The organism is Paenisporosarcina sp. NPDC076907 (assembly GCF_050269735.1).
GTDB lineage: Bacteria > Bacillota > Bacilli > Bacillales_A > Planococcaceae > Paenisporosarcina.
Window position 1 is genome coordinate 1 of record NZ_JBNNIX010000007.1, and the last position, 57,671, is coordinate 57,671.

The following is a 57,671-nucleotide window of genomic DNA, read 5'->3' on the forward strand; positions in this document are numbered from 1 at the left end:
TTAGTGATTTTGCTGCTTTAATCTTGTTAGTAGGCGTAGCTATCTATTGGACATTATTTTCGATTTGGGCAATCATCAATGCTTATCACAATAAACGATTGAATATCGGTTGGGTTTTAGCTTTTATTATTTTTAATGTTTTGGGTTATCTGGTTTATAAGTTAAGTCAACAGATTACGAACGGTTTCTTAATTAACAAAACCCAAAAAGTCTAGACTTGAGTATTTAGCGATAAGAATAGATTTTCGCTTTATCCTGCTGACTGTCTTTTGTGGCAACCCACCTATTTATGAAACCATTGGCGTTCGCGCCTTCGGTTTTTTAGTTCACCTTTTTAAACTTTTTCATCCATTTTTTAATGTTCTCTTTAATTTCAAATCGAAGGTGATTACTTCCTAGTCAGAGTGTTATGTCATCTGGGGTGCATGTGATATACAAACCGTTCCAGCAATTGAATCGATGGGTTCTTCAGCCAGGTGAGCTGAAGAACTAATTGATAATTTTACGGGGAGTTTCTGAAAGGGGGATTGTTTATGGATTTAACAAATTTCAAAAAAGAGCTTATTTCATTAAATAAGGATATTTATTTTGATTCAAATCAGTATCTTCGTGAGAAATCATCAAATCCTTCTAAGTTAAAGCAGGTGATCCTTAAAGCCGAATCGTTATTGAAACAAGTAAAAGAAGATAGTTTAACTAGTAAAAACAACAAGTATTTTCTTTACGGCACTTTAGGGAATCTTTATAGGATTTACGGGGAACCCAAAAATGCAATTAAATATTTAGAATTAAACCTTCAGGATTCAATTGAGGAAAAGAACTACACCAGAGAAATTATCTCTTTAATTCGTCTCGGAGAAGCTTTGAAATATGACAATAACCTTGAACAAGCATTAGAAAAATTCAATCAGGCACTGGTCAAAAGTTATGAAACTGAAGTGAATTCTCACTTAGATTTTGCATTACAACACAAAGGTAAATGTCTCTTAGAATTAAAAAGAGGAAAAGAAGCAATAAAATGCTTCCAAGAAGCGTTAGAACTTAGAATAGCAAAAGGCAGCTGCCCTTTAATTAATTCCTCTTTAAAAGCTATAGAGTTCGCACAAGGTGTCCAGGATTGAATGATTGAGGGACTTCCTCATCCGGGGATTATGTCACCTACTGTGTATGCGTTATGCCAGTTGCGTAATTGAATCGAGGTTTTACGGACGGAATATCCAGTTTCTTGTTCAACTAACGCAGCAGTTTAGTTGAACAAGGATTCAATTGTTGAAATTCCAAAAAAGAAATAAAAACTAGGAGTGGTTATTATGAAAAAAAACTTACCCATAATACTTCAAACTATTGGTCTTTTAGGGTTTGTTTTGGCCTTTTTACAATACGAAATCGGGTGGTTTATTGGGTTCTTTTGTACTGGCATTTTCTTTATAATGGACAAAGAAAGTAAGCAAAAAAACTTCAGTAAAATAGTTGGGGTCTTAGCCCTTTTATATTCATTTTATTACTTATTTACTAAAGTAAATCTTTTCTAATTATTAATAATGTATCCATTACTTTGGTTATATAGAGGGTGTTGAACTCCCATGAAAATTGAAATCAAAATCAAAAAAGTGCAAATTAAAGTGGACCCAGTAAAAAAACTTTTTAAAAAAGGCTGAGCCTTAGTCAGCATTATTATTAAGCAGCTAGCTAATCTGATTAAAATCCTCCCTCTAGTAAGAAGTATAGGGTGGTTAGCTAGTGCAACAATCTGAGTAGGATTAATCTCCCATGAGTGCTACCCCTAAAGGGCGTGACATTTTGTGATACACCGTTGTTGTTGGAGTCAGACTAACGGTTGGTCTCTACGGCACCATAGTTCATGGACCTTCATCTCCCGGCCGTAGTAATCTATACTGTTCTACACAGATTTTCATCCTCTGTGGTGTAGCGCTGGTTTTGCGATGCATAGGTGGCTAACTGGTTCTTTACTTCAATAAGGAGTGATAGCTTGAAAAATTATATCTATCTAATGACACTTTGTTTGGGAATTTTCCTCTCAGCTTGTTCAAATATCCCTGCAACAGAGTTTGTTTCAGAAACACCTTTTCTCACAGGACACGTTGTGGAAATTAATAATGAGAAACAAGTTTTTGCAATTATCGAAGATATTTCAAAGCAAGAAGCATTGGACCACCAAACTAAAGAAGACAGTTCCAATGAAGTTTGGATTTATATTAATAAGGCAAAAATTGATGGAAAGTTTAAGATTGGCGATAAAGTTGCTATTTGGAAGAATTCCGATGGTCCCGAAAAAACAGGTGTAATTGCAAAACGAATTGTTGTGTTGGAAGAATGATTAAACTACGGCACAATTGAATTTCAGTCGTTGTCTTTCTTCAACTAACGCTTTAATAAAAAATAAACTTATTTAATTGCTCACCAATCAATGGGGAGCTTTTTTTAATGATTTAACTTAAGATTTTCACTATCACTTTTATCAAACAAATCTCAAAATCACTCAAACACAGACTATCCACTATTAGGTTCGAAAGAACACTAATATTTCTAGGAACTGTCTTTTCTATAAGAACCAATCTACAAATCTACATGTAGATTTGTAGATTGATATACATGTAGATTTGTAGACGTAGAAAAAAACCTTTAAAACCCTTGATTTATCCTATGTTTTTCTTAATGAAGGTTGTACTATAGTAAAAACAATGTTATTTTTAAATTATTAGTTATTTCCATCAGTCTACAAGTATACGAAAAGATAAAACATAATTTACTAATTCCATAATAAAAGGAGGCAATTCAATGAACAACTTATCATGTCAAGTTATCACATTTGGAAATTTCAAAGGCGGTACTGGTAAAACTACGAACAGTACAATGATTGCATATTGTTTAGCTAATATGGGTTACAGAGTGTTATTAAGCGACCAAGATCCTCAAGCTAATGCAACTAGTTTATTTCTGCGGACCAAGGCATTATTAGAAGATGATATTGTTTCGTACGAAAAGACATTGATGTCCGCAATTCAGGAAGAAGATTTAAGTAGCATTGTTACTCAAATAAAGGATAATTTATACCTTCTCCCAAGTTTCAGTGACTTTGCCCAGTATCCAAAGCTATTAGAAAAAAAATTCCCTAATGAAATTGATCGTGTACAGTTTTTCTCTAAATTGTTGCAACCATTAAAGGAAGACTATGATTTTATTTTCATTGATGTTCCTCCGACCATCTCAATTATCACGGATTCAGCTTTATATGCTTCTGACTTTGTCGTTGTTGTTCTACAAACACAAGAGAGAAGCCTACAAGGCGCTGAAGGATTTACCACTTATCTTCAAACATTAATAGATGATTATGATGCGGATCTCGATATCTTAGGAATTCTTCCTGTCTTATGGAAAAATGGTGCAGCCGTAGATATTCAGACGCTCGATACGGCCAAAGAGATTTTTGGCGAACATAATATATTCCAAAAAGTAGTTAAACAGATGGAAAGATTAAAACGATTTGACATGACGGGCATTACTGAAAATGATATGCATGATAAAAATGTCATTGAAAGCTATACCCTTGTGGCCACTGAGTTTATTCATCGATTAGATGCAGCAGTTAATTCATCAGATTCAACAAACACGATTGGAGAGGTTGTAGATGTCTGATTTACTTAGAAAGAAACAACCAGCGAAGATTGAAAGAAGCCAAAACGTTGTTCCTAAAAATACTTTTAATATCAAAGAATTTGAACCGATTCAAGAACCTAAAAAAGAATCAGCTCCCCCCTCGTCAACAAAGAAAGCAAACAATAGTAATGTGACGACCGAAAAAACCACGACTGTTCGTGTAAGTGTGAATACCAAAAATAAGTTAAATGCCCTAGTTACATTGGGTATAGCCACAACGGTTGACGATGTAACAGATTTGTTAATTAATGATTACCTTACCAATATATTAACTAAGGACGAAAGAAAACAATTTGAAATTATCTTCGACCTTTATAAAAGTAAAGCTAAATAATACTCTAAGATGAAATAGTTGCTGCTATTTCATCTTTTTTAAAAGCTGTAGACCAATCTACATGTAGATTGGTAGATTGGTCTACATGTAGATTTGTATATTTGTAGATTCGTATACTAATAGATTTGTAGATGAATCTACATGTAGATTTGTAGACACGTCTACATGTAGATTTGTATTATCGTCAGTTCGAAATAAAATATATATGTTATTTGATTTTAAATTGCTGGAAGTATTGATGTATCAAGTTCTTAGAGACCTTTCATAAAAAGAAAACCAAACAAAATTGTAGATATGTAGATTGGTCTACATGTAGATATGTAGATTAGTCTACATGTAGATTTGTAGATTTGGTTACATGTAGACTAATCTACATGTAAATTAGTAGATATGTAGATTAGTCTACATGTAGATTTGTAGACTAATCTACAGTCGCTGAAAACGCCTCAAACCCCTATTGTATAAGGGTTCTTGCTCTTCTATACTTTGTAACTAATTGAGATAGTGATAGTTTCTCTTACTTAGTTGCGAAGAAAGGAGATGTGAAATGGGCGATATAAAGTTATTGTTCGACTTAGTTCTTCATAATGGATTGATGGAATACAAAAAAATCGGATCACGCACATCTCTATTAAATCAAGTTGCAGCTAGTAGAAGAAACTCTCAAAGTAAAAAAGGCAGTGTTTTTGTTACTCGGTCCAAAGAAGACTTGTTGTCCTCGAATGGCGTAAAAGGGTACATTGTATCTTCTAAAGAGTCGGTGATTGAAGATTATCAGGTGCTTTCTCACTGGACTCCAAATGTTTTTAACTATGGTACTTACACCAACCAAAGTCGAAAGTACGTTAAAGGACATGTAGAAACCAACTTACAACAAATCAATACATTTGTTGTCGACATAGATTCCAAAAAACAATCCTATACCGAAATCTTGACGGTTGCACTCGATCACAGTGTCGGTGCCCCAACCTTAATCTTGGAAACCCCAAAAGGATTTCAGGTTTATTTTGTGTTGGACAAGCCTTTGTTCATTTCGAATAAACATGATTTTCGTGGTCTGAAAGTGGCCAAACGGATTTCAGAAAATATTAAACGTAGCTTAGCGAAGGTTTTACAGGGAGTGGATCTTTCGTGTAACGACTTTGGCTTTTTCCGTATGCCAAAACAAGAAAACATTCGTTGGTTCTCCAAAGATATGACCTTTGATTTTGGCCATTTAATTGAATGGTCCAGAAGACAAGACGACAATCACGGACGCGGCTTATTTGTGGTCCACGAAAACCAATCAGCTCACGACGTTACACAAGAAGCCTGGTTCCAGGAATTACTGCATGCCAAACATGTAAAAGGGCAACAAGGGCAAATCGGTCGTGATAACTTGTTGTTTACGTTGGCTCTAGCTTGTTACAGTGCTGGAAAAGAAGAGGACGAAACGTATAACTTGCTTGATGAAGCGAATTCTTCCTTACAAACTCCACTAAAGCACTCGGAAGTAAGGAAAATCATGAAAAGTGCGTTTCGAGGACGTTTCAAAGGGGCTCATTCCTCCTATATTAAACAACTGCTGGAAGAGTGGGGGAGTGGGAAAGAGATTGTTATTCAATCCAATCCGAAGGGATGGCACAAATTCAAGAAGGCTCGGAAAGATCGGTCTCGAAGTCATTACGAAGAGTGGGAAAGCGATATTTTAATGTATATCAGTACGCATGCGAATGTCGATCAACCCATTAAGTGGGGAACGCAAAAAGAAATCTGCGAAGAAATTGGCATCGCGCGCAGTACATTACACGAAGTCGTGAAACAATCGACCAAAATTATGATGAAAATAGAAGGAAAAGGCTGCAAAGCAAAAACAGGTTTAACGTCTGTTGCTGTGCTTCTTCAGTGTGCGCTTTCATTCAACCAAGCCCATCGGGCAACTTATTACAAAGCTGTTCAACGAATGGTAAGCGAAAACGAGAATTCAGAAGCGATTCAATCACTGCATGATACAGAAAAAGCTGTTCAACAGGCCGTCATACCAAGGGTTCCGGACCTATTTACGATCAATTCATCCTAATTGTCCAGTCTGCCATTACATATCTGTATACGTATCCTGTTTAGGTTTTTGTATCCTTTGTTTTCTGTATCTATCTATCCTCTTTTTCTTTGCAAACAAAAAAACACAACCAGTAAGAGTCGTGTTTTCAGGTTATTCGTTTTCAGGTGTTGTTTTTTCTAGTTGATAGGCTGTGAATCTATCTAAGATACGGTCCAGTTGTTGGTATTTGAAGTCCTCGGCAAACGCGCGGATAAAGACTTCGTTTGGATTGATATCGAGAACATTGCAGTAATGAACAATCCAGCCAATACTCGGATTGGACTTCCCGTTTTCAGCGAGGGAAATATTCGCTGCATGTAGCTTACTTATTTTTTCGATTTGTTGGAGTGTTAATTTCTTTTCTGTTCGAATCTCTTTCAGGGCTTTGCCTATTTTTAGATAAATATCCGTTTCGTTTGCAGTCATTTTGGAAAATCCTTTCAGAAATCGATATGCAGTAAATCGGGTTAAGTGGTATACTGAACGTAAATTTTAGTGTATATACTAAAAAATCTCTACATACTTGGTTATTGGACAGTTTGGCGACCAGCAATAACCAAGTCTATCTGCAGAGAAATTTCAAGGAAAATTCATGTAATTAATGTGTTAAGTATAGCACTTGGTGGCATGATTGTGAACCTCAATTCATCTGTACATTTTGCCACGATGGATACAAGAACACGGGAGGCAACTCTTCTTTGGAATTTCTGGTTTTGTAGGGTTATTTGGAAGGGGAGTTTGACATGGCGAAAAAATTTCGTGTGCAAGAAGAAGTAGGGGAGCGCTTTTATCGTTTACCCAAAATCTTCTTCACAAGTGATCACTATAAAAAAATGAGCAATGACGCGAAGATTGCCTTTGCACTACTGCAAGATCGGTTGGAGTTATCCATTCGTAATCAATGGTTTGATGAGGATGGATATATCTATTTTTTATTCGCAAATGAGCAATTAAGCGAGATTTTAAATTGCAGCAAACCCACCGTCATCAAAATCAAAAAGGAACTGCAACAGGCTGAGTTGTTGGAAGAAAAACGCATGGGTTTATCCCAATCGAATCGTCTGTATTTATTGAAACCACAGGTGACAAATGAGGATGTAATTGATTTACAAGAGAAGAATGAAAACCCGTCGCCTTTAGAGCCCCAACAGAAGTTAAAAAATTTAACTTCAAGAAATCAAAATTCTTTACTTCAAGAAGTTAAAAATTTTAACACTAATGATACTGACCTTAGTGATACTGACTTTAAAGAGACTGAATATAAGATCTATCAAGACATTGAACAATTGGAGATTCCAGTTGTCATCAAAGATGTGCTGAAAAAACATCAAAAGAGATTGATAGATGACCATATTCAGATTCAAGATATAGCGAATCATTATTTAGGGCATGCATCCATTTTGAGCGATTATCAATACGCAGATGCGTTAAACTATTCCCTTGAACGAACGCCTGGCAAGATTAAAAGCATTCAAGCGCGACTTACGAAAGCTGTAGAGGACAAGAAGCAATGGTTATGTGACCAGGAACAAAAAGGCGGATTTGAGAGAAAAGAAGAGAACGTGCCAGATTGGTTTGAAAAACATAAGGAAAGACGTCAAAATCCAGAAGCTGTTGAAGAAGATGAAGGTCTCTCTCCAGAATTGGAAGCGAAACGAGATGAGTTGTTAGCGTGGTTGAGAAGGTAATTCTTCTCAACTTTTTTTATTTATATATTAAATTTTTAAAGTCGTATTTTGAACTCTCTTGAATTAAAAACCCTTGAAATCGAAGCAATACTTGACCTTATTACCTAGAAAGAAAAGGAAATATCACCCATGAAAAATATGGGTTTTTAACTTGCCTTTATTATGGCAAGTTGTTAGAGTGAACACAATACAAGATTTAGGAGGTGGAGGAAATGTTTGAAAGAATTCAAGGATTTTTAGATACGTTGTTTAGCGATATGCAAGGGACGTTTATTACCATCTTTGCTATTGGGTTACTGATTTGCGCTATTGGGGTCTGGGCAGGAGATGAACAATCTTCCCCAAAATTCAAGAACGGCATTAAATTGTGTGTGGTCGGCGTAGTGTTGTTTTTACTGGCACGTCCCGTTATCGATTATGTTCAAACGAATCTCTAACCTAGAAAGATGTGATAGCTATGCGTTCCGAAGGTTACTTTGAACGACAAGAACGAATGCGCTCTTCTGGAAAAGTCGAATTACCACTGAATATCGACACCAAGAAATACTTATACGGCAATATTTCCTTTCAAGATGTGTTCGTCCTTTCCCCATTTGTGGTTTTGGGCATGAATATTTCTTACGTGCTGTACAGAATGGGACACCTTAATCAAAAGATGATGTTGATTGCGTTTGCACCGACATTATTGGTGGCCGTTTTTCAACTCAACAAACATCCAGTTCGTAAAAACCTGTCACTCCTGCAATATAAAGTGATGTGGAAACTACAAGCAAAATGGCGAAAGAAAGAATTTTATTATGCGAAAGGGGACTTGCCGATGAGTCGTAGCGATGGCGATACACGTACCGAACTTGGATTGATGAACATTGCGAACGGCTGTATTGAATCGTCGAGTCGCACCTTAATCAAAGTGTTGGAAATCTCTTCGGTCAATTTATCGTTGATGAATGAAGCCTCCAAAGAACGAGTGCTTGAAGCCTATCAAGCGTTCTTAAATGACTCAGGTGAAAAACAAATTCAAATCATGCAGGTGGCACAGCCGATTAATCTAACGAATTACTTGATGTGGTTCAATGACCAACTGGGGACGGATTCATCTTACGCGAAACGTGTGTTGAAAGAAGGCTATATGAGTCAGATTGAGCGTATTCAGAAGTCTAAAAACATGGTGACACGAAAACGCTACCTGGTGATTTCAAAACCCATGACCAGTCCGGAAAAGGATTACATGAAGATGGATATGACGGCGAATATTTTGAAATCAAAACTTGAAATGATGTTGAGTGGGTACGAAAAGCTCGACGTGAAGGTGCTCAATAACGATGAATTGCTGAAGTTTTACTATGCGTGCATCGACTTTGAAAATGCACAAGCGCAAGGTGAGAACATCATCAACAAAACCAATGCCAGCGCTGATGTCATCATCGGTAAAAACACCGCAAAAGAATTGCTGAACTACTACAAAAATCAAATGAATGAGCGTTTTGAATAAGGAGGTGACGAGACGATGAATTGGTTTACACAACTATTACGCCCAAACAAAAAAGAAGAAGCGAGTTTTGAAGATACAGTCAGAGGCATGAACCAATCACTCCTCACCGTCTTAGCACCTGACAACATCACGGAATACGACTCGTACGTCCGTGTGGGGGCTAATTATACCCGGTCCCTGTTGATTGTCGATTACGATCCCGTGCAAGACCAAAACAAAATCCAGCAAGTGACCGAAATCCCTGAAAACGTGTCTATTATCAATTATGTGCAGGAATATCACACAGGCGAGGTACGTTCGCAGCTGGTTAAAAGTATCAAGCAAAACCGCATGAAAATGAATACACGATTTGCGGATGAAAACACCATCATCGAATCACAAGGACAAATCGACAGTGCGTCTGAAATGCTCAAGAATCTCGCCTATCGAAATGACAAAATCTTCTTATTCCACACATTGATTCACTTAGTGGCAAGTTCCATCGAGGAACTTGATCAATTAACCACGACGGTGAAAAGCAAATTCTCCAAAATTGGGATCATCCATAATCCAACGGATCGTGCGATTGATGCCTTCCGTTCCTTCCTGCCCCTGAATGAAAACAAAGTGGATGAGCTGACCTACAAGATGAGCAATTCCGAAGCCATATCCTATTTCTTTCCGTTTCATGAAAATGAAATGTTCTCGCAGACCGGTTTAATTAAGGGACGTAACATGACGACTGGAAACGTTGTGATTGTCGATGACACCACGTTGTTGAATCGACATGAGTTCGTTATCGGAATTTCTGGTATTGGAAAATCTACGTATCTCTTTGCCAACATGACAAACAAGCACATGCTCGGACGCAAAATTATTACCGTGGATCCGAAAGGTGAATTCGGACGTTCTTATGCAGATTTAGGTGGGGCATGGGTGAAGTTTCAATTAAAAGGCGGCAATCGTATCAATCCGCTGGACCTTCCGAAAGTCAGTGAGAAAGTCATTGTTGAGGAAACGGAATTTGGCAATATCCTATTAACGAAGATTTCGAATCTATTAGTTATGTTCCGCCTCATGTATAACGGCATGACCGATTTACAGGAAGAAATCCTAAGTAGCTATATTCAAAAAGTCTACGCGGAAAAAGGGATTACGGATTCAACCAATACGAGCTCATTGACGGCGACTGATTATCCGACTTTACAAGACTTATATGAACTCATTGAAAAAGATCAACAAGACGATCCGTATTTATTTGAAACGATTCGGGATTTTCACACGACACTCAAAACCTATGTCACGGGGATGTACTCGGAACTCTTTAACGGCCATACAAACATCAGCATCGATAACGACCTGGTGTGTTATGACTTGAAAGAGATGAGTAACAACGAAAAGATTCAACGCATTCTTTTTTATAACATTCTCTCTCATACAACATACGAGATTATGAGTGGCGACAGGGAACCGAGTGAAATCTTCATTGATGAAGCGCATGTCATTGCGGATCCGAAAGTACCGAAAGCCATGGAATTTATCTATTTCATGATGAAAGTGCTACGATCTTTCAACTGTGGCATCACCACAGCTTCTCAATCAGTGGAAGATTTCTTGTCTGCGCGGGATGAGAACCGCAACTACGGAAAAGCGATTATCACCCAATCGGTCCAGCGTTTGTATTTGCCGATGAGTGAAGAGGAATTGAAGTTCCTAGAAGAAGAGCTCGGCAATACGTTCTCCAAAGGTGAACGAGAAACGCTTATCTTAAAAGACGGCAAGAAAAAAGAACAAGCAGGAAAAGGCATCTTCTATACGGGTTCCAAAAAAATCAAACTGGAAGTGCAGTTGAATGACGTGACGGAGATGTTGTGGTTTGAACAAAAGAGCATTAACGACATCACGATTTAAGGAGAAGGGGTGAGGAGATGAACACAAAGGGAACCGCCAAAACACTGGGCGAGTTGCTTCTCGTGAAGGTTTTCTTCAATCCTATTGGATTGGTCATCATCGGCACCGCCATTCTCTTACTCGTCCTTCCTGTATTCATGGCGATGAACGGCAAAGACAAAGGATTTGATTTAGAAAATCCAGATCAAAACGTACAAGCCCTTTCAGATGCTTCAGGAGGCGCGTATTGCGCGGTGAATGGAGAAATCAATAAAGAGCGCTGGGAAGCCAAATTCAGTACGGCAGGGGTCTTCACGGGTAAAGGACAAGTCGTCATTCAGATTGCGAAGGAAAAAGGCATTGATCCTGTGCTCATGGCGGCCATTGCATTTCACGAAACCACAAGTGGAACGTCGAATGCGGTCATCACGAAAAATAACCCAGGGGGTTTGATGGGACCGGATGGATTGATGAACTTTGCGACGCTTGAAGAAGGATTGATGGCGATGGGGCAAACACTCCACAATCGCATCATCCAAGACGGGAAAGTCACCATTGTCGATCTCGGCAGTGTCTATGCCCCAATTGGAGCTGAAAACGACCCGACGAATCTCAATGCGCATTGGGTACCGACCATTACGTCTATCGTCAGTTCACTTGGCGGGTTGACATTGAATTGCAAGGTCCAGTCTGGTGATTTTGCGCAACCCATTCCGAATGTCCAAGTGAATTCGAATTACGGTGTACGTATTCACCCAGTCACAGGCGAAATTAGTAACCACGAAGGCGTTGATTTTGCCTGTAGCAGGCCTGAACCTATTTACGCAGCCAAGGAAGGAAGAGTGGTGTATGCGGAATTCCCAAGCAGTAGCCCGAGAAATACGTACGGAAATATCGTCGTGATTCAGCATGCCAACAATCTTTTTACCGCCTATGCGCATTTAAGTCGCATTGGGGTGGAAGTGGGGCAAGAAGTGCGACAGCTGGAAGTCATCGGGCAATGCGGCTCAACCGGTCGCTCAACCGGCGACCATCTGCATTTTGAAATCCATGGAGGTCAGATGTTCGGAAAGCGCCTCAATCCGATGTTGTATTTAGCATCTGAAGAACCCGTCTAACAGGAGGGAGACCCTATGCAAAGCCGTTTAAATGTGATGCACCTAATCCTCATGTTTCTGGTGGTTGGCTTACTCATAGCCGTGTTTAACTTATGGGCAACCAATCATGATTTGAAACAAAAAAACGCGAATTTATCGAACAATGTCGAAAAATATAAGGCTTATGAAGACGAAGAAAAAGAAGTGTTCACGCAAACCGAACAGTTTTTAACGGATACCCTGCAAGGCGGTTCCATTGATTATTTTACGAAGCGTTACCGAAAAGAAGTGGAACAAACCCTTACAGAAAATGAAACGTCAAAAGACGTGGATATCAGTGAAATGAAAGACCTTGAGATCTATAACATCTCCGTTCGCAAGCAAGATGACACGTACAGAGTATATGCTATCTACAAAGTGACCTTAACAGGGATTGATGAGGAGTTTGTGAATCCTGGGGATCAACCCGTCCTAATCCTTACTTCAAAGATTACGTGGATAAATGAAAATGGGGAACTGAAGGTGGATGCCCACGATTTAGAATCCTTCACTTCGGGCGAACAGGCAATTCAGGAAATCTCTTCTTAGACTGGACACAAAAGGATGTGAACAGAAATGGCCATCTTACAAAAAATGATGAGTTTGCAGCGAACCGTCCATCAAGTAGTTGAAAAGACCATCGATCGATTGGCTAAAAAGCAACTTGCACAAGCGCGTCGACAGTATGAATTGGATTATGGGAAATCGCTCAATGCACAAGAAGAAATGGAAATTAAAAAAGGCGTGGTCTTACGAATTGCATTCTTCATGTGTATGCCGTTGTTGGTCTTGTTGATGACGGTCTTGAATGGGGGCGTCAAATAATGAAACAACTGTTGTTATTTTTGGGGATGTTGATGCTTTCCATGGTGTTTATGAACAATGCAGAGGCTGCGGAAGGCGATTTTATGGAAGATACATTAAATAGTTATGAAAATACAGAAGGAATAACTACAGATCAAGTTAACCGTGCTGAATTTTATATGGAAAATGAGTTGTATTTAAATAAATACGATTATGAAACAAATCATTTTGACTGCAAGTGGTATGAAATTACATGCCAAACTAATAGTTTTCTATTTACTGCAGTCAGTGGTTTTGTATTTGGATCGATTGATGGATTCGGGAAATTTCAAATGGATTCATCTTTTATAACCGGTAATGCAACATATGAGGGATACATGCTTAATTTCAAATCATTAGCGTGGACGATGGCATCTATTTTCCTTCTTTGGCAGACAGTGAAAATAATAATTTTGTACTCATCTAATGGTGAGGAAGGTATGAACACGCTATATGAAAAAGTAGTGGCAGTTGTGACAGGATCGATATTGCTTGGTATATACGGTGAGCTTTTCAACTGGATATTGGAATTGACGCAAATACTGACTGAGACCATGTTGAAAAATCCAGCGACACATTATAACGTAATGCAGGTGTTGGCAGTGAACTCAGTGGGATATGGAATAATCCTGATGGTGGTCATCTCAGCTATTTTGTTTGTTTTCTTCATCTCAATTTTGTATCGGACAGTGTTGTTTGTAGTTTTATATATTTCAGGTGTTATGGCTATACCGACGATTGTGAATGATCAATACAACTTTTTTAGCTTATGGTTAAAAATCGTAGTAAGCAATGTATTGACGTTAACGCTACAATTGTTGTGTTTTGTGTTAGGAGTAAAAACCCTGATTAACTTACAAAGTGGCAACCTTTTGATAGGGATGATATTTTTCATTGTCGGATTGTCGATTCCTACTTTACTAAGCCAATTTGGTGCATCAACAGGTTCTGCAAGAGCTATGGGATCTACAGTGAAATATGTAGCTAGATATGCAAAAAGATAAGGAGGTAATGTTCAATGAAAAAGGTAAATATCAAAATATTTTCAGTCATTCTGTTATTAATATTAACGGGATGTAATCAAGATAATAAGCCTGGTGGTAATGAAAATGAAAAGTCCGTTTTTAGCGAAAAAGACAAAGAGAAAGCCATGGAGATGATAAATAGTTTTGAGGGAAATCTTATATCTTGGGAAAGTGAAACAAATCAAGCGATCTCTAAGGGTGAAATTGATATTGGAGACAATGACATGTTAGTCCAGAAAGCTAATGAAAAAAGTGGAGAGCTTGTTATCAAATCTTTTCTTGAAAAATATCCAAATAGTTTGATTGAAAATAGAGGCGATTTGAAAGTGACGTTTAATCCCTTAAGCGCTGAAGATTGCTCGTTTGGTAATTGTAACTATGATGCGATTGAGGCTCCAGTGTTGAAAATAAATGAAGAAAAATGGGAAACATACCACTCAGATGAATTTAATATAACCGAATTAGTGTTTACAGATATTAAAATTTCATATCCAAGTAAAGAAGAAAGTGAATCAACTTCTATTAGCTTTGTAAAAGATGATTCTGGAAATTTATACTTTTCTTTTAACCCAATTGTTAATTCTCTTAATTTCAATTTAGAAGAATTAGATCAGGAACTTATATCCATAAAATCTGAAGTTCCCCAAGATGAGGTAAAGGCAGCGCAAGAGGAATACAAAAAAGAAGTAAAAGAAATGCTTTCCAATTTCCCTGAACTTCAATAACTATTCCGTAATGCAGAAATGAAAGGAATGAAAAGAGATGGTTATTCGAACGATAGCGAATCGGGTTGGGACATTTGAATTTGAAGGGAATACCATTTCCTATTTACAACCACTTTCGACGTTCAACACACAGGAAATGAATCAAATCCATAAATGGTATAAAGAAAAAATGCATTCACTGCAACACGATTCTTCATTTCTACCTGCGAAAGACATCACTTTTCAATCAGGACAAGTTTGTTATACGTATGATGTAACAGGTCTTCAATCATTTAATGTGTTAAAGAACATGTACTTGGAAGATAAACTGCCATATTATCTTTCATTAATTCAATTGGCAAAGGAAAAACAAGTTCAAGTCTTATGGGAAACAGAGAACCTCGTCATCGACTCTGAAGCATCCACGGTAAAAGCACTTGTCATTGGCCATGAGGCTTTTACCGTTGAAAATGAGAAGTCTCGAATCAATGCAGTAAAAGAATTGATTATTATCTCGCTGACGAACTTGCAGCATGTATATGGCCGTCCTAAACGCAATGATTTTTTTGAGCAGAATGAAGAAGTCATCCAATTTGCGGAAATGATTTATTTACGATTAGATTCGCTAAATCATATGGCATCTTACATTCAAGAGTTGTACGATGAGGTACAGGTGCTAAAACAACAAGAACAAGATGAATTGTCGGAACGATTAGCAAATAAAAAAGCCTTTTCCATTTCTAAATTAATTCCGATGCAACTTCTTCAACCAAAATCAAAAAAGCACCCTGAAATACGTCCAGAATCAATGGTTGTTAGGAAAGCAAAGAAGCCACTAAATAAGAAAGAAAACAACATTCGGTTTTTGGTAGGTACCGCGATTATCTTATTAGGAGCACTTTTGCTGAACGTCATCTTAACAAACGCTACCAAGAATGCCGATTATTCTGATGGACAATCCTCCTCACCGAAAGAAGTCAAAGGCATAGAGCAAGTGTATGTGGATGGATTGTTAGGCGATACCGAAGGTGTGATGAAAGCTATGGAAGCAAGGGAGTATAAAAGTCTAAATCAAGACGAGACTGAATTGTTGCATCAGCTCTGGATGAAGCATGGATCTTATGAAAAGTACCTGGCAAAAGATGAGGATGCGGTCAGTCAACTCACGGAGCATTTGACGAAGCAAAATCAACCAGACGAATTGGATCGGTTGCAAGAAATTTTGAAGGTCTCCAATCCTCATGTTGAGTTTGGAAAAGGTGTGCTTGCAAAGCAGTGGGAACAAGTTCTAGCCAATAAAGATCTAGTCGAGTTGACAGATGAACGAAAAACCCACATTGTGACTGCCTATCTTCAGACAGGTGATATTGAAGGAGCTAAATCATTCGTTGCTGAAAAGGCACCTAAGAATGATGGATTGATGAATCGAGTATTAACAGCTGAGAAAGTAGCCATTGACTTAAAAGCGTTGGAAGAACAACAAGCCTTGTTGCAGAAAACGATTGATGAAAGTAACGACTTGGCGCAAGTGTCAAAAGCGATGCAAAAAATGAATGGGGTTAAGAAAGAAATAACAGACTTGAAAGAAACCATTGGATTGTGAGGTGTTAAATCATTGCATACCAAACGAATTAGCAAGCTAGGAAGAGTCGTGCTGCCAAAAGACATTTTGGACCGTTTCCACTTGGATGATGGAGATCAGATTGACATCTCTTTTAATGATACCCAAATCATCATTGAACCTCATCGTCAAACGTATGTATGTGCGATTACAGGAAAAATCTCCAGTGAAGCCGTGAAAATTGGGGAAGCATGGATTAGTAAAGAAGGCATCAAAAAGTTAATTGAATATATGGATCAATAAAAGCCTTAATTAGCTTCAGGCTTTTATTGATTAGAAAACTAGGTCTTTATGGACACAGCTAAATGGCAAAAAGAAAAAGCCTAGTTTAAGGCTTTGAATAAAAGCTTAATATATACAGGATTGACCACTAGCTATTTATGTTAATTTTTTATACATCACGATATGTGGACCGATAGGAGGATAATCAAAAACTTCTCCATATTCCCTAAAACCTAAATTATTATAATATCCTAGTACTGTTGTTCTTCCTTTGCACCATAAAAAGTCAACACCCTGTTCTTTTATTAAATTTTCAGCGTAGTTTACAACTGATCTTCCAGCACCTAACTTTCGAAACTCCTTAAGCGTAGCCATTTGCCTTAAACGATATTGTCTTTCAAAAGAAAAATCAGGATTCTTATCGACAATAAAGGATGCAACGCTTATAAGCTTTCCTTGATAAAATCCTCCAATATGAAATGCATAATCTTCATGGTCTGAATCATACTTGCAGTCCTCTATAGTTTGATGTGGACGTAGAACAGTATGTCTAATATTGTAAGTCAATTCAGGTTCGATTTTTCTTATCTCAACCATTTCTTTGCTCCTCCTTAAGTAAGTATTTATATAATTAATAATTCTCTTCCCTTTCCAACTATCCTGCTTTTATAAAACATTTTACTGAAAAGGGAGGAGTTAATGAACACCCTATGTTTACGATCTTTTGTGAGGATTAACTCGTTCAATCATGTTCAAGAACTCGTTCAACATTCAAAGTTCAGTAACCTATACGACACTAAGTATAGGTACACGATTAAAATCAAGGCCATAAGAAAAGCCGCCTTGTAAAGGCAGCCGTTTATTCAAAAAAACACCCATTAGTTAAACCACAACTATTTCTTTAATTCCATAAATAAGGAAGGATTTAACTCAACACTTTCAATTACAATAGCAGTCAAACCTTTATCTGATTTCGTTTCATGCCATTCATCTTTTTCCCAAAATACAGCATCTCCAGGCTGAACTTTAATATTATCTTCTTTATCATTGCGAACATACCCTTCTCCATGTATTACTACCAAAAGTTGAGGTACTACTGCTTGGTGATACCCTACAATGCCATTTGCGTCTAAGTGCATACATCCTATATGAGTTGCATTATCTGTTTGAATAACACGAGACATAATAAAATTTGAATTAAATTTTGATATCCTTTTACCATTATCTTTACTAAATTTATAAAACTCCATTCTGTACCTCCAAAGTAATTGTATATACAACATTTATTCAACAGTGTAGAACGAAAATCCTTTAATTGGTATTAAACTAAAGAGCCCGTTAGTAGGATTTGAATTTACATGGGAGTTGAACAAGAACCTGAATGATCCGCCGTAAAAACTCTGATTTTACTTACTCAACTCGATTGTATCACCTATACATCCTAGGTTGACATAACACCCGAATGAGGAAGTGGTCAACTTCGGCTCGAAATGGAATGAGAATTGAAGTAAAACACCCGTTAATTATGTAAGCATACTAGCGACGAGAAAACTAAACATAAACACAAAGAAAAAGGTCATAACTGCTCCGAGTATGACCTGATTATGAGGGTTTTTATCTTCTTTTATCTTCTTTAACAATGAAACGAGATTCAAAAACCACAAGACACCAATCACAGGTACTATAACCAATAAAAAAAATACCAACCTAAGCAACTCCCTTTTTCTTGCCCCTTGTTAAACTAACCCGCGTTAATTTAGGAAGCTATATACTGACAATTGATAGTTGAACAAGACGTTTTATTTATCGTTATCTAGATCATCATCCAGAAAAGAATGTTTATCTTCTTTACTTCCATTCTTTTTCTCAAGAAATTGACCAATTATTGAATTGTTAATCCCTCTCATAACTGCTTTTTCAATAATGGCGTAAAGAATAAATAGCCAAACGATAGAAAGAACAATAAACAAACCAATAGACTCCATAAATAAACCCACCTAAACTTCATAATAGCCAAAATATACCAAAGTTTGTTTGCGGAAGCAATTACCTATTAGGAAAGAATCACCCTTCACACGTGAGTGTATATTCCATGCACCCTAAGTTGACATAACACCACAAGTCGGAAGTTAGGACACGGAACCAACCCGGACAATTGATGTGCACCTTTTAACTTAATTATAGTGGGGGAGATAACAATAAAATCATTCAAAAATCTGTTCATACGCTCTGCAATTTGAGGAGGATGGTTAAAATTAGAAACAATAGTATGACTATTGTTCTTTTAAATCACTTGAAAATTGAGCAGTTAAATCTTTTTGTTAGGAACTGGAGAAGAAAGGTTCATCATGGTGTAAGGTTCTCCGTACTCCATGGTTAGATCAATGAACTCTTCCAATAACTCGTTAGTTTCCGTAATCACCTTAACTAGATAACTATACTCACCAGTTAATCGATGACATTCAATAACTAAAGGATTTTCCTTGCAAAATTCTCTAAATGCTTTACATCGATGAGTTTTCACTAATACAAATGCTTTAACTGATTTGTTTATCTTACTTGAATTGATATCAGCTCTATATCCTTCTATTACTCCATTATCCTCTAACTTTCGTACCCTTTCCGTTACAGCAGGAACAGACAATGAAATTTTACTCCCTAATTCTGTCATGGATATCCTGCCTTCTATTTGTAAGATATCGATTATTCTACGGTTAATGCTATCCAAATTTTATCACCTTCAAATGTTATGTGAAATACATGTATTTCCTTATCTATTTAACCATACCAGTCAATACTCCTTAAAAAAAGTATGTGTTCTTATCAACATTTCAAATAAAATAAATTGAATTCAAAGAAGGAGGAATTTTAATGGGATTAGCGATGAAAAACAAATGTGAGAAATGTCTAGAAAATGTGGAAGAAGAGGCTTATATTTGCGTAAACGAATGTACTTTTTGTAAGGATTGCACAATAAACATGTTTAATGTTTGTCCAAATTGTAATGGGGAACTTGTAAAAAGGCCAAAACCAAAAGGATCATGTCCGATTAGTTCATTATCATGAAATCTCAAGGAGGAGAAATACACAATGACTAAGCTCCGTTAATTATTGATGTCCAGAAAGCCTTTGGTTACATCACTAGAAGGGCTTGGATAAAATGAAATGAAGATTAGACATCCTGTATACTAAAAACACAGGAGTGATTCTGATGGAAAATCATGTTAAAGAAATGCTGAAGCAAATGAATGAACGTATGGAACTAATGATTGAACATATGGACCAAGGATTTTCAAGAGTTAATGAAAGACTTGATGGAATTGACGAAAGGCTTAATCAAGTAGAATTACGTCTTGGTGGAGTTGATGAAAAACTTGATGGAATCTGCGGGCAATTTGAAGAAACCAAAAAACAACTAATCGCTTTAGATAATACAGGAAAATCAGAAACGAAGTTTCTAACACATAAAGTTATTCAACTTGAAAAAGAAGTATTTATTATCGGAAATAAACAGTAAATGTAGTTAGTTTGAGCCAGCTGCCTTTAAAGCTGGCTCTTTTTTCTGCCCTTTTCTCAGGATAAGTTCGGCATTGAGCTTTTTGTTTTGTGTAAAATTTCCCAGGGGTTTCCTGCACCAAAAATGGAAAAAGTGGTTCATTAAGCATTTCGAATTATTTAAGAAATCACAAATAAGTTCGGTAAAAAATAAAGTAGTGTCATTTGATCTTGACACTACTTTTTTTAATCTTCTTTATAACCTAAATCATTTAGCGTTAAATCCTTATATTTGTCTCCAATTTTGTAAGATGTAATTCGCTGTTGACCGCTTGCGCTTTCAATAATTTTTTTATCCAGCCAAGCCATAGCCCATTTAGTAATTGTTATTGGTTTTACTTGAAATAATTCAGCGATTTCTTTTGGTTTAACAGGTCTATTACGTTCAATTAAATACCTAAGTAATGTTTTTTCCTTTGGTTCTAGAGCTAATATACGAGGATCCGAAGTCGTAGTAGCGAATTTTATAGAGAGATTTGCTACTTTTTCATAGGCAAGAGACATCGTTCTAACAAAATATTCTAACCATGGAGCTAAATCATCTGGATTTTCACGTCCGTCATAATAAAGTGCAGGTAGTCCCATTTGTAAATGCCTGTAGTATCCTTGTAAGTCTTCAACATAATATTCTTCTATTGAATGGAATCCTTTAACATCATAATCGGTAGTTGATAAAATGTAAGAAGCTAAAGCCCGTGCTGTACGTCCATTTCCATCTTCGAAAGGATGTATAGTTAGTAATTGATAGGTTGCAATAGCTGCTTTTAGAGGAATCGGAATGTCTTTTTCGTTTTGAATCCATTTTACGAATGCCTTCATTAATTTTGGTAAATCAGAGTGTTCTGGTGGAATATATTCAGGTTGTCTCGTTTGATTATCGTAAACCGCAAATAGTACACCAGGTGGCATAGGACCTCTATATGCACTTTTTAACGATTTGCGACCAGCACCATGTTTCACTATTATTGAGTGAAGTTGTTTAATGAAATCTTCTGTAATTGGAGTTGCTTTTAGTTTTTCTTGTGATAGGAAGGATAATGCTTCCCAGTAGTTACGGACTTCTTCTTCAACAGGAATTCTATAATCATCTTTTTTTTGTTTAACTACTCTAGCAACTTGTTCTAAGTCTAAAGTGTTACCTTCAATTCGAGTAGAATAATGAGTTGCTTTTAATTTTGCCTGTTCTTTCAAATCACTTTCGATATGTGCAGGTATAGGCATGAGTTCAACGATTGCTCTTGATCTTTCAATTAGCATTAAATCTTTAACAATCGGTAACGTATAAGTAAATCTAGGCTGGTACATTTCTTTTCAACCCCTTATTAATATAGTGTAATGTATTTAAATCATACGCTAATCATACGCTATTTAAACATTTAAGGTTGTTATTCATACGCTAATTATACGTTATTTTCGATAATCTAAGACACTAAATAAAATCCCACTTACACCAGTTACGGTGAACCATATCGCAAACAGTAGTAAAGTAGAGAACTAGAAAGCGACAGTATAAATCATGTTTATAACAGAGCAATAGGAAAGGTTAACAACTTTCCACCTAAACCTACTCATTTTATTGAATAATAAGTAGGACTTAAATCCTTTTTGTTGTCCCTGCTAAAAAAGGAATACGATCCCCAGGAATAACTGCTTCGAGTTCACCGAAACTGAAAAACTCTTCTTTATCTGGTTCATCATCTAATCGTGCCCAGAAGCCTTCACGTTCTTCATCAAACTCTGTTAGGAAACCGTGATAATAAACATCATCTTCGTCATCGTCATCGTCTTTTTTTACCCAATAACGAACAACAATCGTTACATAATCCTCTTCCTTAAAGGTAAAATCCGTGACGCCAAGAAGCGAACCATCCTTATATTTCACTTTCATATAATTGTACCTTCCTCTCTATTATTATTTACGGCTTCAGCAGTGGGTAATCATTCCTTACAGACTAAACTCATCAATTGCCTGGTCTATTTCGTCCTGTGATATTCCAATGTAACGCTTGGTAACGACCGGGGCCGAATGGTTGAAAATATCCTGCAGCATGGCCACGTCATTCGTTTTTTTATAGAAGTGATAACCAAAGGTTTTCCGAAGCGTATGGGTCCCAATCTCTTCTACGCCTACTTGTTTAGCAGCGTTCGAAAGAATGCGATACGCCTGAATTCGAGTGATAGGCTGGATTCCTTTTCTGGAAGGGAATAGGAAGTCGTCGTCATACATACCAGCTACATACATGGCAATCTCGTTCTGTAGCGCTGCATTTAGTCGGAATTTCTTGTATTTGTCTGTTTTGCCTTCTCTAAGATGTAGATGTTCTTTTCCTGCCACGTCTTTAACCCTCAGATGAAGCATATCGCTAATCCGTAACCCGCAGTTAATCCCCATGACGAACAGAAAATAATCTCGGAGTGATTGTTGTTTTAACAGCTGTTTGATTTCTTCTATTTTGTCTTTACAACGAATCGGCTGGACGGTCGTATGTCGTAAAGCATTCACCAACGCATCTCCTCCTAGGAATGGAAAAAATCAGTTTCTTATTATGTATTAACAATAGTCATATAAAATGGTTTATAAAGTGACTTCGGTTATTGAAGTTTGTGTGGATCCTAAATTTTGGCTCCTCAAAGAAACTTATAGCGAAATGTTTTACAATTCTATCGGTCAAATCCATGTTTACCGGTTGTCTTGTAATGTCACTATCCAGTTGTTACAATTATTACCTAATACATAGAAAATTGCATTATTTAAACGTATGCTACATGTTGATAATGAACAATTTTTACTTAAGGATGTCATTATTTGAAGACTTTAAGATTTTGGATACTGCTATTGATTTCCGTTACCATGGCGTGCATGTTAGGGATAGGTTTATTCTCAGCCTATTACGTAATTAAGAATAACTTAATTAAAGATTCTCAAACAGTCAATAAGGAGTACTCTGAAAAACTAGCATATGATACAGAAAAACTGTTCGATAATATGCTATCAACCTTAACTGTTTTTTCTAAACAAATTCCAGATACGATGAATGATCCTATTCTTGTTGAAGAACATTTAAAACGATTATTAGTAAGTGGGAATCACTTCAATTCAATCTCCCTTGTTAATTCGGATGGTATTGTCGTTGCTACGTCTCCTGATGTAGGAATAACAGGGACGAAACTTAAATCCATTGGCACTCTAGAAGCCTTGTCTAACAGAGCACCAACAGTTTCTAGTCCATATATAGCTAGTACAGGACGACTTATCATATTAGTGTCAGTTCCCTTATGGAATGCAGACCACAAATATTTGGGTTTTATCGCTGGAACTATCTATCTACAGGAGGAAAATACTCTGCAAGAGGTTCTTGGCACACACTTTTCAAATAACGGTTCATATATATGGGTGGTGGATGAAAAAGGAAGAATAATCTATCATCCCTCAGAAGAAAGAGTCGGAGATTCTGTTAATGAAAATCCGATTACTCAAAAGGTACTCAGAGGTGAAAGTGGTTCGCAACGTGTTACAAATACATTAGACCAAGATTTTCTTGCAAGTTACACTTATTTGCCAACCACCAGATGGGGAATTGTTTCGCAGACTCCGTATGAAGTTGTAGTGAACCCGATTGGGGGAATCGTTCTTAGAATGTTTTGGCTGGCAATCCCGTTTATCTTAATTACAATGGGCCTCGCAGTGTACGTCGCTAATAAAGTTGTGTTTCCCTTAAGAGATTTGGCACGTTTTTCACAACAGTTAAGAGAGCATGGCCTAACCACGAGACCAAGTATTCCAACCTGGTATTATGAAGTTAAACAATTAGATGACACCATTCATGCCTATGCCTTAGAGCAGAAAATGAAATTAGATAGCTTCGAAGAAACTTCCGTTACAGATGCTCTAACAGGATTGAAAAATAGACGATTCATGGAAAATAGCAAACGTAAATGGCTTGAGGAAGGTCAGGAATTCTCAGGTATTTTGGTCGATATTGACAAATTTAAACTCGTCAATGATACTTACGGACATCAAGTTGGAGATGAAGTACTCCAATTTTTTTCAAAACTGATGGAGGATACAGTAGCAAGGGAAGGGTTTCCTATACGCATGGGCGGCGAGGAATTCCTGATTCTTTTGCCCGATATAAACTTGGAAAAAGCAACTAAAATGGCGGAAGACTTACGACACCTTGTTGAAGTGACCGTAAATCCAACAGGTAAACCACTTAGCGTTTCCTGTGGAGTGGGCGAGTACTCAGAAAGTGAAAACTACTCAGACTTCCTTAAGCGTGTAGATCTCGCTCTTTACAAAGCAAAATCAAAGGGCCGAAACCGAGTCGAACAATCCATAAATAAGGAGACCACAACTTGACTCCGCATTCCATGGACCCGTCAACAAACTATAAAAAAGACAGTGATTCAGATAAGTAAACTGAATTACTGTCTTTTTTGTTGGGAATGAGACTTAAAAGGGGAATTTGAATGTTGCGATTGCTCTCATGCTTCATGAAGAACGCGTTGCTCCCAGTGAATGTAACACTTATAGAAAAACGTTACATTCGATTATTTTATTGAAAGCATGTATAAAAATTTACTTAGTCGCTAATACTAAAATCAAATGACCATTCTCTTCAATAATGAATTAATAGTTTTATTAATAGACTTACTCATAAAAGGATTTCAAACTTTGGTTATCAACTAGTAAAAATAAAAACAGTATATAAAACAAAATCTAATAAGGTTATTTAGTGAGTGCATTAAGAAAAAGAATAAAAGAAGGGAGGAAATAACTCTTATGAAAAGGTTTACAAACAAAATTGTTGAAGCGATTGGTATAGGTATCCTTTTACTATTATTTAATCCTGAGTTAATGGTGGTAGGATCTAATATTAGAAAATATACTTTTGAGACGATTGTAGTGACCCTATTAGTAATCATAATCATATTGATTCAAAAACTTCGAATCCACAAACATAATCAATAAAATTTCAAGAACTCGTAAACTATGAGCAAAATAACCCTACCTATTAAAAAGGAAAACCCACATCAAGATGAATGACATGCTTTCCAATTAGCTTCTAATACTACTGATACTTTAGGTGAAGAATCGGCTGTCCTAACGGGGCAGCTTTTTGTATGGTGGAAAACCTTTATTGAAGGGTGCCATGAGTAAAAGTCAATTTACTGGTGTGAGGCGTTCTTTCAATTTGAACTCTGTTCATAATGATTCAGTTATTCAACGTAAATATTTTTACATCCATCTATAATCCAAAATACGAATCAGCTCTATCAAGGGGTTACCTTGTTTTGGTTACTGATTTAATCTCGACAAAAATATTTCATAATATGGTAGAATTTACTTATATAGTTGGACCTTAGAGTGGTATTTCGACGAGAAATCCAATTGTTGATTATTATCTGTACATCACTGTATGCATAGAAATAATTACATCCTTAATAAATCAGAAGGACCGAATGATTGATATAATCATTCATCTGAATTTTTATTGGGGCATATAAACCGAGAGATATAATGTTGTTAAATTGACAATCAACTTATAAAGGTGGAACAAAATAAGTGCAACTAACATCCCCTAGTAATTTAAGTAGTATAGAAGATGTTCATGAATGGTTAAATCGTTGTGCTACTATTTATCAAAATACAGAACATAATGAAAGAATAAAAATAGATTTAGGTAATTTAAAGTGGATTTCTCCAGTTGGAAATGCAGCTTTAGCAGCAACATTACATAAACTAAATTCACGCTACGAAATCATAATATCCATACCTGATAGTGATTCTGCCGATAAAGTTATTGGTTACATGGAAAGAATGAATTTTTTCGAAATATGCCCAAAAGGGATTAAAACTGCTTTTGAGAATAATTGCGATATGGAAAAGTACTATAAGAGACACCGAAACGATCAAACAAATGCATTATTCGAACTTCAAAGAGTAGAGGATTACAGTGAGGTAGGACCTCTGCAAAAATCAATACGTGATATTATGAAAGGAAAACTTTCTCCTAATCGAGTATCTGATATTGCTAGTATTATTGGTGAACTGGCCAATAACTCGATTGAACACGGTGGAACTCCTTGCTTTCCTTGTGTTCAATATTATCCTCAAAAAAAGAAGGTCGAGATTGCTATATGTGATTTTGGTAAAGGAATAGTTAGAACTCTAAAAAATATCGTCCCACATAATTCCTCACATGAAGTTGTTTCTAAAGCAATACTAACAAATGCTAGTGGGGTTGAAGACGAGGATAGAGGAAGAGGCCTAATGGAAGTTAAGCAAAGAACATTTGACTGGTCCCGTATATCGGAATTTTACGTTAGGACTCATAACAGTGCTTATCAAGTATTTCCTAATAAAGTAAAGACTCTAGATTCAGGAGAGTATTATTTTGGCACCTATTATTATATTGTCATTGATATACAATAAAAAAGCTTGACCACATTTCTGTAATGAATTAATATATAGTTAGATTTCAATTTCGTTTTTGAAATCTAAAAATTATGAATTGAATGGTGGATGCTATGCGTCTGATCAGTTTATTGAAACAAGAAGAAAAGTTTATTGACCTTGTGGGAAGAAGACCTGCTGTACCTCTCAAAGATGCAATTATTGAATCAATGGAAGAAGCTCCAAAAGGAACAATATTTTATTATGACTTAAATGAAGTCAGAGAAGTAAATGGTTCTGGTATTCACGAAGTCATTGTCAAACCTTTAGAATGGCTATATGAAAATTATAAGTCACATGAAAAGTTCTTAATACTTAAGAATTTAAGCGTGGAATATGATCATTTATATAACATCCAAATTACTTGTAACAAAGAGAAAGTTTCAATTATTGCTCAAAACGATGAATCATATGAAGTAATTGGTAACAAAGCTGGTGATGCACTCCTAGAGTTGCTAAATCTCACATATCTACATAAACAAGTAACAGCTCGCGATTTAGCGAAAATATTAGATAAAAAACATACCCTTATCGCTACCCATCTTACTAAATTATATGAATATCGATTGATAAGTCGGCAAGAAGAACAACTTCAAGAAGGTGGAAGGCAGTACATCTATAGTAGTTTGTTTTAAGGAGGTTATCCTCCTTTTTAAATCATAGAGTTCAATTTTAAAATTGAAACCTTATACGGTCTTTTAAAATAATCGTATTCAATTTTTAATTTGAAAACGAGAAGGGATAAAATTTATGAATCAAATTTCTAATTATTATTGTTCATTTAGTAGGGAACCACCTTGTTTTTGATTTTGTTTCATCAAATTCTATATAGTTTGGAGGTGAATTGAATGGCAAAAAACACAGGAAACGGATATAGAAAAGGCGCTGTAGATAGTCGTAGTCAATTTAAAGCAGCAAACGGAAATTGGGTAAAGCGCAACACTGATACAGGGAGAATTATGGATCAAAAAACATCGGGGGGGTCCTTTAAAGGAGTTAGAAGAGAGGGTTAAGTCCACTTTTGTAACTAGGTTTGTTGAAAATATAATTATGGAAGAAGGAATTTAGAAAATGGCTGAGTTCACAAGAGCAATACAACAACAAGATACGGTTGTAACGGTAAGTGATACTTCACGGATACAAGGTGGGAGTATCGGAGACACGCTTAATATTGACACTGTAATTAAATTGACTAGTCCTGAAGCAGAAACGGTAACACTTGTGCTACCAACTATTACTGGAGATCCACAGAAAGCCTATTTACGAACAATAGGTGAGGTGGATAATAGACAAGAATTTGAATCTCCTATTGATTTGGAACAATTTGATGCTATGTCTGACGAACAACGTAAGAAACTCGAAGAACAAATTAACGCTTTAAGACAACAGTGGGATCTAATTAAAGAAGAGGCAAATCAAGTCACTTTAAGTACAATTGATTTAGTAGCTGGAAGTCAAGAGTTGAAGTTTTTTATGCAAAAAGAAATTACACCGTCAGCTACTCCCGAAGGAGAGATTTTCGAATTCTCCTTTATTGCTCCACAAAGTAACTTTAGCGTAACACAAGGACAATTCAACATGTCTATAATTATTATTCTTCCAAGAGGGGCTACTATTTATGGTGAACCTCAGGCTATTAGTCCGGAAGGTATTCCCGCGCCAGTATTAGAATATAACAGTAAAATTGCAGGAGTCGGACGACATGTCATTCAGTATTCAATGCAATATGATCCGATTTTTACGATTCGTTATAAATACTAATTACAATTCGAAGTTAGTCTATCCTGATGCTTAGGGTAGACTAATATTATAGGGCTATGGTGATAGATTATGATTCTTGAAAATATACTTCACTTTAATAAAAAAGGACTAAGTAGTTGGAATTTGGTGTTTAAATATATGAAAAAATCAGTAATCACTTTTTTCTTATTGAATTTGTTATTATTAGTTGCTTTTAGTTATTATATTGTAGCAGAATTTAATGATTTTATGATTTTTGTTCCTTTTTTGGGTTCGCTAATTTCTTTACTTTCTCTTTATTTTTTAATAATTCAACCAACCAAAAAAGTAATTAAATCAGTTTATGGAATTTCAATACTGACAAGATTCACCCCAGCTTTTTCTACTAGGGAGTGGGAAATATTTTACTTTTCGTTACTTAGAGCTTTCTTAACACGTAATGGCATAATAAAAAAAATGGCATATGACGATTTGAAAGAAGTTCTAGCTGAAAAAGCTGAAAATCAAGCAAAAAATTATACTCCTTTACTTAATACAGGAATAATATTAGCTTTGTTTATCCCTGTATGGTCTGCAGCAATTACTAGACTATTTAGATCAATTAATGATCTTAATACTGGTATTACTATTGTAATTTTATTCCTTTTCATTATCTTGTTAGTAAGCACCATTGTTGTAAATATTAAATATTTTGTTAAAGAATTTTCATTTTTCTCAAAAGAGCAATCCAGAATTTACTCACTTAAGAATTCCTTAAATATGATTTCTTTTGAGATTTCGTTAGCTGAGATCGAACCATCCCCAAAAAGCTATGAATTTGAAAAAAATATAATAGACAAAGTTATTGCAGATTACACCAAAAAGTATTCAAAGGATACAAATTTATTGAACGATCTAACTGCTGAAAAGATCAATATTGAAGGCTTAACAAGAAATTGGTTTAAATATATAAATTCAAAGCTTAACTTTCTATAATAATTTCTCATTCATAAAAAACAACAACATATGTCATTAATGACATAACTATTGTGATAAAAATAATCCACCCAATCCTTTTTACATTGGGTGGATTAGTATCTAACTTCAACTTATTTTTTGAACAATTAAATTGCCCACTCGGAGCATTTGTTTACTATCAAAAATCTCATCAAATTCTATTTTCTTTACGCCATACTGAATAATGAGTTCTTTTTCTAATAATCCATCTCTGGACCACTGTACATTTTTTATAGTTTGGAATCGGAACTTCTGTTGGAAATCAAGGTTTTTGCTAACAAACCACACTCTTTTGTTTGTTACAATCAAATACCCCTTAATTTCTGTTTTAGATGATTTATCAAACTCACACGAGATAAATGTTAATCCCTGTTCATCCTTTTCAAACACTTCAGTCAGAAGACCTTGGAAGAATTGTTTGTTTGACTGTACAGCTTGAAATTCATAATTTGTATAATCCATTCCATTAACATCAACTACTTTAGAAAGAAGCTCTAGCACTTCCTTTTTTTCTTGTTGTAGTTTTAACTCTTTTTGTTTTTCCAACAGCATAGCCTTTTGCTTAGCTTCCGTTTGTTTTAATTCTCTTTGCTTTTCAAGTTCCACAGCTTTTTGTTGCGCTTTTTTCTTTCTCAATTCCTTTTCATGTTCTGCCTTTAACCTATAACTTGAGACCCTTTGCGCAATTTGTTTTGGATCTTGTTTTTTGGTCAAAAGTTTAATGAAAACATCTTCCACTTTAAAACAAACACTTTGATAAATACCCATTTTTTCACCTACCCTATGCAATTATCATTTTTTTAGCCACATAGAACCGACGTCCGAGCCATGCCAGAAACATTAATCCAATTCCAGTTCCAGTTTGTGTATTTTGTTTTCGTTCAATTTCCTCATATTTCAGAGCACCGATTTCGTAATGGTAATCAAAAATTACTTTTGAGTCGATGTATTCTCGTGGAATGGAAAGTTTTTCTCCTTTTAAGCCCATGTTGTATGCCATCTTCTCAATTTTTAAGACTTCTTTATTGGATTCAAAACCCTCTAGGTACCACGTAATATATTTGATGTTTTCAAATTTTGGTTTCTTGTATTCAAGCATGGTGAAGGCAGCAAGATAACCTTTATCCAAGTAAGATTGTTTTAAATCTTGTTGGCCCTTTTCGAATCCCTTTTGATATGCTGTTAAAAAACTTGGCTTCACGTTTTTCGGTTCGTTAGATTTATCATTTTTTCCGTCTTTATATCCTAATGTGTTAAATTCAGCTTCTCTTTTTTTGTCTCTTTCAGTTACTGCTTTATTAAATCCAGCCGTAAAAGAGTTTGATAACGTTTTATTATTTGCGTATTTGGTAGGTATCTCAACTTTGTCTTGTTTTTGTCCTAATGAATAGCCGGCTTGATCAGCCAGTTTTTTTTCAGTTGCTATCTTAGTCTTACCCTCATCATACCCTTTAGAATAACCGGTTGAATAACCAGATAAATATGCTTGGGATCCTTTTGAAACTGCTGATTTTTCTTTTTCATCATATCCATTTTTCAAGCCAACAGCATAACCGTCTTTTTCACCCTTAGCTGCATCTTGTTCTGCTATAACTTTTGCTTTATCTGCTTCAACTTGCGCTATTTGTGCTGCACTACCCTTGATTTTAGAAGTATCGTAATCACCGGGAGCTTCACACGGAATTCCATCATCAACAGTATTACCCCAACCATCCAATTTTTCAGGATCGTTAGTTTTTGAATATCCTTTGGAATTCCAGTAATTGACTACCTCATCATATGTTGCAAAATCTGAACAATCCTTGTCCCATGATTGATTGGTCGAGGGGGTAGTATTAGATGAAGAGCTACTACTTGAAGAATCTCCACCACCATTATGAGAGTGATACCCCGTACATAATCCTTTTGCCTTCGACTTCTCAGAACAATTGTGCCCTCCACTACTATCTGTTCTCCCTGAATGGGCCTCAGCCATCTCACTAATTGGAACGAACAACATTAATGCCATTAATATTAAAATTTTCTTCATAATAACCCCATATTCTATAGTGTAATAGACCTGAAGACTATTTTACTATATTTTACATATGTTGTCTTTATTGGTTTTAAATAAAATTCTTCAATTTATGTTTCTAAGTAGCGATAACCATCCTTATCGCTACTTAGATTCTATACTTCGGATGTTATGTAAGTTAAAGAAAAAAGGTCGTCTTCCATAGAAGACTGACCTTTTTTCTATTTTTGTCTACAAATTGAAAGAAGGTGATTAAAAAATCCTCCTTCATAATATTTTCAGCTGAGAACATTATGGGTTTTAATGTTGATTAATATTATAATTTACTATTTAAAAAATCTTCATTTACAACTTATAAATAAACAAGCACCCTTTTCTAATTCTTTCTTATTAAAATAAATTATTGTCCTCATTCGGACTTTCTATATCCAAACGTTCTTTAAGAGCTTTTTGTAAAACTTGAGAAAAATTAATTTTATGTTCTTCTGCTAAATCGTTTATCCATTTAGGAATTGTTAAAGTTTTCTTAATGGTTGCTCGTTGAACGCGATCACGAATTAAAGGCATAAATACATTTACAATTACGGCAGCTTGATTATTCTTTAGAGATAGTTGGATTACTTTAGAAGCATTTGGAATATAATCGTTATCCTCTTCTAAACCGAATAAATGTAATCCTAGAGCTTCCTTAGCATTACGATAAGCTTCTTCTTCATCATCTCCGCATGTAAATATACCTTTAAGATCAGGAAATGAAACTGAGATTCCATCTTCATCATAATCAAAGACAGCTGGATAGGAATAAGAACGTTTTCTATTCTTATTACTTCCTCTCTCCTCTGAGTTGGATCCTGTCGCGAGCGACATAATTAAATTCTCCTTTCTTATGAAATATTTCCTTTTTTAATTTATATATATTAAATTTCCCTCTAGGATTGTGCTTAGTAATGTGCAGGAGCACAGGGATTATTTTAGGATAATCCCTGCTTGCTCAGCAATGCTCTTAACCGTCTTTAAAGTCAGGTCTTTTTTAGGATGAGGCACCGTGACCTTACTCTTTTTGGTTGGATGCTTATATTGCTGGTGGCTCCCTACACTATTTACTAAGTACCATCCATCAGCTTTTAACTGACGGATGATTTCCCTAGAAGAGTAGGATTTCAACTGATTCACTCCTTCATAGTTAGTCTTCTTATTAATACGTATTATTATACGTGTTAATAAGAGTTTGGTCAAATTTTCGCAAATGTTCAATGTGAAAATTAATCAAGACTTTCCTCACTCTCTGTATTAAGAAATATTGACATGTTGTGAAAAATCGACTTGCAAGTGAAACACCTTTCAGGATGATTTATTTTTCAGCCAATTGTTCTTGTTCGAACATATTTGATTTCAAAAGACGATTTAGCCCAAACATGGTTAATGTCGTCTTTTTTTGATATTAGTTAAGACAAAATCGGATTGTCTTAACTAATTAGTTTTGAAGTGAGTTCTTATGTTGGAACCGGATTAAAAGTTTGTCACAATGCGTTTTTTCCTTTAATCGAATATGCCTCTTATAAGAAATGTAACATTCTCATTATTACGGAATCGTTATTAGTTAAACACTCAATAGATTTCACAGTATAGAACCTACTTCTTCATTTTATTTCTTTGTATATATGCTTAATCATTTTTAGAAAATATTAAAACCGATATTTTTAAACGGCTTGAAGAACTGTCTTCCTAAAAGCAACTTAAAACCTATACTTATAATAAAAAAATTTAAAAATGTTCCACATAGATTTTTTAACAAATGTAAAATGAAGGAAGATAAAGAAAGGTGGATCTCAATGAAGATTTCAAAAGTGAAAGTTAAAAATTATAGAAACATCGAGGACATAGACATTGATTTAAATAGGTTAGTTATATTCATTGGTGATAACAATAGTGGGAAAAGCAATTTGTTGAAAGCTATTACTTTTCCTTTTTTAAATAGCGAGGTTGGTGGCGTAACTAAAAATTTGGGATGGAACGATATAAATCATAAAGCAAAGCAAAGTTATTTTGAATTTATTGAACGTAATTTAGAAAGTATAAAAAACAATACAATTCCTCTCGAATCGTTTGTAGATGCTATACCCATTGTCTCCGTTCAAGTTCATTTGTTACCCGAGGTTGGGGAAGAATTCTATGTAAAGAAGTGGATTCTTTCAATTGATGAAGAAGATAAAACAGAATATGCTATTCAATACATATTCCACATCGAAAAAACTAAAGAACTATTGGAACATGTTAGAGCAGTTTTAGAATATGAAGATTCTATCGAAAATATAAAAATGAACCTCTTGCCAATTGAATTATATACATACTCCATCATAGTGCCGTCAACAAAGGTTTCAGCGGGCTTTAGCGACCTAAATCAATTTAAATATAATTCACTAGCTGCAGAAAGAGACGATTTTTCAAATAAACACAATCAATTGGGTTCAAAAGCACTGGTAAGCTTGCTGAACAGCAAATTGACCGAGGAACAGAAAGTGAAGGTGGAAATATCCTATGAAAGATTCTTTGATGAATTAAAAGGAATTAGTAATCTGGACGGTATATTTAATTGGCAGAATAGAAGTGAAATTGAAAATGCAAAAGCTTTTTTTGAAGAAATTACACTACTGCCAAACATGCCAAGTATGAATTCGTTATTAAATAATGTTCGATTAGGATATGGTGAAGAATATCTCCATACACAAGGGCTTGGTTATAGAAACCTGGTATACCTTTTAGTCATGATGAATTCTTTGGAGAACAATGAAGATGATGTATTAAATCTATTGACTATTGAAGAACCAGAAGCACATCTTTGTGTAAGCAACGAGAGGTTACTTTCAAGTTTTATTAATTCCACTATAAGTAACGCAAAAAATACTCAATTATTTATTTCCACTCATAGTCCAGAATTCCTGAACAAGCTCGAATTAAAAAATGTAGTAGTAGTTACAGAAGGAAATGCATTTTCTTTAATGTCATGCATGAAAGTCGCTGATTTAGACTATTTGGCCAAGAAACCAAATCTAGACTTTTTAAAATATCTGTTTTCCAGGAAATGTGTGTTAGTCGAAGGACCAACAGAAGAAATGTTAATTAAGTCTTACCTTGCTAATCAAAAGAATTCGTTGAATGATATTTATGTAATTTCATTGCATAAAGGTTTTACTAAAATGATTGATTTATGGTTGAAGGTAAATGAAGATTCATCGAATATGCTTGGTATCATACGAGATTTTGACAACCAACCTAAGGCGCAAGAAAATCATGAACAATATAACCAACACACTAATATATGTATTAAGACTACTGATAGTTATACGTTAGAAACGGAATTTGTTAGAGAAAATGGAAACTTTAAGATACTTAAAAAATATTTTGAAATTAATCATAGTTGGGAAGGGATAGAAACTCCAGATTTACTATCTGATAAGTGGAGAGCAGCAAAGACGGATGTGATGTTAAGATTTTGCCAAGACATAGGTTCAGAAGACTTGAAAGAAATTAAATTACCTCAACATATCGCCGGAGTATTACATTTTCTGGAAACAGGAGAAAAAGCATGAATATTGTCGTAGCAGGGGCTGGTGCAGGAAAAACAACCTCAATGGCAGAAGTGGTATTACAACGATTAAAAGAAATTAATAAAGAAAAGATTGTGTATATTGTAACCTACACGAATTCGGCTAGAGACAGGATTAGGGAGAAAGTGATGGAGTTGAACGGATCAATCCCTAAGCAACTTCACATTGAAACTTATCATTCCTTTTTAATACAAGAATTTATTTTTCCATTTCATCATCTGTTGTATCAAACACAATATATCAAAGCCTCATTAATTAAACTCTCAACTATACCTGCTTATAGGAATTCCAAAATAAAGGAATTAGAAGCGAATCAAGAAATACATGTAGATAAAGTTACAGAAGTAGCAAAGTGGATAATATGTGGAAAATCTGCTGATAAAAAAAATATTAAAATCAAGAGAACTAGGATATTATCCATTGTTTCGAACTATTTAGATTCTATCTTCATTGATGAAGCACAAGATATGGACAGCCATTTAAAACAAATAGTAATTACCTTATACACAAACAGATTACAACTATATATTGTTGGTGATCCCAAACAAGATTTACGTGGTAGGAATGCTTTTAATGATCTGATAACCGAACATGCGGACATAGTGGAATATAAAGAAGAAAACCATCGATGTCCTCTTAAACATGTAGAACTATCCAATAGATTCATTGCTAGTGAACAAAAGCAAGTAGCACAGGCAGATACAGATGGGAAATTGGGGTTCATCTTTGAGAAGGACTTACTGATTGAAGATTATATTAAAAATGAGAAATGGGATTATGTATATATTTCTAAAAAAAATGAAAGATATGTTACCAATAGTGAAGATCTGCTAAAAGAAGAGAGTAATCTAACGTATGAATTGAAATGTATAATAAAAAATTCGAATATTAAAAAAGATAAAATTGATTTAGGAGTATTTAGGGCAAAACAATGGTGTCTGAAGGTTTTAACTTCAAAAACAAACAGCTTTATATTTACGGAAATACAAAGATCTTTTAATTTAAAGCTTTCAAAAAAAGACATGGCGAAACTTGGAGAGGCATTAAAACTAAATCGAGAAAAAGAACAAGTTTCTGGCATTAAGGTTAATTCTATCGATAGCATTAAAGGACTAGAGGGAAAGAGATGCTTATTCATTTTAACGACAGATCTTATTCCTTATCTAATCCAAGAAAATACCGCTAATAATAAAATGAAAAACTACTTATATGTAGCCTTAACACGGGCTAGAGAAGAATTAATGTTTTTAGTTACTCGAGAAGTTGAAGAAAAATATAGCAGAGAGTTATTAATAGAAAAATTTGAAGAACTGAAAATTTCTCACGTTGAATTAGAAATATGAATACAGTCCGCAAAGTGTGTCGAATTATTGTTTATAAATTAAAATTTGGCCATACGAAGAACAGGAGAATAAAATGTCAAATATTGATCTTAATGAGATAGAGATTTTAAACTTTATATTAGCAGAATATGCAGAAGAGCATTTATCACCTAGCACTTTTATTTGGTATAAAACAGTAGTTGCAGAGCATCTTAAGATGAATGCATTAAACAAAATAGAAAGTGGTAACTATAAAGATGTATTTTCAATACAAAACTTAAAAAAGATTTCCAGAAACTCTAATATGGTAAGACCTGCTTTAATAAAATTTCTTGATGCTTTATACAACGAAGGGGTTTTAGGAAGTCAAATAGATTTTTTAAAATCAAAAAATAATATAGAAGAAGTTTTTTCAAGAAGTTTGAGCCAAGAAGAAAGAGAAGTAACATTTTTATCTCCTCAAGAACTAAAAGCACTTTTTGGTAATAGAATTTCGTACAGAACAGAGGAAGAAGAAAAGCTTGTTCCTTTGTTATGTGCTTTTTCTTTCTTTTGTATGTTAAAGCAGGGAGAAATTAATAAACTAGTTATATCTGATATCGATATAGAGAAAAAAAGAGTGAGAATTAGAAGAAATCAAGAGGACAAACACAATCTAGTATCTTGGTTGAATTTCGAAAATACGACTTATAAAAGTCTCTTATCATATTTAGAATATAGAAAAAACCTCAATACTAGCTCTGATTATTTAATGGTTGATAAAAATGGAAATCCCTTAAATAATCAGAAAGTTAATGCCTTATTTAATTCTTTACGGAGAACAGAGAACAAATTAATATTAAATGATGTTAATATTTCACAAGAATTATTGATTCGAAGTATGATTCTATATATATTAACAAACACAAATGGAAATGGAATATATCAGTTATTGTTAATACATGAGCCTTCAAATTCTCAATTTCAACATGCTTTTAATGAATATATATCAATTCAAAGACTTGAAAATAATCAAGAGGCCATCGACAGTTTCACTATTTCTGATATTGTTCCCAAGAAAAGAAACAAACCACATACAAACAGTAAAGATAATTATACTATGGGGTCATATTCAGAGAAAAATGATATTAGTGAGGTCGATTTAAATATGTATGACGAGGAGCACGTTAATTACAAAAACTTAGAAGAGAACAAAATAACTATTCAAAGAATGGTAAGAAATTCAAAAGTGGTTTCAACTTTAAAAGAAAAATACAGTCATGAATGCCAACTTTGTGGATTCCGTATAAGGAAGTCTAACAGTGAATATTCTTCCGAAGGTCACCATATTCAACCCTACAACAAAAAACACAGAGGAGATGATAATTCCAGTAATATAATTATACTGTGTCCTAATTGTCATACTCAATTTGATGATTTATATTTTGCTATACACCCTGTAACAGAATTAGTCTATTGTATTTTAGGGGAGGAAGATGACTACCATCTAAGTACTCTAAAGATGTCAGAAGGCCATGTGTTAGGAAAAAAATATCTTGATTATACTTGGGGAATATTTGAAGAAAAACAAAAGAGGTTATAAAACTGTTAGCTATATAAATAGTAGGCACGTTCTATTAGCATCTTTATAGAAGGGTTTTTTATCCACCTGAAACAGGAGGAAAGCCACTGCCCAATAGGTAGTGGCTTCTATATAACATGAATAGTCAATAGGCAGTTTCTTCTATTGTAATGGTTTAACTATCTCTTCATCGGGTGCTCTCACTAATTTATAAAAACTGGCCATTCTACCCCCAGCTTCTTTCAATGCGACCACTGCCGTTAGCTCTACTCCTTCCTATTTTTCTTATAACAATCTGATTATTTGCGTTCCAAATAGCGATAAATTGTAGTTCGAGAAACGCCCCATCTTTCTGCCACATCTTTAATCGGTGTACCCCCATCAATAAGACTCTTCATCATTTCAATATCTTTCACTCCATACTTCTCTGGCCGTCCGCCAAGTCGCCCACGTGCTTTAGCCGCCACTCGTCCTGCAGCGGAACGTTCTTGAATGAGATTTCGTTCAAACTCCGCAAATGCCGCAAAGAGATGAAACATCAGTTGACCGGTAGCGTTGCTACGATCCATAGTTATATTCTCTTGAAGACTGTGAAACCCGATGCTTTGTTCATTTAAGTTATTGACTAGGTCAATCAAGTCCTGCATGTTTCGGCCAAGCCGATCTAATCGCCATACAACTATGGTATCCCCTTGACGAGCGTATTGAAGAGCTTCGTCTAATCCAGGCCGTTGTTTTTTTGATCCACTCATCTTATCGTGAAAAATCTTTGTACATCCATATTGTGTAAGTGCATCTGTTTGTAAATCCAAGTTTTGTAAACCAGTCGACACTCTTGCATATCCAATTAACACAGTCATTCCTCATTTCCAATTTAATCCTATATTAATTGTAACATAATATAAAATGGAGTTGGTTATTGAACATAGAAAAATGGTCAGAGTTTTGTTACATATAGTAGATTCAAAATGACAACTTTAAGAACCAGTTGTGTTGTGTTCAGAAAAGGACGAGTTTTGTTACATATCCATTGGGTTACTAGTGATTGCGAAAAATGGTTAAGTCGTTTGCAACTTTTTTTAATAATGAAGAACAAGCAGAAACTGCATCTAATTTTTTAAGGGGGGTATTGTGAAAAAACATTTGATTTTACAGACACAGTAGAGAAGATACTTGATAAAAAAGCAATGTTGATTTTAAAGAATATGACGGGGTTGAAAAAGGGGAATGGTACAGAACATAGAAAAGGAAATAGGATGTTGTGTACATAAATGTTGTGCAAGTATTAATACGCGTACAATTGCAAAATTTTATATGAAGGTAAATCGGCGATCTCGAAAAAATATTACTTAATTTTAATTAACATCTGTTTATTTAATTCATCTACACATAGGCAGTACTGATCATCCGAGGTAATGTTAGCAATGTCAATGATTTCCTTTGGGATTTTCACGTATCCGTTCTCTGAAATTAGGCGTTTGTTATGAGAAGACTTAGTATTTTCTCTTCGAATAAAAATCACTTTTTCCTCATAAGCGATTTCAATTTTTCTTATTAAGTGAAATCCTAATTCTATTTGAATTTTCTTTGGAATTCGCAATATCCCTGTAGCAGGGAAGTCTTTGTAAGTGTATTTTTTTATGCCCATCGTAGCACACTCCACTTTTCAAGATTTTATTTTCATATTTTTATTATTATAGATAACCTGTTTTTTCTTCTGAAATTTCCTTAATACAGACAGTTGGAAGCAAAATAATAATTAATAATAGCAAAAAATTTTCCACCCACTATAAATAGTAATGGTTACGTTTTACTTGCATGAAATATACTACACATTATTTTTTCAAAAGACAAGACAAACTTTATGTTTTTGATTTGTCTAATTTTAGTTTTAACATCGATTTCCCTGTTTATAAATCACGGGCTTCTAGTATTAGCTTATTAATATCGCAATGTAACCATTTTCCATACAGAGTGAATTAAATGTAAACTGAAGAGAAGTAACCATTTAAATTGAAAAGGACTACCTTTAGATAAGGTAGTCCTTTTGTTAATATGGGATGGATTAAAGAATACTTTATGAACAGAACGGATTAGCGATGAGCCTCTCGGTTTTTTTTAACAATAACAGCATGTTTTCCAAGAGCTTCATAACTATCAAAAAATACTTCTTCTGAGACGCTTTGCTGACCCTCAAGTGGATTCATAATAAGTACTTTTCCTTCCTTCCACCCGTTCAAGACAACGGCATGAAGGTTTGTAAAAGATGGATGGAATTCATTTGTTCCTTCCATATACCATCCTCCGCGTTTGATAGGGGACGACAAATCACGGGTTACCCATACGATTACAGGTATATCTTGATCTATATATGAAAGGAGTTCTTCTCGTGTACTCCAACTCACATTCTCCGCAGATAAATCCATCTTATTGGCAGCAATTGCATCCTTGGCAGCCTCGACAATAGGAGATGCAAAGACGTACCAACCGCCTTTCAACTCACGCGGATTACCCGCATATTCTATATGTGGATTTGGTCCAACTCTTTTGCCACCCCGAGTACTGAAAGATGCTTTAGGCAAGTATTTATCTGCCATTGTGGTTTTGGAAACATCCATTCCATAATGATTTAGAATGGCTGTTAAAGCTACTATTTCACATCCATTAGGCAGTTCAGGATACTGCATGACAGTGGGTATATCAATGTAATTTGCACTGCGTTGTATGTATGTCTCTATTAGGAAAATATCATTTTTCGAATCATGTATATACGGTTTTTCTTCTTTAATAGGATTGAATGTTCCACTTTCATCCATAATTAAAGCCTTGACTATGTATTCCTTTCCATTAATCAAACCTTCAATTTTTGTTTCGCCAGATGGATTAGAGTTAGCTGAAGTAACCAAACCTCCAGTAATTTTATCCTTTATCTCGATTTTATAATTGGGGACGGGTTGGCGATTGCGGCTATTTAATAACATGAAATTTCTTGAGGTGGTTAAGTTCTCCGTTTTACCAACTTTATCTGTGTCGGAATCTCCATCCGTTGAGAATGCGTTATTCACTTGTGAAAACAGTTTATCGGTGCATCCAGCTAGTAATAAAACAATTGACAATATCAATAAAAGGCACCGTTTCGGCTTCATCCATATTACCATTGGTCTCACCACCTTCTTATGTCCTGAAATAGGTTAATTCACAAACAGGTTTAATATACCAACAATAGATTATTTCTATACACAAAACATTATATTTTTGAAAAACAGATGAAAAGTCCTTGCGAAATATAAAAAACAACCACCTATCTCAATCGAATAGGCGGTTGTACTCTTTTTATTCTATTTTTGAATTCTTTTTTCTCTGTGATAAAACTTAGATTGAAGTAACAGATGATTGATTTTGTAATACGATGGATATCGCTTTTGCTAAAAGAGAGATAGTTCGGTTAATTTCTTCTTGTGTATTTTCAATGCCCCCAAGTTCAATCAAAACCATATTTTTTGCCAAATCTTGATTATAGATGCCGTCCACATGATTCCCTTTCTTTCCGATTACTCCACGTGAAATCCCAGGTACCATCACGTTTAACTGGGCCGAGAGGTTCTTGGCAAGGGATTGATTGAACGTATAATTCGGATGATCTTCCCCTACAACAAAATAAAGTTTTCCATAAGTTTCGTTTCCATAAGTAAGTGTGGTGGTCTTTTTTCCTGCAGAATCTCTGTGAAGATCAATAATTAAATCATATTCATTTTCTTGAAGTTTTGCAGCGAGAAAGGGACGTACGACATCGTAGGCTTCAGCAAAAGTACGATTCGTCTTTTTCATTTCGTGCATCGTATCGACCGGCAAAAATTCTGCTTGAATGAGGTTAAAGTCAAATTGATTTTTTATTATGTTTTCAAATCCCATAATATTCGTGGTTGGTGAGTAAACTTCCGTCTGGCCATTTATGCTTTGTACGATCGGTATGAAGGCTTCATGGGAATGTGTGAATAGTAATAGAGCATTTTTATGATTAAGTTCTTGATTCACAATGGGTACTTCATGTTGAGTTGCTACAATGACCGCAACTTGTTTTTCGTCATATTCATCGGCGGCAACATTTTTTGAAGGGAAGGAAGAAAAAGTATTTATGATTAATGGTGACAAAAAAAGCATTGTAATAATGCCAAAACACGCCTGTGTACCTTTTCTCAATGTTAATCCCTCCTCACACAATCGTATGAGTGAGAAGGAGTCGATAGAATTGAATCGCAGATTAATCATATGGATACATTTAAGAACACAGAACTCAAAATTCAGAAAAAACATTTGTATTGTAAATCGTAATCATTACTATTAAAATTGAAACGAAAAGTACTTTAATCCACTAAAGGAGAAAAAAATGAAGAAAATACTACGTATATCCCTGTTATTTGTAATGTCCTTACTTTTCCTATCTGCCTGCAACAAGGAAGAAGCTGCAAGTTCGAATAAAGAAGGTAACAGTGATGAGAAAATAAAAATCTATACCACAATTTATCCGTTTCAATACTTTACCGAAAGGATTGGGGGGAAATACCTCACTGTGGAAAACATTGTTCCTCCAGGATCCGATGCTCACTCAATAGAAATTACCATGAAAGAAATGATGGCAGTATCAGAAAGTGCTGCATTCATTCATTCGGGCACTGCGATGGAAGGCTTCGCTGATGCCGTCATCGATGCCGTAAAGAAAGAAAACGTAGAGATTGTAAATGCAACTGAAAACATTGACTTTATCAGCGGGCAAGAAGAAGCTCACTCTGAGGAAGAAGAAGGGCATGAGGGAGAAAGTGAAGAAGAGCATGCTGAACACATCGAAGAAGGATTAGATATAGATCCGCATGTGTGGCTTGATCCAAATCGTTCAATCCTGATTGCGGAAAATATAAAAAATGCATTGATTAAAATAAGTCCAGAGAATATGGAGACCTATGAACGTAATTTCAACTTGCTAAAACAGGACTTGGATATGTTAGATGATGAGTTCACTAACATGGTGGCTAATGCCAACAGTAAAACATTCCTCGTATCACATTCTGCTTATGGTTATTGGTCAGATACCTATGGATTAAACCAAATAGGAATTAGTGGTTTATCGCCGACTGACGAACCATCCCAAGGGGAAATAATAGAAATAGTGAAGTTAGTCAAAGCTCAAAAGTTGGAATTTATCTATTTTGAACCGAACCTTACGAATAAAGTGGCGAATGCTGTACAAAGTGAAACTGGATTAAAGGCCTTAACACTAAATAATCTGGAATCAATCTCAAAAGAGGATACGGACTCAAACGAAGACTATCTAACAATCATGAGAAGAAATATAGAGTCACTTAAACAAGGGCTAAACCAATAAAATTGGCATGTTATATAGAGTGAACATAAAACAGTCTATTTGATTCAGATAGGCTGTTTTGCTTTTGTTGTTTTACCCAGCTTGCAAATCCCTCAGTTTTTAATAAAAAACTATATATTAGCCCATAAAGACCTATGTTTCTGCATAGTTTCTGCACATTTAATGTTTATAGTATGTAGGTAGAAAAAATTAGGATTGAATGGAGTTAGTATGTATGTGTGGATTTACTGGATTTATAGGTGAAACAAAAAATTCGTCAACCGTTTTGGAAGAAATGATGAACCAAATTATACACCGTGGACCTGACTCGTCGGGTATTTTTACAGATAACAAAGCTGCACTTGGCTTTCGCCGTTTGAGTATTATTGACTTGGAGGCAGGCAGTCAGCCCATCTATAACGAAGATGAATCATGCGTATTGATTTTTAACGGTGAAATTTACAATTTCATTCAACTGCGTGAAGAATTAATTTTAAAGGGTCATATCTTCACAACACATACAGATAGTGAAGTACTTATCCATGGATATGAGGAATATGGAGAGAAGTTGGTAGAGCGATTGCGTGGAATGTTTGCTTTCGTAATATGGGACCGAAAAAATGAAAAATTGTTTGCTGCCCGGGATATGTTTGGCATTAAACCTTTCTACTATGCACAAATGAATGGGACAATTCTATTCGGCTCCGAAATAAAAAGTTTCCTTCCGCACCCCCATTTTATTAAAGAATTAAATGAAAAAGCATTGAAGCCTTATTTAACATTCCAATTTCCAGTTTTGAACGAGACATTTTTCAAAGGCGTGTTTAAATTACCTGCGGCCCATTATATGACCTATCAAAATGGCAAGATGGACTTACATCAATATTGGACACCTGATTTTCAACCAACAGACCAACCTTTGGATGAAATTGTTACAGAAATCGATCAAGTGGTTAGAGAATCTATACGTGCTCATCAAATCAGCGATGTTAAAGTTGGATCATTTTTATCCAGTGGTGTAGATTCCAGTTATGTTGCATCCGTACTAAAACCTAACAAAACCTTTACAGTTGGTTTTAGTGACAAAAATTTCTCTGAGATTGATAACGCTAAGGCATTATCTGAGGAGCTTGGCATTGAAAATGTGAATGAAATTCTAGATGCTGATCTCTGTTTCGATAAATTAGAAGATATTCAGTATATGATGGATGAACCGCATTCGAATCCTTCCATTGTTCCATTATATTTCTTGGCTGAATTGGCTAGACGTGATGTGACAGTAGTCCTTTCTGGTGAAGGGGCAGACGAATTGTTTGGTGGCTACGCTGAATACGACACTACTGCTGCCATGAAAAAATATAAGAAACTCCCTAAATTAATTCGTCAACCTTTGGGTGTGATAGCGAAACGTTTACCGGAAGTCAGAGGGAAAAACTTCTTGATAAAAGGTGGACTTTCTCCAGAAGAATGGTTTATTGGACAGGCAAAGATATTTGAAGAAAAAGAAGCAAGCAACATGTTAACCAATATGTATAAAAGCTCTCCTACGGTAAGGGATATTGTAAAGCCAGTCTATGACCTGGTTAAACAAGAAGATGATGTGACAAAAATGCAATATCTAGATCTTCATCTATGGTTAGTGGATGACATCTTATTAAAAGCAGATAAGATGAGTATGGCGCATTCCATAGAACTGCGTGTACCTTTCCTGGATCGTGAAGTAATGAAGACAGCTGCCAAAATACCAGTGAAATATCGAGTAAATGAGATTGATACAAAATATGCCTTTCGATTAGCGGCAGGAAGAGCACTTCCAAAAGAGTCAGCAAACCGGAAAAAAATCGGATTCCCAGTACCTATTCGTCACTGGATTAAAGAAGAAAAGTATTACGAGAAAATCAAGTCTTATTTTGAAAGCGCGCAGGCAGCACAATTCTTTAATCAGAAGGATATCATGGCATTGTTAAATGACCATTATCAAGGTAAAACAAACAATGCGCGAAAAGTTTGGACAATCTTTATGTTCTTAATATGGCATAAAAAGTATTTCAATTAAGTAGAGGGGTTATCTACTTTACCTCTTTTACAACATAGTGTTCATTTACTGAGCACTATGTTTTCAATTAAGGAGAATAAGGTGCGAATGGCACTGCTCTTCGACAAGTGATTGAAAAGGAGATATATTATGCAAAACATTAATGTTTTTCAGAAGGATTTGACATCCAACACCTTAAAATACATCGCCATTATTGCCATGTTTTTTGATCACTTTTTTGCAGTATTTTTAAATCAGGAAAGTATGGAAGGCATACTCTCGCGTGTCCCTGGGCGGGTTGTTATGCCAATTATGTGTTATTTGATTGCAGAAGGTTTCTTTTATACATCAGATGTAAAAAAATATGCAACGAGGATGCTGGCTTTTGCAGCTGTTTCGCATTTTCCATACATCATCTATTTCAACCTACCAGATGCAACCAGTGTGATTTGGGGATTATCATTGGGGTTAATCGCTTTAGCAACTTTTAAAAACGATAAGCTATCCATATTTTTAAAGGTACCTATTATCGTTTTACTCTGTTTGTTAGCTATTCCTGGAGATTGGTACTACATCGGTGTATTGTGGATATTGTTCTTTGGAATATTCAGAGGAAACTTCAAAGCACAAATGATTAGCTTTGCAATTATAGGGGTTTTCCTGCATGTCATTCCAAAAGTAATCAATTTGGGTTGGGACCAATTGAATCAAGTAGCCATTCTGCTTGCAATCCCGATTTTGGCCATGTATAAAGGCAGACGTGGCAGAAAATCAAATTTTATGAAATGGGCCTTTTATGTTTTTTATCCGTTACATCTAATACTGTTATATCTATTATATAGATTGGTTACTCAATGACCTATGGCTAGATTAATGAGGAGAAAATTCATTGTATTTGTCCTACTTGGGTTAGTTTTAATCTTTATGTTAACAGCTTTTTTAAACCGTATTAACGAGAATGAGGATTCCGTAAATGTACCACTAGGGACTGAAGAAACAACACCAAACTTAGATCCGACACCTCCCTCATCTCTACAACGATACAATGAGAATTTGGAATTTCCCACAACTGGAGCGACAGGTTATACTTCTATTGCCTTGGATTTGAAAACATTTGGAAATACAGATTCTCGAACTATAAAGACATTTAAAGCAGGAACTGCCTTCGAGATTTTGGCGGAACAAGGTGATTGGTGGTTCATTAAGAATGCTGATTCTACCGGTTGGATACAACACACCTATTGTTTAATCAACCTTCCTGACGTCATTCCGTCCATTATTTACGACAATACCAATACCTATTCATCCAAATATATGTCATCAGGAAAATCCATCCCGAACATAACCGGTAAATCACTGTATTCAAGTAAATCATTTAATAAAAGACTGGGTAAAGAAGAATTTATTGTACCTGTTTTATATTCGATGTCAAAAAAGATATTTCTTGCCCAGCAAGAAGCTTTGGCAGATGGCAATTCTTTGATTATTCATGAAGGGTATCGACCATATCCAGTACAACAGTCCGTTGTGAGTGAATTGACTAAATTAGCGAATAAGGATAGTGAGGTTAAGGCTGGTATTAGTGCAGAACCATGGGGAGTGAATTGGTTTATAGCGACAAGCGTTTCCAATCATCAGATGGGGTATGCGATCGATGCGAGTTTAGCTAAAATTCATGCTACAACCGAAATAGTAATTGGTGAATATGTTGGTATTGAAATTACCGATTATACAGAATATGAAATGCCTACAAAAATTCACGAACTAAGTGTTGCAGCAGTTGCATTTACCGCACCAGTTAAATCAACGATACCAATGGCTTGGAAAAACTCCGTTATAGCAGAAACGATGAATGAACCGGCAATTAAGCTTCAAACGTATGCAACAAATGCAGGACTATCGCCATTAGCTTCTGAATGGTGGCATTTCAATGACCTGGATGCAATGAAAGCTACGATGGAGAAGAGTAGTGACGGCAATTATTTCTTAATAGATAGCTACAGTACAAGTCCTTCCAACTAACCAGTTGGCATAAATACTCTTAATGAAAAACCCATTGATCATTTTTGATTTAATGGGTTTTTGTCCGTCTTTACAGTATTAGATTCATATGCACTCTCCCAAAGCCGAAATTTTGGAAAGGTACTTACTTAGGTATCTTTACATGAATGGGGACGGCATCCTACGCATCAACACCGCATAACTCATCTTAAATTTTCCCTGTCAATTGTCCTTGCTCATATCCAATAAATATGCACTTTTCTGCAAACTTCTAGCTTAAGATTTAAAGGAACAAGCTTATCAGATAAGTGACTTAGTTTTTATACTTGTTTAAATGTATTTTTAAACTCAATTATTCATAGCATGTACCCAAAGGGGGTACTGTTTGTGAGTGACTTTCATTTATATGTATTGATTTTAATAGGCGCAATAACTTTAATTACTATTCTGTTAGCTCTTAGACGGAAAATTCATATCTCGTCTATGTCGGGCATGATTGTTTCTATGTTCTTGGGTATGAACGTTGGATTGACGACCGGAATCACGTTCGGAACTGCATTCAAAGGTGATTTGTTTTTATCGTCGATTTGGGGGATGGGTTTCGGTATAATCGCAGGTTTTTTATGCGGGGCATGTTTTGGGCTACTCTCCTCTGTAGAGGGCATTATGTCAGGCTTGATGGGTGGGATGATGGGGGCGATGCTTGGCGAAATGATTGCAACAGACCAAGCGAATGTATTGATTAAGTTCTTTTTACTTCTATCGTTCTGTACCATTTTCTTGGTCATCATCCTAGCTACATCGAACCAAGCAACAATTAATAGAATGGATTGGTTATTAAAGCCAATTTTAACCGCCCTGTTGGTTACTGGTATTTTATTCTTAGGAAATTCATTCAACAATGAAAAGGTGGAATCTAAAGCTCTTGCACAGGAACACCAGCCCGATACACATCATGATGCTGATACAGAAATCAAAAAAATTTTGATTGAAATGTCTGACTTAAAGTATTCACCCAAGGAATTGGTTGTGGAGAAAAATACACCTGTAACTATTGAGTTGAAAAATACGGATCAAGTAGAACATGATCTAGAAATTAGAAAAGTATCTTTTAAGATGGTCAGTGAATCGAAGCATCAGCATGCTGGTGAGAAGAATGTACTGCATTTGCATGCTGAGCCAAAACAAACAAGTGAAATGACGTTGTCCATCAATGAAGAGGGAATATATGAATTTTATTGTACAATTCCTGGTCATAAAGAAAACGGAATGGTTGGTAAGTTAGTCGTTAAATAGGTAAGGGGATTTTTGAAAAATAAATTGTACTTACGCACTTTACATACCCCTGGCGGGTACATATAATAAATGTAATGAAGATAGGATTTATATGACTCACTGGAATGGAGCATTTATACATGAGTATACCTAAGACGATTAAAGTCGCAGTTAATGGAGGAATTTCATTTGGCTCCAAATTAAATGCTAAACAGCTGATGACTTTAGCTTCGTATTTACCTCAAGATGCCGAACTAGAACTGACCACGTTCCAACAATTGTACCTCGAGGTTGAGGAAGATAAGTTGGAAGAAATCAAAAAAGAGTTCGAACTAGCAGGCCTTCATTGTTATCCTGTCGGAAACTACGTCAAAAGTTTGCGCACCTGTAACTTCTGTAAAGGATCTGAAGAAGAAGGAATGCCGGTGGCGAAAGAAATCAATCGCAGAATAGCTGGAATACCCGTCCCATTCACCCTAAAACCAGCATATACCGGCTGTCCTATTGGATGTGGTGAACCAATGGTATCGGACATTGGAGTCATGAAAATGAAAGACACCTACAATTTATATATTGGAGGAAAATCAAAAGGCCATGATGCAGAAGTAGGTAAACTGGTTGGCGAAAAACTGACCCCCGAAGAGTTGTATGCCCGAATTGAAAAAATGGTCCATTACTATTCGGTAAACGGGAAGAAAAGAGAGCCATTCTATAAGTTCATTTCCCGTGTCGGACTGGAAGATTTTTTGAAAAACACGTCAACTTCACTAGCCTAACAGCTAACCTACCTGAATTAGTGAGTGTCGGACATTATACACATGAATCACTATCCTTTACGTACCCCTCTGGGGTATGATATGATCGGTTTAATTAAGAATGGAGGCTGATTTTATGGGAAATATGGTGGAAGAATCCTCACTGAGTCCGGCAGTCTCTGATGCAGCATGCAGAAAAAGTCATCATCCCGAAGCAGTGAAAACAGATTTAATTCATCGCTTGAACCGCATTGAAGGTCAAATTCGAGGGATTAAAGGAATGGTGGATAAAGATATATACTGCGACGATATCATCACACAGCTTTCTGCCACCCAATCAGCTCTAAATAGTGTCGCGAAAGTGCTTTTACATGGCCATTTAAAGGGCTGTGTAGTGGACCGTTTAGCTGAAGGTGATGAAGAAGTGCTCGATGAATTATTAGTGACGATACAAAAATTAATGAGAAAATAAAAGGAGGAATTTCATATGTCAAATCAAGTTACTTTACAGGTACTAGGAATGTCTTGTGGTCACTGCGTGAAAACCATTGAAAATAGCTTGGGTGCACTTAACGGCGTGGAGAAAGTCAATGTACAATTAGATGCTGGGACAGTTGATGTAGATTTTAACAATGAAGTCGATGTTCAGCAAATTTCAGATACGATTGAAGATCAAGGATATACTGTAGAATCTTAATCAGAACATTGCTGCGTATATCGCAGTAATTTTTTTAAAAACAACATACCCCCTAGTGGTATGAAAGGAGTGGAAGACATGACTGAAAAAAAGACGGACATTGCGATAACCGGCATGACCTGTGCTGCTTGTGCGAATCGAATAGAAAAAGGATTGCAGCGAATGGAAGGAGTATCGGATGCAACAGTTAATTTCGCAACCGAAAAAGCGAGTGTTTCCTATAACCAGGAGAAAACAAACGTAACTACTTTACAGGACAAAATCCGGACTCTCGGTTATGACGTACTGAAGGAAGAAGTTGATTTAAATATAATTGGGATGACTTGTGCTGCATGTTCGTCACGCATTGAAAAAGGACTAAATCGTATGGAAGGCGTACAGAACGCATCGGTCAATCTGGCTCTGGAGACAGGACGGATTTCTTATGATCCAAGCGTTTTATCATCCGAAGATTTCATCAAGAAAATTCAATCCTTTGGTTACGACGCAAATTTCAAGAATGAACAAAAGGGCGAAAAAGTAGATCACAGAAAAGTGGAAATTCAAAAGAAAACGCATCTATTCCTAATGTCTGCGCTATTGTCGCTTCCACTATTATGGACAATGGTGGGACACTTTACATTCACTTCGTGGATGTACGTACCAGAAATATTGATGAATCCTTTTGTGCAATGGGCACTCGCCACACCTGTACAATTCTGGATAGGTTGGACCTTCTATAAAGGCGCATATTTTGCACTTCGAAATAAGAGTGCCAATATGGATGTATTGGTTGCATTAGGGACTTCCGCAGCCTACTTTTATAGTGTTTATTTAGTATTGACCAATATAGAGCATACAGGTATGCACAGTGTTGGGCTGTATTTTGAAACGAGTGCCGTATTGATTACCTTAATCATTCTAGGTAAAGTGTTTGAAGCCCGGGCGAAGGGGCGTTCCTCTGATGCCATCCAAAAACTTATGAAACTTCAACCCAAAATGGCTTTCGTGGAACGAGACAGCACTACGCAAGAAATCCCGATTGAGGAAGTTCGAAGAGGAGACGTTTTGCTGATAAAACCAGGTTCATCAATTCCGGTGGACGCGAAAGTCATTTCAGGTAATTCTGCAGTGGACGAGTCGATGTTGACTGGGGAAAGTTTGCCTGTCGATAAAGCTACTGGGGACGTAGTCTATGCGGCTACCGTCAATGCCAACGGAACATTGCGTGTAAAAGCTCAGAATATCGGTAAGGATACAATTCTTTCTAATATCATCCGAGTAGTTGAAGAAGCTCAGGGATCAAAAGCACCAATCCAACGATTAGCAGATCAAATCTCAGGTATCTTTGTTCCAATCGTCGTAGGTATCGCTCTTCTTACGTTTCTCGCATGGTTCTTCATTGTTTCACCTGGTGATTTTGCAAGTGCACTTGAAAGTACCATTGCGGTACTTGTCATTGCCTGTCCTTGTGCACTCGGATTGGCAACACCAACCTCCATTATGGCGGGATCCGGTCGTGCTGCTGAGTTAGGGGTTCTGTTTAAGACGGCAGAAGCCATGGAAAACACCAAACACATCGATACGATTGTGCTGGATAAAACGGGTACAATCACGAATGGCCGTCCGGAAGTGACAGAATTTGTGGTGATAGAAGGGTTTGAGCGTAACCGTATCGTGTCATTAGCTGCTGCTGCTGAAAGCCAGTCGGAACACCCGGTGGCTACTGCGATAACTGCGTATGGCGATAATGAAAAACTTGCTGTTGAATTATTTGAAGCCATTCCTGGACACGGAATTCGTGCAGTAGTTGATGGTTCAAATCTATTGATTGGTACTCGAAAGCTCCTGAATGAATCCCAAGTAACATTCGATGAAACAGGAGCAAGCATATTAGAATCCCAAGGTAAAACCGTTATGTTTATGGCTGTAGAAGGTAAATATGCTGGAATGATAGCCGTTGCAGATACTGTAAAAGACTCTTCTGCCACAGCTATCTCAGAAATGAAGAAAATGGGATTGCATGTGGTTATGCTAACAGGCGATCAAGAAGGCACGGCGCGTGCGATTGCCGCACAAGTAGGGATAGAAGAAGTATTCGCTGGTGTGTTGCCAACTGAAAAAGCAAACGTTGTGGCGAAGTTGAAAGCAGATGGCCGACGGGTGGCGATGGCTGGTGATGGACTGAATGATGCACCGGCTTTAGCAACGGCTGATGTTGGGATGGCCATGGGCACTGGTACGGCAGTCGCGATGGAAGCTGCGGATATCACCTTGATGCAGGGTGATTTGATGCGAGCTGTTGATGCGATTCTAATGAGTCGGTTGACTGTACGGAATATTAAACAAAACCTGTTCTGGGCGTTAGCCTACAATGCAGTAGGGATTCCTATTGCAGCTGCCGGTTTTCTAGCACCATGGTTAGCAGGTGCCGCAATGGCATTTAGTTCTGTATCCGTTGTCCTGAATGCATTACGTCTACAACGTGCAAAGCTAACGAAGTAATGTCGAAAACGACTCACAGAGTGGGTCGTTTTTTACTTGCTACAAAAGAATAAGTGAAGTGAGGGAAAACTAATCATATATTTTGTGGAGATTTTAGTCCATCAAGTTATCTGCATAGATTCTCCATACTTTATGTGTAGTATTGATTAAGAATTAACAGGGAGGTTTTCAACTTTGACAAAAAGACTAATACAGATCTTTGGCCTTCTCCTATTCATATTAATACTAGGTGCATGTTCAAATTCAATGCTTGGCATGGACCACAGCAATATGGATATGGGAGAGAAACAAGAACCAAATGGAACAGCTGAAGACACAACAACTAAGGGATTACAACAAACCGTCTCCACTGAGAAAATAGAAGAAAATGAATTTACCTTAGTTGCACAAGAACGTAAGCACACATTAACAGAGGGTAAAGATATAACTGCGTGGACTTTTAATGGCTCGGTCCCAGGACCTGAGATTAGAGTTCAAGAAGGGGAAAATGTTAAAATCCTCCTTAAAAATGAATTGAAAGATCCTGTAACAATCCATTGGCATGGTATACCTGTACCTAATAACATGGATGGAATACCTGGAGAAACAATGAATGCTGTCCAACCTGGTGATGATTTCACTTATGAATTTAAAGCCACTGTCCCAGGAACGTATTGGTATCATTCTCACCAAGATGGGGTTAATCAAGTAGACAAAGGTCTCTATGGTTCAATTATTATTGCGGGTAAAAATGATGGTAATTTCGATAAAGACTATACGCTAGTATTTGATGAGTGGATGAGTGACATGAAGTCAATGCCGACGGATGACAGTTCAGCATCTAGTGCTATGGAAGGCATGGATCATAGCGATATGGAGATGAATGAGGAATCAAACTCTGAAGATTCTGCTATGGGACATGACATGAACAGCATGTATGATATTTTTACCATCAACGGAAAAAGTGGTAAGAATGTTTCCCCTCTCCTTGTAAAAGAAGGAGGTAAAGTGAGACTACGTTTAGTTAACGCTGGTTTTATGTCCCATAAGATACACTTACACGGTCATGACTTTAAAGTCATCAGTACTGATGGCCAAGAAATAAATGAACCTGCCGTAATTAATGATGAATTAATATCAATCGCTCCTGGCGAACGATATGATATAGAATTCACTGCAGATAACCCTGGTAATTGGTATATTGAAAGTCACGGAGAAATGGAAGCCACACAAGGAATGAAAGCCTTAATTCAGTACGAAGATTTTTCTGAAAAAGGTATTGATCAGCCAAATGAGAAAGAAAACTTGCCATTATTTGAGTTAACCTCATACGGTAACGGTGAGAGAACCAAGTTTTCACTTGATCAAAGGTATGATTTAGAATACACAATGGACCTCAACACTGTTTCCGACGGTAGTAAGGAGAAGTACACAATAAATGATAAAATTCATCCAGATACAGAGAACCTTCAAGTCAAAAAGGGTGATTTAGTAAAAGTGAAATTTGTCAATAACTCTAAAAATGATGACCACCCCATGCATTTGCATGGTCACTTTTTCCAAGTGTTAAGCAAGAACGAAGTGTCAGTTAAAGGATCGCCAATTTTCAAAGATACTTTGAATCTAAAACCAGGTGAAGAATATGTTGTAGCATTTAAAGCGGATAATCCAGGTAATTGGATGTTCCATTGTCATGATTTGCATCACGCATCTGCCGGAATGGTCACACAAGTAACTTATGATGGATTTAAACCTGATTTCACCCCTGATCCTAATGCGAATAATCAGCCAGAATAATGTACTAGGAAATAGTGAGTATCTTTCAGTCAGAAGGTTGTCGGATGACCCTATGTGAAAAATAGGGATTGTACGACTATTTTTTGGCGGAGAAAAATTAGAAACAAGTGATGAGGAGAATGTTAGGAATGAAGAACAAAAAGTACCCTAAACATTCGATTTTGGCGACAGCTGTTTTACTTACATGGATTAAGACATATGTGGTATACCATACGAGTTTTGATATGGAAATTGAAAATATCATGCAACAAATAATCTTGTTTATAAATCCATTAAGCTTTTTGCTTGTGGTATATGGTGTTTCATTATTCTTTAAATCCGCAAAAGTCAGAAATCGATATTTACTAATAACCAGTTCAATTTTAGCGATTATCTTATACACAAACGTCGCATTTTATCGCTTCTTTAGCGACTTCATCACATTTCCAGTATTATTCCAAATGAACAATTTTGGAGATTTAGGCAAGTCTGCAGTTGCAAGTATCTATATTACAGATGTCATCTATTTCATTGACGTTATTCTATTATTTGCTGCTATGAAATGGGTGCCAAATGGGAGAGAAGCAACAATTGTCAAACCTGCCATACGTAGAGCTTATTTTGTATTATCTGCAGCAATCCTATTTTTGAATTTAGGACTTTCAGAAATTGAACGTCCTCAACTCCTAACACGCAGCTTTGATCGTGAATTGTTAGTTAAAAATATCGGTACGTACAACTACCATTTATACGATATTTATATTCAATCAAAATCGCACGCAAAACGTACCTTAGCGGACGGCAGTGAGTTAGTCGAAGTAAATAACTATGTTCGATCAAATCAAGCCGCACCAAATTATGAAGTGTTTGGAACTGCAGAAGGAAAAAATTTGATCGTTGTTTCATTAGAGTCTCTTCAATCCTTTGTAGTGAACGCGGAGATGAATGGAGAGGTGGTCACACCTTTTTTAAATGAATTAACAAAGGATAAAGATACGTATTACTTCCCGAATTTTTATCATCAAACGAGCTTAGGTAAAACGTCTGACGCTGAGTTCGTAGTTGAAAATGGATTGTACCCTTTAGGTGGCGGAGCTGTATTCTTCACCAACAGTGGGAACACTTTCAATTCTATGGCTGAAAAATTAAATGAAAAAGGGTATTTTTCAAATGTTATGCATGCCAACAACAAGAGTTTCTGGAATCGAGACATGATGTATAATGCATTAAATGTCGAGAAATTCTATGATGTGGAAAGCTATGATGTCACTGAAGAAGATTCGGTGAACTGGGGATTGAAAGATATTCCGTTCTTTAAACAATCTGTTGATTACATGTCAAAATTGCAACAACCTTTCTATTCTCGATTACTTACGTTAACGAATCACTATCCATTCTATTTGGAAGAAAAAGATCAATTTATTCCTGAGTATGATTCCAATTCAGGTACAGTGAATCGCTATTTTCAAACCGTTCGTTATATGGACGAGTCAGTGAAATCTCTATTTGCAGATTTAAAAGCAAAAGGTTTATATAAAAATTCAGTTATTGTGATGTATGGTGACCATTATGGTATTTCGGAAAATCATAATGAAGCGATGGCACAATATTTAGGAAAAGAAATTACACCGTTTGAAACTGCGCAATTACAACGGGTGCCGCTGTTTATTCATATTCCTGGTTCTAATCAAGGTGAAGTAATAGAAGAAGTAGCTGGGCAAATAGATATTCGTCCTACATTATTACATTTACTTGGTGTTGAAACTCGTAAAGATATGCAACTTGGGGCGGATGTTTTCTCTAAAGATCATGAAGAGTTTGTCATATTCCGTGATGGACGCTTTGTTACTAACGAAGTGGTCTATGCAGGAAATGTTTGTTACAACAAAGAAACAGGCAAAGAAACAGAAGAGGAAGCGTGTGCCCCTTATATTGAGCGTGCATCAAAAGAACTTGAATTTTCGGATGAAATTGTTAATGGAGACTTACTTCGTTTTTACGATGAAAAAACAGGGAATCTCTTAAATGATGAAACAACTGAGGGTAAATAATCTTTCTATTAATAACCGCCAAAAAGTGTTCACACACTCTTAGGCGGTTATTTTGATGTATTTAACACAGTTGGCTAATAGACGTACTACTTTTAGAGGGAAGGAGAATCAGGATCTCTAAATGGCAGTTTAGATTTCATGCATGATTATAACCCTCTCATTCCGGTACGTTCCCTCATTTTCGTCTAACAATAATTCAACGACCTTAGGGTTTTCGTATTCCTTCAATTTTTGTATTCTTATAATAAGAAGCATGGATAATCTTCTTACTTCTCTTTGAATAGGCTGTGTTAGTAGTTATTAACGCATCCTGACATAGTTTCTTTTGATGTCTGCGGATGACATTCAGATTCTACATCTTTTTCACCAGCAATCCATTTGCCACGTGCGAACTGTATAGCTAAGACCACGGCTCTAAAAGCAATATCAATCCCAATTGCAAGCCATACACCGAGAAGTCCCCACTCAAGATGAATTCCTAATACATACACCAGTAACGCACGAATTCCCCACATACCTACTGCTGTCAGGTACATTGGATACTTCGTGTTGTTCGCACCCTGAAATGCACCAGTAAGAATGAGTAGTAAAGCCAGAAATGGTTGGAAAACCCCCGAAACTTTTAAGGCAGTACCGATATTGTTAATTACCTCTGAATCATCCGTAAATAAGCTTCCTGCCCAGCCTCCTAAAGTAAAAAGAAGGACTCCAAAAATAGTCATCAAACCGATACCAATCGATGTGCAGAGCACGGCAAATTTCTTTGCCTCGTCTTTGTTTCCTGCCCCAATTTGCTGCCCAACGAGAATGGTTGCTGCGGTTGCAAAACCGTATCCAATCATGTAGGAGAAAACTTCTACATTGCCAGCTATTTGATGAGCTGCAAAAACATTTGTACCTAGAGTGACAATCAATCCAAAGTAAACAATTTGTCCGATTCTCATAACTAATCTTTCGCCAGCGGCAGGCCCACCGAGAGTTATTAATTCACGTATGTGATGTTTATCCGGCTTCCAGTAGTCCTTCCGAAACGAAAGGACGACGGAACGTTTTATATAATAAAGTAGAGCTAAACATCCAATAATTCTTGCTATGACAGTAGCAATGGCAGCTCCAGCAATACCCATTTCGGGAACAAACCAAAATCCGAAAATAAAAATATAATCCAAGACGCCATGTACGATATTAATTAATATAATGACTTTCATTGGAGCTCGAGTATCACCAGCTCCTCTTAATACCGCGCTTAATACAAACATTAATGACATAAGAACTGAAGGAATTGCTACGATTTTAAAGTAAATTTCCCCTGCC

56 protein-coding genes and 1 pseudogene (1 of these 57 running past the window's edge) are annotated in these 57,671 nt (G+C 36.0%); 40 read left to right on the forward strand and 17 right to left on the reverse strand.

All coding sequences use genetic code 11. From position 1 onward, the window contains the following. From ACQKEV_RS16330 to ACQKEV_RS16360, 7 genes and pseudogenes are all read left to right on the forward strand, one after another. Positions 1–215, forward strand: a pseudogene (locus tag ACQKEV_RS16330) (hypothetical protein); the annotation flags it as partial. Positions 216–533: 318 nt separating this feature from the next. Beyond that, on the forward strand, positions 534–1,121 hold the full coding sequence (locus tag ACQKEV_RS16335; protein WP_427457969.1) for a hypothetical protein: 588 nt from the start codon (positions 534–536) through the stop codon (positions 1,119–1,121). 189 nt (positions 1,122–1,310) lie between these two features. Further along, entirely contained in the window at positions 1,311–1,532 is a 222-nt protein-coding gene (locus tag ACQKEV_RS16340) for a hypothetical protein (RefSeq protein WP_427457972.1), read from the forward strand. A gap of 458 nt (positions 1,533–1,990) precedes the next feature. Then, positions 1,991–2,338, forward strand: coding sequence for a hypothetical protein (locus ACQKEV_RS16345; protein WP_427447679.1), 348 nt, complete (start codon positions 1,991–1,993; stop codon positions 2,336–2,338). Between the two features lie 461 nt (positions 2,339–2,799). After that, positions 2,800–3,657, forward strand: coding sequence for an AAA family ATPase (locus ACQKEV_RS16350; protein ID WP_427447680.1), 858 nt, complete (start codon positions 2,800–2,802; stop codon positions 3,655–3,657). Continuing rightward, on the forward strand, positions 3,650–4,012 hold the full coding sequence (locus tag ACQKEV_RS16355; RefSeq protein ID WP_427447681.1) for a DUF5388 domain-containing protein: 363 nt from the start codon (positions 3,650–3,652) through the stop codon (positions 4,010–4,012). Before ACQKEV_RS16350 ends, ACQKEV_RS16355 begins: the two co-directional genes overlap by 8 nt. Positions 4,013–4,559: 547 nt before the next feature. Then, positions 4,560–6,071 carry a primase C-terminal domain-containing protein gene (locus ACQKEV_RS16360; RefSeq protein ID WP_427447682.1) on the forward strand — a complete coding sequence of 504 codons (1,512 nt, stop codon included), beginning with the start codon at positions 4,560–4,562 and terminating at the stop codon, positions 6,069–6,071. 132 nt (positions 6,072–6,203) lie between these two features. Here the strand turns inward: ACQKEV_RS16360 and ACQKEV_RS16365 are convergent, their stop codons facing one another. Continuing rightward, a complete protein-coding gene (locus ACQKEV_RS16365; protein ID WP_427447683.1) occupies positions 6,204–6,518 on the reverse strand; it encodes a helix-turn-helix domain-containing protein in 315 nt (104 codons plus the stop codon). Between the two features lie 317 nt (positions 6,519–6,835). On the opposite strand from ACQKEV_RS16365, the gene ACQKEV_RS16370 reads away from it, so the two are divergent. The 11 genes from ACQKEV_RS16370 to ACQKEV_RS16420 all read left to right on the forward strand — a co-directional run bounded on the left by ACQKEV_RS16370 (position 6,836) and on the right by ACQKEV_RS16420 (position 16,713). Then, positions 6,836–7,780: a replication initiator protein A gene (locus tag ACQKEV_RS16370; protein WP_427447685.1), complete on the forward strand. Its 945-nt coding sequence runs from the start codon at positions 6,836–6,838 to the stop codon at positions 7,778–7,780. A gap of 212 nt (positions 7,781–7,992) precedes the next feature. Continuing rightward, entirely contained in the window at positions 7,993–8,217 is a 225-nt protein-coding gene (locus ACQKEV_RS16375) for a hypothetical protein (protein WP_427447687.1), read from the forward strand. A 20-nt stretch (positions 8,218–8,237) separates the two neighbouring features. Further along, positions 8,238–9,272 carry a TrsD gene (locus ACQKEV_RS16380; RefSeq protein WP_427447688.1) on the forward strand — a complete coding sequence of 345 codons (1,035 nt, stop codon included), beginning with the start codon at positions 8,238–8,240 and terminating at the stop codon, positions 9,270–9,272. 15 nt (positions 9,273–9,287) lie between these two features. Beyond that, the gene (locus ACQKEV_RS16385; RefSeq protein WP_427447689.1) at positions 9,288–11,162 is read left to right on the forward strand and encodes a VirB4 family type IV secretion system protein; all 1,875 of its coding nucleotides are present in this window, start codon (positions 9,288–9,290) and stop codon (positions 11,160–11,162) included. A 17-nt stretch (positions 11,163–11,179) separates the two neighbouring features. Next, a complete protein-coding gene (locus tag ACQKEV_RS16390) occupies positions 11,180–12,259 on the forward strand; it encodes a peptidoglycan DD-metalloendopeptidase family protein (protein WP_427447691.1) in 1,080 nt (359 codons plus the stop codon). A 15-nt stretch (positions 12,260–12,274) separates the two neighbouring features. Further along, the gene (locus ACQKEV_RS16395) at positions 12,275–12,826 is read left to right on the forward strand and encodes a hypothetical protein (protein ID WP_427447692.1); all 552 of its coding nucleotides are present in this window, start codon (positions 12,275–12,277) and stop codon (positions 12,824–12,826) included. Positions 12,827–12,853: 27 nt separating this feature from the next. Then, the gene (locus tag ACQKEV_RS16400) at positions 12,854–13,102 is read left to right on the forward strand and encodes a hypothetical protein (RefSeq protein ID WP_427447694.1); all 249 of its coding nucleotides are present in this window, start codon (positions 12,854–12,856) and stop codon (positions 13,100–13,102) included. Continuing rightward, on the forward strand, positions 13,102–14,124 hold the full coding sequence (locus ACQKEV_RS16405) for a conjugal transfer protein TrbL family protein (protein ID WP_427447695.1): 1,023 nt from the start codon (positions 13,102–13,104) through the stop codon (positions 14,122–14,124). The genes ACQKEV_RS16400 and ACQKEV_RS16405 overlap by 1 nt, the downstream gene beginning before the upstream one ends. Positions 14,125–14,138: 14 nt before the next feature. Further along, positions 14,139–14,870: a hypothetical protein gene (locus tag ACQKEV_RS16410; protein WP_427447697.1), complete on the forward strand. Its 732-nt coding sequence runs from the start codon at positions 14,139–14,141 to the stop codon at positions 14,868–14,870. 37 nt (positions 14,871–14,907) lie between these two features. Next, complete coding sequence (locus ACQKEV_RS16415) at positions 14,908–16,452, forward strand: hypothetical protein (RefSeq protein WP_427447699.1); 1,545 nt, start codon at positions 14,908–14,910, stop codon at positions 16,450–16,452. Positions 16,453–16,464: 12 nt separating this feature from the next. Continuing rightward, positions 16,465–16,713, forward strand: coding sequence for an AbrB/MazE/SpoVT family DNA-binding domain-containing protein (locus ACQKEV_RS16420; protein ID WP_427447700.1), 249 nt, complete (start codon positions 16,465–16,467; stop codon positions 16,711–16,713). Between the two features lie 135 nt (positions 16,714–16,848). On the opposite strand, the gene ACQKEV_RS16425 is transcribed toward ACQKEV_RS16420, so the two are convergent. The 4 genes from ACQKEV_RS16425 to ACQKEV_RS16440 form a co-directional block, all read right to left on the reverse strand. After that, the gene (locus ACQKEV_RS16425; RefSeq protein ID WP_427447701.1) at positions 16,849–17,289 is read right to left on the reverse strand and encodes a GNAT family N-acetyltransferase; all 441 of its coding nucleotides are present in this window, start codon (positions 17,287–17,289) and stop codon (positions 16,849–16,851) included. Between the two features lie 296 nt (positions 17,290–17,585). Beyond that, the gene (locus ACQKEV_RS16430) at positions 17,586–17,942 is read right to left on the reverse strand and encodes a cupin domain-containing protein (RefSeq protein ID WP_427447702.1); all 357 of its coding nucleotides are present in this window, start codon (positions 17,940–17,942) and stop codon (positions 17,586–17,588) included. Positions 17,943–18,491: 549 nt separating this feature from the next. After that, entirely contained in the window at positions 18,492–18,677 is a 186-nt protein-coding gene (locus ACQKEV_RS16435) for a hypothetical protein (protein ID WP_427447704.1), read from the reverse strand. Positions 18,678–19,000: 323 nt separating this feature from the next. Then, positions 19,001–19,420 (reverse strand): Lrp/AsnC family transcriptional regulator, encoded by a 420-nt coding sequence (locus ACQKEV_RS16440; protein WP_427447706.1) that lies wholly within the window; start codon positions 19,418–19,420, stop codon positions 19,001–19,003. A 143-nt stretch (positions 19,421–19,563) separates the two neighbouring features. Between ACQKEV_RS16440 and ACQKEV_RS16445 the strand changes: the two genes are divergently transcribed. Both ACQKEV_RS16445 and ACQKEV_RS16450 read left to right on the forward strand, forming a co-directional pair. Continuing rightward, complete coding sequence (locus ACQKEV_RS16445) at positions 19,564–19,758, forward strand: DUF1272 domain-containing protein (protein WP_427447708.1); 195 nt, start codon at positions 19,564–19,566, stop codon at positions 19,756–19,758. 145 nt (positions 19,759–19,903) lie between these two features. Beyond that, the gene (locus tag ACQKEV_RS16450) at positions 19,904–20,209 is read left to right on the forward strand and encodes a hypothetical protein (protein WP_427447709.1); all 306 of its coding nucleotides are present in this window, start codon (positions 19,904–19,906) and stop codon (positions 20,207–20,209) included. 224 nt (positions 20,210–20,433) lie between these two features. Here ACQKEV_RS16450 and ACQKEV_RS16455 read toward each other — a convergent pair whose 3' ends face one another. The 3 genes from ACQKEV_RS16455 to ACQKEV_RS16465 all read right to left on the reverse strand — a co-directional run bounded on the left by ACQKEV_RS16455 (position 20,434) and on the right by ACQKEV_RS16465 (position 22,753). Further along, positions 20,434–21,552: a Fic family protein gene (locus tag ACQKEV_RS16455; RefSeq protein ID WP_427447711.1), complete on the reverse strand. Its 1,119-nt coding sequence runs from the start codon at positions 21,550–21,552 to the stop codon at positions 20,434–20,436. A 289-nt stretch (positions 21,553–21,841) separates the two neighbouring features. Beyond that, positions 21,842–22,135 carry a hypothetical protein gene (locus ACQKEV_RS16460; RefSeq protein WP_427447712.1) on the reverse strand — a complete coding sequence of 98 codons (294 nt, stop codon included), beginning with the start codon at positions 22,133–22,135 and terminating at the stop codon, positions 21,842–21,844. Positions 22,136–22,192: 57 nt separating this feature from the next. Further along, positions 22,193–22,753 (reverse strand): site-specific integrase, encoded by a 561-nt coding sequence (locus tag ACQKEV_RS16465; RefSeq protein ID WP_427447714.1) that lies wholly within the window; start codon positions 22,751–22,753, stop codon positions 22,193–22,195. Positions 22,754–23,053: 300 nt separating this feature from the next. Between ACQKEV_RS16465 and ACQKEV_RS16470 the strand changes: the two genes are divergently transcribed. From ACQKEV_RS16470 to ACQKEV_RS16495, 6 genes are all read left to right on the forward strand, one after another. Then, positions 23,054–24,607: a sensor domain-containing diguanylate cyclase gene (locus tag ACQKEV_RS16470; RefSeq protein ID WP_427457975.1), complete on the forward strand. Its 1,554-nt coding sequence runs from the start codon at positions 23,054–23,056 to the stop codon at positions 24,605–24,607. Between the two features lie 1,206 nt (positions 24,608–25,813). Beyond that, a complete protein-coding gene (locus tag ACQKEV_RS16475) occupies positions 25,814–26,683 on the forward strand; it encodes a hypothetical protein (RefSeq protein WP_427447718.1) in 870 nt (289 codons plus the stop codon). A gap of 95 nt (positions 26,684–26,778) precedes the next feature. Beyond that, positions 26,779–27,339, forward strand: coding sequence for a hypothetical protein (locus ACQKEV_RS16480; RefSeq protein WP_427457978.1), 561 nt, complete (start codon positions 26,779–26,781; stop codon positions 27,337–27,339). Positions 27,340–27,552: 213 nt separating this feature from the next. Continuing rightward, the gene (locus tag ACQKEV_RS16485; RefSeq protein WP_427447720.1) at positions 27,553–27,717 is read left to right on the forward strand and encodes a hypothetical protein; all 165 of its coding nucleotides are present in this window, start codon (positions 27,553–27,555) and stop codon (positions 27,715–27,717) included. 58 nt (positions 27,718–27,775) lie between these two features. Beyond that, positions 27,776–28,465, forward strand: coding sequence for a hypothetical protein (locus ACQKEV_RS16490; RefSeq protein ID WP_427447722.1), 690 nt, complete (start codon positions 27,776–27,778; stop codon positions 28,463–28,465). 138 nt (positions 28,466–28,603) lie between these two features. Further along, entirely contained in the window at positions 28,604–29,419 is an 816-nt protein-coding gene (locus tag ACQKEV_RS16495) for a hypothetical protein (protein WP_427447723.1), read from the forward strand. A gap of 108 nt (positions 29,420–29,527) precedes the next feature. Here ACQKEV_RS16495 and ACQKEV_RS16500 read toward each other — a convergent pair whose 3' ends face one another. The 4 genes from ACQKEV_RS16500 to ACQKEV_RS16515 all read right to left on the reverse strand — a co-directional run bounded on the left by ACQKEV_RS16500 (position 29,528) and on the right by ACQKEV_RS16515 (position 32,618). Next, positions 29,528–30,208, reverse strand: a complete 681-nt coding sequence (locus ACQKEV_RS16500; RefSeq protein WP_427447725.1) for a GRAM domain-containing protein — start codon at positions 30,206–30,208, stop codon at positions 29,528–29,530. A gap of 13 nt (positions 30,209–30,221) precedes the next feature. Then, positions 30,222–31,469, reverse strand: a complete 1,248-nt coding sequence (locus ACQKEV_RS16505) for a YHYH domain-containing protein (protein WP_427447727.1) — start codon at positions 31,467–31,469, stop codon at positions 30,222–30,224. Between the two features lie 375 nt (positions 31,470–31,844). Beyond that, positions 31,845–32,321: a type II toxin-antitoxin system HicB family antitoxin gene (locus ACQKEV_RS16510; protein WP_427447729.1), complete on the reverse strand. Its 477-nt coding sequence runs from the start codon at positions 32,319–32,321 to the stop codon at positions 31,845–31,847. 99 nt (positions 32,322–32,420) lie between these two features. After that, on the reverse strand, positions 32,421–32,618 hold the full coding sequence (locus tag ACQKEV_RS16515; protein WP_427447730.1) for a type II toxin-antitoxin system HicA family toxin: 198 nt from the start codon (positions 32,616–32,618) through the stop codon (positions 32,421–32,423). A gap of 668 nt (positions 32,619–33,286) precedes the next feature. On the opposite strand from ACQKEV_RS16515, the gene ACQKEV_RS16520 reads away from it, so the two are divergent. The 3 genes from ACQKEV_RS16520 (at position 33,287) to ACQKEV_RS16530 (ending at position 37,966) form a co-directional block, all read left to right on the forward strand. Then, positions 33,287–35,044 (forward strand): ATP-dependent nuclease, encoded by a 1,758-nt coding sequence (locus tag ACQKEV_RS16520; RefSeq protein ID WP_427447731.1) that lies wholly within the window; start codon positions 33,287–33,289, stop codon positions 35,042–35,044. After that, positions 35,041–36,405, forward strand: a complete 1,365-nt coding sequence (locus ACQKEV_RS16525) for a UvrD-helicase domain-containing protein (protein ID WP_427447733.1) — start codon at positions 35,041–35,043, stop codon at positions 36,403–36,405. Before ACQKEV_RS16520 ends, ACQKEV_RS16525 begins: the two co-directional genes overlap by 4 nt. 73 nt (positions 36,406–36,478) lie before the next feature. Beyond that, positions 36,479–37,966, forward strand: coding sequence for an HNH endonuclease (locus ACQKEV_RS16530; protein ID WP_427447735.1), 1,488 nt, complete (start codon positions 36,479–36,481; stop codon positions 37,964–37,966). A gap of 278 nt (positions 37,967–38,244) precedes the next feature. Here ACQKEV_RS16530 and ACQKEV_RS16535 read toward each other — a convergent pair whose 3' ends face one another. From ACQKEV_RS16535 to spoIIP, 4 genes are all read right to left on the reverse strand, one after another. Then, positions 38,245–38,799 (reverse strand): recombinase family protein, encoded by a 555-nt coding sequence (locus ACQKEV_RS16535; protein WP_427447737.1) that lies wholly within the window; start codon positions 38,797–38,799, stop codon positions 38,245–38,247. A 491-nt stretch (positions 38,800–39,290) separates the two neighbouring features. Then, positions 39,291–39,593 (reverse strand): hypothetical protein, encoded by a 303-nt coding sequence (locus ACQKEV_RS16540; RefSeq protein WP_427447738.1) that lies wholly within the window; start codon positions 39,591–39,593, stop codon positions 39,291–39,293. A gap of 445 nt (positions 39,594–40,038) precedes the next feature. Next, entirely contained in the window at positions 40,039–41,103 is a 1,065-nt protein-coding gene (locus ACQKEV_RS16545; RefSeq protein WP_427447740.1) for a C39 family peptidase, read from the reverse strand. A gap of 214 nt (positions 41,104–41,317) precedes the next feature. Further along, positions 41,318–42,145, reverse strand: a complete 828-nt coding sequence (spoIIP, locus tag ACQKEV_RS16550) for a stage II sporulation protein P (RefSeq protein ID WP_427447742.1) — start codon at positions 42,143–42,145, stop codon at positions 41,318–41,320. A gap of 187 nt (positions 42,146–42,332) precedes the next feature. Here spoIIP and ACQKEV_RS16555 point away from each other — a divergent pair, with 187 nt between their 5' ends. The 11 genes from ACQKEV_RS16555 to ACQKEV_RS16605 all read left to right on the forward strand — a co-directional run bounded on the left by ACQKEV_RS16555 (position 42,333) and on the right by ACQKEV_RS16605 (position 56,357). After that, entirely contained in the window at positions 42,333–43,325 is a 993-nt protein-coding gene (locus ACQKEV_RS16555; RefSeq protein ID WP_427447744.1) for a metal ABC transporter solute-binding protein, Zn/Mn family, read from the forward strand. Positions 43,326–43,539: 214 nt separating this feature from the next. Then, positions 43,540–45,360: an asparagine synthase (glutamine-hydrolyzing) gene (gene asnB / locus ACQKEV_RS16560; protein ID WP_427447746.1), complete on the forward strand. Its 1,821-nt coding sequence runs from the start codon at positions 43,540–43,542 to the stop codon at positions 45,358–45,360. A gap of 129 nt (positions 45,361–45,489) precedes the next feature. Further along, positions 45,490–46,197: a TraX family protein gene (locus ACQKEV_RS16565; protein ID WP_359580372.1), complete on the forward strand. Its 708-nt coding sequence runs from the start codon at positions 45,490–45,492 to the stop codon at positions 46,195–46,197. A gap of 15 nt (positions 46,198–46,212) precedes the next feature. Beyond that, positions 46,213–47,361, forward strand: coding sequence for a M15 family metallopeptidase (locus ACQKEV_RS16570; protein WP_427457981.1), 1,149 nt, complete (start codon positions 46,213–46,215; stop codon positions 47,359–47,361). A 366-nt stretch (positions 47,362–47,727) separates the two neighbouring features. Continuing rightward, positions 47,728–48,636: a cupredoxin domain-containing protein gene (locus tag ACQKEV_RS16575; protein WP_427447749.1), complete on the forward strand. Its 909-nt coding sequence runs from the start codon at positions 47,728–47,730 to the stop codon at positions 48,634–48,636. A gap of 119 nt (positions 48,637–48,755) precedes the next feature. Continuing rightward, positions 48,756–49,391 carry a nitrite reductase gene (locus ACQKEV_RS16580; RefSeq protein ID WP_427447751.1) on the forward strand — a complete coding sequence of 212 codons (636 nt, stop codon included), beginning with the start codon at positions 48,756–48,758 and terminating at the stop codon, positions 49,389–49,391. 115 nt (positions 49,392–49,506) lie between these two features. Continuing rightward, positions 49,507–49,842, forward strand: a complete 336-nt coding sequence (locus ACQKEV_RS16585) for a metal-sensitive transcriptional regulator (protein WP_427447753.1) — start codon at positions 49,507–49,509, stop codon at positions 49,840–49,842. A 15-nt stretch (positions 49,843–49,857) separates the two neighbouring features. Next, the gene (copZ, locus tag ACQKEV_RS16590) at positions 49,858–50,067 is read left to right on the forward strand and encodes a copper chaperone CopZ (RefSeq protein WP_427447755.1); all 210 of its coding nucleotides are present in this window, start codon (positions 49,858–49,860) and stop codon (positions 50,065–50,067) included. Positions 50,068–50,145: 78 nt separating this feature from the next. Continuing rightward, positions 50,146–52,551: a heavy metal translocating P-type ATPase gene (locus tag ACQKEV_RS16595; RefSeq protein WP_427447757.1), complete on the forward strand. Its 2,406-nt coding sequence runs from the start codon at positions 50,146–50,148 to the stop codon at positions 52,549–52,551. Between the two features lie 174 nt (positions 52,552–52,725). Beyond that, on the forward strand, positions 52,726–54,327 hold the full coding sequence (locus tag ACQKEV_RS16600; RefSeq protein ID WP_427447759.1) for a multicopper oxidase family protein: 1,602 nt from the start codon (positions 52,726–52,728) through the stop codon (positions 54,325–54,327). A gap of 128 nt (positions 54,328–54,455) precedes the next feature. After that, complete coding sequence (locus ACQKEV_RS16605) at positions 54,456–56,357, forward strand: LTA synthase family protein (RefSeq protein ID WP_427447761.1); 1,902 nt, start codon at positions 54,456–54,458, stop codon at positions 56,355–56,357. Positions 56,358–56,647: 290 nt separating this feature from the next. Here the strand turns inward: ACQKEV_RS16605 and ACQKEV_RS16610 are convergent, their stop codons facing one another. Then, positions 56,648–57,671, reverse strand: partial view of an MATE family efflux transporter gene (locus tag ACQKEV_RS16610; protein ID WP_427447762.1) — the 3' portion only. The gene runs 404 nt beyond the window's last position; 1,024 of the gene's 1,428 nt are visible here — the last part of the coding sequence; its start codon lies off the right edge, out of view — the gene reads right to left on this strand; the stop codon is at positions 56,648–56,650.

Bases quoted from the DNA above. Each gene is read 5' to 3' on its own strand.
- ACQKEV_RS16335 (WP_427457969.1), top strand. From the start codon at position 534: ATGGATTTAACAAATTTCAAAAAAGAGCTTATTTCATTAAATAAGGAT.
- ACQKEV_RS16340 (WP_427457972.1), top strand. From the start codon at position 1,311: ATGAAAAAAAACTTACCCATAATACTTCAAACTATTGGTCTTTTAGGG.
- ACQKEV_RS16350 (WP_427447680.1), top strand. From the start codon at position 2,800: ATGAACAACTTATCATGTCAAGTTATCACATTTGGAAATTTCAAAGGC.
- ACQKEV_RS16355 (WP_427447681.1), top strand. From the start codon at position 3,650: ATGTCTGATTTACTTAGAAAGAAACAACCAGCGAAGATTGAAAGAAGC.
- ACQKEV_RS16360 (WP_427447682.1), top strand. From the start codon at position 4,560: ATGGGCGATATAAAGTTATTGTTCGACTTAGTTCTTCATAATGGATTG.
- ACQKEV_RS16365 (WP_427447683.1), bottom strand. From the start codon at position 6,518: ATGACTGCAAACGAAACGGATATTTATCTAAAAATAGGCAAAGCCCTG.
- ACQKEV_RS16370 (WP_427447685.1), top strand. From the start codon at position 6,836: ATGGCGAAAAAATTTCGTGTGCAAGAAGAAGTAGGGGAGCGCTTTTAT.
- ACQKEV_RS16375 (WP_427447687.1), top strand. From the start codon at position 7,993: ATGTTTGAAAGAATTCAAGGATTTTTAGATACGTTGTTTAGCGATATG.
- ACQKEV_RS16380 (WP_427447688.1), top strand. From the start codon at position 8,238: ATGCGTTCCGAAGGTTACTTTGAACGACAAGAACGAATGCGCTCTTCT.
- ACQKEV_RS16385 (WP_427447689.1), top strand. From the start codon at position 9,288: ATGAATTGGTTTACACAACTATTACGCCCAAACAAAAAAGAAGAAGCG.
- ACQKEV_RS16390 (WP_427447691.1), top strand. From the start codon at position 11,180: ATGAACACAAAGGGAACCGCCAAAACACTGGGCGAGTTGCTTCTCGTG.
- ACQKEV_RS16395 (WP_427447692.1), top strand. From the start codon at position 12,275: ATGCAAAGCCGTTTAAATGTGATGCACCTAATCCTCATGTTTCTGGTG.
- ACQKEV_RS16400 (WP_427447694.1), top strand. From the start codon at position 12,854: ATGGCCATCTTACAAAAAATGATGAGTTTGCAGCGAACCGTCCATCAA.
- ACQKEV_RS16405 (WP_427447695.1), top strand. From the start codon at position 13,102: ATGAAACAACTGTTGTTATTTTTGGGGATGTTGATGCTTTCCATGGTG.
- ACQKEV_RS16410 (WP_427447697.1), top strand. From the start codon at position 14,139: ATGAAAAAGGTAAATATCAAAATATTTTCAGTCATTCTGTTATTAATA.
- ACQKEV_RS16415 (WP_427447699.1), top strand. From the start codon at position 14,908: ATGGTTATTCGAACGATAGCGAATCGGGTTGGGACATTTGAATTTGAA.
- ACQKEV_RS16425 (WP_427447701.1), bottom strand. From the start codon at position 17,289: ATGGTTGAGATAAGAAAAATCGAACCTGAATTGACTTACAATATTAGA.
- ACQKEV_RS16430 (WP_427447702.1), bottom strand. From the start codon at position 17,942: ATGGAGTTTTATAAATTTAGTAAAGATAATGGTAAAAGGATATCAAAA.
- ACQKEV_RS16435 (WP_427447704.1), bottom strand. From the start codon at position 18,677: ATGGAGTCTATTGGTTTGTTTATTGTTCTTTCTATCGTTTGGCTATTT.
- ACQKEV_RS16445 (WP_427447708.1), top strand. From the start codon at position 19,564: ATGGGATTAGCGATGAAAAACAAATGTGAGAAATGTCTAGAAAATGTG.
- ACQKEV_RS16450 (WP_427447709.1), top strand. From the start codon at position 19,904: ATGGAAAATCATGTTAAAGAAATGCTGAAGCAAATGAATGAACGTATG.
- ACQKEV_RS16455 (WP_427447711.1), bottom strand. From the start codon at position 21,552: ATGTACCAGCCTAGATTTACTTATACGTTACCGATTGTTAAAGATTTA.
- ACQKEV_RS16460 (WP_427447712.1), bottom strand. From the start codon at position 22,135: ATGAAAGTGAAATATAAGGATGGTTCGCTTCTTGGCGTCACGGATTTT.
- ACQKEV_RS16480 (WP_427457978.1), top strand. From the start codon at position 26,779: ATGCGTCTGATCAGTTTATTGAAACAAGAAGAAAAGTTTATTGACCTT.
- ACQKEV_RS16485 (WP_427447720.1), top strand. From the start codon at position 27,553: ATGGCAAAAAACACAGGAAACGGATATAGAAAAGGCGCTGTAGATAGT.
- ACQKEV_RS16490 (WP_427447722.1), top strand. From the start codon at position 27,776: ATGGCTGAGTTCACAAGAGCAATACAACAACAAGATACGGTTGTAACG.
- ACQKEV_RS16495 (WP_427447723.1), top strand. From the start codon at position 28,604: ATGAAAAAATCAGTAATCACTTTTTTCTTATTGAATTTGTTATTATTA.
- ACQKEV_RS16500 (WP_427447725.1), bottom strand. From the start codon at position 30,208: ATGGGTATTTATCAAAGTGTTTGTTTTAAAGTGGAAGATGTTTTCATT.
- ACQKEV_RS16505 (WP_427447727.1), bottom strand. From the start codon at position 31,469: ATGAAGAAAATTTTAATATTAATGGCATTAATGTTGTTCGTTCCAATT.
- ACQKEV_RS16510 (WP_427447729.1), bottom strand. From the start codon at position 32,321: ATGTCGCTCGCGACAGGATCCAACTCAGAGGAGAGAGGAAGTAATAAG.
- ACQKEV_RS16520 (WP_427447731.1), top strand. From the start codon at position 33,287: ATGAAGATTTCAAAAGTGAAAGTTAAAAATTATAGAAACATCGAGGAC.
- ACQKEV_RS16525 (WP_427447733.1), top strand. From the start codon at position 35,041: ATGAATATTGTCGTAGCAGGGGCTGGTGCAGGAAAAACAACCTCAATG.
- ACQKEV_RS16530 (WP_427447735.1), top strand. From the start codon at position 36,479: ATGTCAAATATTGATCTTAATGAGATAGAGATTTTAAACTTTATATTA.
- ACQKEV_RS16540 (WP_427447738.1), bottom strand. From the start codon at position 39,593: ATGGGCATAAAAAAATACACTTACAAAGACTTCCCTGCTACAGGGATA.
- ACQKEV_RS16545 (WP_427447740.1), bottom strand. From the start codon at position 41,103: ATGGTAATATGGATGAAGCCGAAACGGTGCCTTTTATTGATATTGTCA.
- ACQKEV_RS16555 (WP_427447744.1), top strand. From the start codon at position 42,333: ATGAAGAAAATACTACGTATATCCCTGTTATTTGTAATGTCCTTACTT.
- asnB (WP_427447746.1), top strand. From the start codon at position 43,540: ATGTGTGGATTTACTGGATTTATAGGTGAAACAAAAAATTCGTCAACC.
- ACQKEV_RS16565 (WP_359580372.1), top strand. From the start codon at position 45,490: ATGCAAAACATTAATGTTTTTCAGAAGGATTTGACATCCAACACCTTA.
- ACQKEV_RS16570 (WP_427457981.1), top strand. From the start codon at position 46,213: ATGAGGAGAAAATTCATTGTATTTGTCCTACTTGGGTTAGTTTTAATC.
- ACQKEV_RS16580 (WP_427447751.1), top strand. From the start codon at position 48,756: ATGAGTATACCTAAGACGATTAAAGTCGCAGTTAATGGAGGAATTTCA.
- ACQKEV_RS16585 (WP_427447753.1), top strand. From the start codon at position 49,507: ATGGGAAATATGGTGGAAGAATCCTCACTGAGTCCGGCAGTCTCTGAT.
- copZ (WP_427447755.1), top strand. From the start codon at position 49,858: ATGTCAAATCAAGTTACTTTACAGGTACTAGGAATGTCTTGTGGTCAC.
- ACQKEV_RS16595 (WP_427447757.1), top strand. From the start codon at position 50,146: ATGACTGAAAAAAAGACGGACATTGCGATAACCGGCATGACCTGTGCT.
- ACQKEV_RS16605 (WP_427447761.1), top strand. From the start codon at position 54,456: ATGAAGAACAAAAAGTACCCTAAACATTCGATTTTGGCGACAGCTGTT.